This is a genomic window from Sphingobacterium puteale (assembly GCF_050986225.1).
Lineage (GTDB): Bacteria > Bacteroidota > Bacteroidia > Sphingobacteriales > Sphingobacteriaceae > Sphingobacterium > Sphingobacterium puteale.
Map to the genome: position 1 here is coordinate 1384114 of NZ_CP158959.1, position 57671 is coordinate 1441784.

At 42.3% G+C, this 57671-nt stretch carries 48 protein-coding genes and 2 tRNA genes (2 of these 50 only partly in view); 33 read left to right on the forward strand and 17 right to left on the reverse strand.

Going from position 1 to position 57671, the window contains the following annotated elements:
• The 9 genes from ABTV71_RS05765 to ABTV71_RS05805 all read left to right on the forward strand — a co-directional run.
• Nucleotides 1-813 carry the 3' portion of a UxaA family hydrolase gene (locus ABTV71_RS05765; protein ID WP_121124945.1) on the forward strand. Its footprint begins 846 nt before the window's first position, so 813 of the gene's 1659 nt are visible here — the last part of the coding sequence; its start codon lies off the left edge, out of view; the stop codon is at nucleotides 811-813.
• 109 nt (nucleotides 814-922) lie between these two features.
• Nucleotides 923-2236, forward strand: coding sequence for an alpha-L-fucosidase (locus ABTV71_RS05770; RefSeq protein WP_433902471.1), 1314 nt, complete (start codon nucleotides 923-925; stop codon nucleotides 2234-2236).
• 2 nt (nucleotides 2237-2238) lie between these two features.
• Nucleotides 2239-3003 (forward strand): SDR family NAD(P)-dependent oxidoreductase, encoded by a 765-nt coding sequence (locus tag ABTV71_RS05775; protein ID WP_121124948.1) that lies wholly within the window; start codon nucleotides 2239-2241, stop codon nucleotides 3001-3003.
• A 37-nt stretch (nucleotides 3004-3040) separates the two neighbouring features.
• Nucleotides 3041-3898: a fumarylacetoacetate hydrolase family protein gene (locus tag ABTV71_RS05780; protein WP_104383188.1), complete on the forward strand. Its 858-nt coding sequence runs from the start codon at nucleotides 3041-3043 to the stop codon at nucleotides 3896-3898.
• 25 nt (nucleotides 3899-3923) lie between these two features.
• Nucleotides 3924-4751 (forward strand): amidohydrolase family protein, encoded by an 828-nt coding sequence (locus ABTV71_RS05785; RefSeq protein ID WP_121124949.1) that lies wholly within the window; start codon nucleotides 3924-3926, stop codon nucleotides 4749-4751.
• Between the two features lie 180 nt (nucleotides 4752-4931).
• A complete protein-coding gene (locus ABTV71_RS05790) occupies nucleotides 4932-5723 on the forward strand; it encodes an SDR family oxidoreductase (protein WP_121124950.1) in 792 nt (263 codons plus the stop codon).
• Between the two features lie 510 nt (nucleotides 5724-6233).
• Nucleotides 6234-7382, forward strand: coding sequence for a glycoside hydrolase family 172 protein (locus tag ABTV71_RS05795; RefSeq protein WP_121124951.1), 1149 nt, complete (start codon nucleotides 6234-6236; stop codon nucleotides 7380-7382).
• Nucleotides 7383-7507: 125 nt separating this feature from the next.
• Nucleotides 7508-7861, forward strand: coding sequence for an ISAon1 family transposase N-terminal region protein (locus tag ABTV71_RS05800; RefSeq protein ID WP_433900039.1), 354 nt, complete (start codon nucleotides 7508-7510; stop codon nucleotides 7859-7861).
• Nucleotides 7854-8837 carry an ISAon1 family transposase gene (locus ABTV71_RS05805; protein ID WP_433900038.1) on the forward strand — a complete coding sequence of 328 codons (984 nt, stop codon included), beginning with the start codon at nucleotides 7854-7856 and terminating at the stop codon, nucleotides 8835-8837. Before ABTV71_RS05800 ends, ABTV71_RS05805 begins: the two co-directional genes overlap by 8 nt.
• 96 nt (nucleotides 8838-8933) lie before the next feature.
• Here ABTV71_RS05805 and ABTV71_RS05810 read toward each other — a convergent pair.
• A tRNA-Phe gene (locus tag ABTV71_RS05810) sits at nucleotides 8934-9006 on the reverse strand.
• 42 nt (nucleotides 9007-9048) lie between these two features.
• Nucleotides 9049-9121, reverse strand: a tRNA-Phe gene (locus tag ABTV71_RS05815).
• Between the two features lie 187 nt (nucleotides 9122-9308).
• Between ABTV71_RS05815 and mnmA the strand changes: the two genes are divergently transcribed.
• The 5 genes from mnmA (at nucleotide 9309) to ABTV71_RS05840 (ending at nucleotide 15056) form a co-directional block, all read left to right on the forward strand.
• Nucleotides 9309-10400, forward strand: coding sequence for a tRNA 2-thiouridine(34) synthase MnmA (mnmA, locus tag ABTV71_RS05820; protein WP_046672147.1), 1092 nt, complete (start codon nucleotides 9309-9311; stop codon nucleotides 10398-10400).
• An 867-nt stretch (nucleotides 10401-11267) separates the two neighbouring features.
• Complete coding sequence (locus ABTV71_RS05825; protein WP_433902472.1) at nucleotides 11268-11933, forward strand: hypothetical protein; 666 nt, start codon at nucleotides 11268-11270, stop codon at nucleotides 11931-11933.
• Nucleotides 11934-12077: 144 nt separating this feature from the next.
• Nucleotides 12078-13268 carry an ATP-binding protein gene (locus ABTV71_RS05830; RefSeq protein WP_433902473.1) on the forward strand — a complete coding sequence of 397 codons (1191 nt, stop codon included), beginning with the start codon at nucleotides 12078-12080 and terminating at the stop codon, nucleotides 13266-13268.
• A 100-nt stretch (nucleotides 13269-13368) separates the two neighbouring features.
• Entirely contained in the window at nucleotides 13369-14433 is a 1065-nt protein-coding gene (locus tag ABTV71_RS05835) for a PA0069 family radical SAM protein (protein WP_433902474.1), read from the forward strand.
• A 53-nt stretch (nucleotides 14434-14486) separates the two neighbouring features.
• Nucleotides 14487-15056 (forward strand): GNAT family N-acetyltransferase, encoded by a 570-nt coding sequence (locus ABTV71_RS05840; RefSeq protein WP_433902475.1) that lies wholly within the window; start codon nucleotides 14487-14489, stop codon nucleotides 15054-15056.
• Between the two features lie 115 nt (nucleotides 15057-15171).
• Here ABTV71_RS05840 and ABTV71_RS05845 read toward each other — a convergent pair whose 3' ends face one another.
• From ABTV71_RS05845 to ABTV71_RS05860, 4 genes are all read right to left on the reverse strand, one after another.
• Nucleotides 15172-16593, reverse strand: coding sequence for an amino acid permease (locus tag ABTV71_RS05845; RefSeq protein WP_121124956.1), 1422 nt, complete (start codon nucleotides 16591-16593; stop codon nucleotides 15172-15174).
• A gap of 373 nt (nucleotides 16594-16966) precedes the next feature.
• The gene (locus tag ABTV71_RS05850; RefSeq protein WP_121124957.1) at nucleotides 16967-17131 is read right to left on the reverse strand and encodes a FeoB-associated Cys-rich membrane protein; all 165 of its coding nucleotides are present in this window, start codon (nucleotides 17129-17131) and stop codon (nucleotides 16967-16969) included.
• A gap of 58 nt (nucleotides 17132-17189) precedes the next feature.
• A complete protein-coding gene (feoB, locus tag ABTV71_RS05855; RefSeq protein ID WP_433902476.1) occupies nucleotides 17190-19292 on the reverse strand; it encodes a ferrous iron transport protein B in 2103 nt (700 codons plus the stop codon).
• The gene (locus ABTV71_RS05860; protein ID WP_121124959.1) at nucleotides 19292-19531 is read right to left on the reverse strand and encodes a FeoA family protein; all 240 of its coding nucleotides are present in this window, start codon (nucleotides 19529-19531) and stop codon (nucleotides 19292-19294) included. Before ABTV71_RS05860 ends, feoB begins: the two co-directional genes overlap by 1 nt.
• A 131-nt stretch (nucleotides 19532-19662) precedes the next feature.
• Here ABTV71_RS05860 and ABTV71_RS05865 point away from each other — a divergent pair, with 131 nt between their 5' ends.
• Entirely contained in the window at nucleotides 19663-20112 is a 450-nt protein-coding gene (locus ABTV71_RS05865; protein ID WP_121124960.1) for a MarR family winged helix-turn-helix transcriptional regulator, read from the forward strand.
• On the opposite strand, the gene ABTV71_RS05870 is transcribed toward ABTV71_RS05865, so the two are convergent.
• Both ABTV71_RS05870 and ABTV71_RS05875 read right to left on the reverse strand, forming a co-directional pair.
• Nucleotides 20113-20928 (reverse strand): ZIP family metal transporter, encoded by an 816-nt coding sequence (locus ABTV71_RS05870; RefSeq protein WP_433902477.1) that lies wholly within the window; start codon nucleotides 20926-20928, stop codon nucleotides 20113-20115.
• Nucleotides 20928-21509, reverse strand: a complete 582-nt coding sequence (locus tag ABTV71_RS05875) for a phosphatase PAP2 family protein (protein WP_121124962.1) — start codon at nucleotides 21507-21509, stop codon at nucleotides 20928-20930. Before ABTV71_RS05875 ends, ABTV71_RS05870 begins: the two co-directional genes overlap by 1 nt.
• 201 nt (nucleotides 21510-21710) lie before the next feature.
• On the opposite strand from ABTV71_RS05875, the gene glmM reads away from it, so the two are divergent.
• Nucleotides 21711-23093, forward strand: coding sequence for a phosphoglucosamine mutase (gene glmM / locus ABTV71_RS05880; RefSeq protein WP_433902478.1), 1383 nt, complete (start codon nucleotides 21711-21713; stop codon nucleotides 23091-23093).
• 86 nt (nucleotides 23094-23179) lie between these two features.
• Nucleotides 23180-25255, forward strand: a complete 2076-nt coding sequence (locus ABTV71_RS05885; RefSeq protein WP_433902479.1) for a Na+/H+ antiporter — start codon at nucleotides 23180-23182, stop codon at nucleotides 25253-25255.
• Nucleotides 25256-25341: 86 nt separating this feature from the next.
• On the opposite strand, the gene ABTV71_RS05890 is transcribed toward ABTV71_RS05885, so the two are convergent.
• The 4 genes from ABTV71_RS05890 to ABTV71_RS05905 form a co-directional block, all read right to left on the reverse strand.
• Entirely contained in the window at nucleotides 25342-26364 is a 1023-nt protein-coding gene (locus tag ABTV71_RS05890) for a WD40/YVTN/BNR-like repeat-containing protein (protein ID WP_433902480.1), read from the reverse strand.
• A 142-nt stretch (nucleotides 26365-26506) separates the two neighbouring features.
• Nucleotides 26507-26980, reverse strand: coding sequence for a hypothetical protein (locus tag ABTV71_RS05895; RefSeq protein ID WP_121124966.1), 474 nt, complete (start codon nucleotides 26978-26980; stop codon nucleotides 26507-26509).
• 1 nt (nucleotide 26981) lies between these two features.
• Nucleotides 26982-27401: a hypothetical protein gene (locus ABTV71_RS05900; RefSeq protein WP_433902481.1), complete on the reverse strand. Its 420-nt coding sequence runs from the start codon at nucleotides 27399-27401 to the stop codon at nucleotides 26982-26984.
• Nucleotides 27402-27567: 166 nt separating this feature from the next.
• Nucleotides 27568-28590, reverse strand: a complete 1023-nt coding sequence (locus ABTV71_RS05905; RefSeq protein ID WP_121124968.1) for a LacI family DNA-binding transcriptional regulator — start codon at nucleotides 28588-28590, stop codon at nucleotides 27568-27570.
• Nucleotides 28591-28713: 123 nt separating this feature from the next.
• Between ABTV71_RS05905 and ABTV71_RS05910 the strand changes: the two genes are divergently transcribed.
• From ABTV71_RS05910 to dctA, 9 genes are all read left to right on the forward strand, one after another.
• Complete coding sequence (locus tag ABTV71_RS05910) at nucleotides 28714-30198, forward strand: xylulokinase (RefSeq protein WP_433902482.1); 1485 nt, start codon at nucleotides 28714-28716, stop codon at nucleotides 30196-30198.
• A gap of 1 nt (nucleotide 30199) precedes the next feature.
• Complete coding sequence (gene xylA / locus ABTV71_RS05915) at nucleotides 30200-31528, forward strand: xylose isomerase (protein ID WP_433902483.1); 1329 nt, start codon at nucleotides 30200-30202, stop codon at nucleotides 31526-31528.
• Between the two features lie 52 nt (nucleotides 31529-31580).
• Nucleotides 31581-33257, forward strand: coding sequence for a sodium/sugar symporter (locus ABTV71_RS05920; RefSeq protein ID WP_433902484.1), 1677 nt, complete (start codon nucleotides 31581-31583; stop codon nucleotides 33255-33257).
• A gap of 253 nt (nucleotides 33258-33510) precedes the next feature.
• Nucleotides 33511-35463 (forward strand): gamma-glutamyltransferase family protein, encoded by a 1953-nt coding sequence (locus ABTV71_RS05925; protein ID WP_433902485.1) that lies wholly within the window; start codon nucleotides 33511-33513, stop codon nucleotides 35461-35463.
• A 122-nt stretch (nucleotides 35464-35585) separates the two neighbouring features.
• On the forward strand, nucleotides 35586-36188 hold the full coding sequence (locus ABTV71_RS05930; RefSeq protein ID WP_433902486.1) for a 2'-5' RNA ligase family protein: 603 nt from the start codon (nucleotides 35586-35588) through the stop codon (nucleotides 36186-36188).
• An 83-nt stretch (nucleotides 36189-36271) separates the two neighbouring features.
• On the forward strand, nucleotides 36272-38149 hold the full coding sequence (locus ABTV71_RS05935) for an Nramp family divalent metal transporter (RefSeq protein WP_433902487.1): 1878 nt from the start codon (nucleotides 36272-36274) through the stop codon (nucleotides 38147-38149).
• Between the two features lie 120 nt (nucleotides 38150-38269).
• Nucleotides 38270-40180, forward strand: coding sequence for a class II glutamine amidotransferase (locus tag ABTV71_RS05940; RefSeq protein WP_121124974.1), 1911 nt, complete (start codon nucleotides 38270-38272; stop codon nucleotides 40178-40180).
• Nucleotides 40181-40372: 192 nt separating this feature from the next.
• Complete coding sequence (locus ABTV71_RS05945) at nucleotides 40373-41428, forward strand: alpha/beta hydrolase (protein ID WP_433902488.1); 1056 nt, start codon at nucleotides 40373-40375, stop codon at nucleotides 41426-41428.
• 4 nt (nucleotides 41429-41432) lie between these two features.
• Nucleotides 41433-42686, forward strand: a complete 1254-nt coding sequence (gene dctA, locus ABTV71_RS05950; RefSeq protein ID WP_121124975.1) for a C4-dicarboxylate transporter DctA — start codon at nucleotides 41433-41435, stop codon at nucleotides 42684-42686.
• 130 nt (nucleotides 42687-42816) lie between these two features.
• Here dctA and lon read toward each other — a convergent pair whose 3' ends face one another.
• Entirely contained in the window at nucleotides 42817-45294 is a 2478-nt protein-coding gene (gene lon / locus ABTV71_RS05955; protein ID WP_433902489.1) for an endopeptidase La, read from the reverse strand.
• Nucleotides 45295-45640: 346 nt separating this feature from the next.
• On the opposite strand from lon, the gene ABTV71_RS05960 reads away from it, so the two are divergent.
• A complete protein-coding gene (locus ABTV71_RS05960) occupies nucleotides 45641-46291 on the forward strand; it encodes a tetratricopeptide repeat protein (protein WP_121124977.1) in 651 nt (216 codons plus the stop codon).
• A gap of 214 nt (nucleotides 46292-46505) precedes the next feature.
• Nucleotides 46506-47060: a ferritin gene (locus ABTV71_RS05965; protein ID WP_121124978.1), complete on the forward strand. Its 555-nt coding sequence runs from the start codon at nucleotides 46506-46508 to the stop codon at nucleotides 47058-47060.
• A 131-nt stretch (nucleotides 47061-47191) separates the two neighbouring features.
• Here the strand turns inward: ABTV71_RS05965 and ABTV71_RS05970 are convergent, their stop codons facing one another.
• The 3 genes from ABTV71_RS05970 to gpmI all read right to left on the reverse strand — a co-directional run bounded on the left by ABTV71_RS05970 (nucleotide 47192) and on the right by gpmI (nucleotide 52255).
• Nucleotides 47192-49489, reverse strand: coding sequence for a TonB-dependent receptor (locus ABTV71_RS05970; protein WP_433902490.1), 2298 nt, complete (start codon nucleotides 49487-49489; stop codon nucleotides 47192-47194).
• Nucleotides 49490-50151: 662 nt separating this feature from the next.
• Nucleotides 50152-50742 carry a hypothetical protein gene (locus ABTV71_RS05975; RefSeq protein ID WP_433902491.1) on the reverse strand — a complete coding sequence of 197 codons (591 nt, stop codon included), beginning with the start codon at nucleotides 50740-50742 and terminating at the stop codon, nucleotides 50152-50154.
• Nucleotides 50723-52255: a 2,3-bisphosphoglycerate-independent phosphoglycerate mutase gene (gene gpmI, locus ABTV71_RS05980; protein ID WP_121124982.1), complete on the reverse strand. Its 1533-nt coding sequence runs from the start codon at nucleotides 52253-52255 to the stop codon at nucleotides 50723-50725. The genes ABTV71_RS05975 and gpmI overlap by 20 nt, the downstream gene beginning before the upstream one ends.
• Nucleotides 52256-52429: 174 nt before the next feature.
• Here gpmI and ABTV71_RS05985 point away from each other — a divergent pair, with 174 nt between their 5' ends.
• From ABTV71_RS05985 to ABTV71_RS06000, 4 genes are all read left to right on the forward strand, one after another.
• A complete protein-coding gene (locus ABTV71_RS05985) occupies nucleotides 52430-52888 on the forward strand; it encodes a DUF4783 domain-containing protein (RefSeq protein ID WP_121124983.1) in 459 nt (152 codons plus the stop codon).
• Nucleotides 52889-52964: 76 nt separating this feature from the next.
• Nucleotides 52965-53822 carry a carboxylating nicotinate-nucleotide diphosphorylase gene (nadC, locus tag ABTV71_RS05990; RefSeq protein ID WP_121124984.1) on the forward strand — a complete coding sequence of 286 codons (858 nt, stop codon included), beginning with the start codon at nucleotides 52965-52967 and terminating at the stop codon, nucleotides 53820-53822.
• Between the two features lie 16 nt (nucleotides 53823-53838).
• On the forward strand, nucleotides 53839-54489 hold the full coding sequence (gene plsY, locus ABTV71_RS05995) for a glycerol-3-phosphate 1-O-acyltransferase PlsY (protein ID WP_108637029.1): 651 nt from the start codon (nucleotides 53839-53841) through the stop codon (nucleotides 54487-54489).
• A gap of 43 nt (nucleotides 54490-54532) precedes the next feature.
• Complete coding sequence (locus tag ABTV71_RS06000; protein ID WP_108637028.1) at nucleotides 54533-55345, forward strand: M48 family metallopeptidase; 813 nt, start codon at nucleotides 54533-54535, stop codon at nucleotides 55343-55345.
• A 77-nt stretch (nucleotides 55346-55422) separates the two neighbouring features.
• Here the strand turns inward: ABTV71_RS06000 and ABTV71_RS06005 are convergent, their stop codons facing one another.
• Nucleotides 55423-55899 carry a hypothetical protein gene (locus ABTV71_RS06005; RefSeq protein ID WP_121124985.1) on the reverse strand — a complete coding sequence of 159 codons (477 nt, stop codon included), beginning with the start codon at nucleotides 55897-55899 and terminating at the stop codon, nucleotides 55423-55425.
• A 467-nt stretch (nucleotides 55900-56366) separates the two neighbouring features.
• Between ABTV71_RS06005 and ABTV71_RS06010 the strand changes: the two genes are divergently transcribed.
• A protein-coding gene (locus tag ABTV71_RS06010) for a carboxypeptidase regulatory-like domain-containing protein (protein WP_433902492.1) crosses the window boundary here: on the forward strand, nucleotides 56367-57671 show its start. Its footprint extends 1929 nt past the window's final position; only the first 1305 of its 3234 coding nucleotides appear in the window; the start codon lies at nucleotides 56367-56369; the stop codon falls past the right edge of the window.

Here is a 57671-nt window from a genome sequence, read left to right on the forward strand (position 1 = left end):
GAACTGATGCAAAAGGCGATCAAAGCGACCTTTGCGGGCATGATGCAGGCGGATAAAAATGAGCGCAAACCAGCCACGTTGGATAAATTATGTATTGGTTTGGAATGTGGTGGCTCAGACGGCTTCTCAGGGATCTCTGCCAATCCGGCATTGGGTTTTGTTTCCGATATTCTGGTAACTTTGGGCGGTTCGGTCATTTTAGCTGAATTTCCGGAACTATGTGGCGTGGAGCAGGAACTTAGTGACCGTTGTGTGGATGAAGCTACTGCGGAGAAATTTATGAGCTTAATGCGTACCTATAACGCTAAGGCGGAAGCAGATGGTTCGGGCTTCTATATGAATCCCTCTCCGGGCAATATCCGGGATGGCCTGATTACGGATGCGATCAAATCTGCAGGAGCGGCAAAAAAAGGAGGTACCTCACCGGTAGCAGCCGTAATTGATTATCCCGAACTTGCTAATGGTGCAGGGCTAAACCTACTATGTACACCGGGGAATGATGTCGAGAGTACCACTGCGGAAGTTGCTGCAGGAGCGAATATTGTATTATTTACAACAGGCCTGGGCACACCGACAGGAAACCCCATTACCCCTGTGGTAAAACTATCCACCAATACCAAAACTTTTGAAAAAATGCCTGATATCATAGATCTCAATTGTGGTACCATTATCGAAGGTACGGAGAGCATTGAACAGGCTGCGCATCGCATCCTTGATTATGTGATTGAAGTTGCTTCAGGTGAAATTAAACCTAAAGCAGTCTTGTTGGGACAGGATGATTTTATTCCTTGGCGAAGGGGTGTTTCTTTGTAAATAACCAAATTATCAAGCATAATGAAATATCCATGTCTTAAAAAAGCACAGACAGCATACAAAATGGTCCGGATATTCCATATGACCTTTACATCATAAATAATTCCATATGAAACTAAAACATGTCATCTGCAGCCTAGCCCTGCTCATTGGATCCATTTCCTATGGTTATAGCCAGCAACATTATCAACCAAGCCCTGAAAACCAAAAAAATAGGGAATGGTTTGAACAATCTCGATTCGGAGTCTTTATCCATTGGGGGGTATATAGTGTGTTGGGGGATGGCGAATGGGTCATGAACAATCAGAATATTAGCCTGGATGAGTATGCGTTGCTGCCTAAATTTTTTAACCCCATTTCTTTTGATGCAAAACAATGGGCAAAATTATTTAAGCAATCGGGTGCCAAGTACATTACTTTTACAACCAGGCACCATGACGGCTTTTCGATGTGGAATAGTCAAACATCCGATTACAACATCGTAAAAAAGTCCCCGTTTAAACGTGATATCGTGAAGGAACTGGTGGCGGCCTGCCGTGTAGAAGGGATAAAAGTCATGTTTTATTATTCATTACTGGATTGGCATCGGAATGATTATTTGCCGGCAGGTAAAACAGGTAGTGGTATTGCAGGGCGTGATTCCACAAAAGGCGATTGGAATCATTATGTGCAGTTTATGAAAAGTCAGTTGACCGAGCTGCTTACGCAATATGGGCAAATTGACGGAATCTGGTTTGATGGACATTGGGACAAACCAAAGGAGGATTGGCATCTAAGCGAAATTTATGAATTGATCCACAAGTTGCAGCCGCAATGTTTGGTGGGTAACAATCACCATCTGGCTCCATTTGAAGGGGAGGACTTTCAGATGTTTGAACGAGACCTGCCAGGGGAGAACACCACCGGATTTGGAACAAGCGCACATGATGTCGGCAAATTGCCCAAAGAGGTATGTGGCACGATTGCCGGATCCTGGGGTTTTGAACTGAAAGACAGGACACGTAAATCGTTCAGAGAGGTCTTGACCTACTTGGTCAAGGCGGCCGGACATGGCTCAAACCTGTTGCTGAATGTAGGGCCGATGCCGAATGGCGAGATCCAGGACTATCAACAAGATCGCTTAAAAGATCTCGGAAAATGGTTAGCTGTTTATGGTGAGACCATTTATGGAACCGAAGCCGGGGGAGTCGCACCTACAGATGATTATGCATTGACGCGAAAAGGAAATCAGGTATTCCTGCATATCCTTAAACCCGGGAAAAAAGAATTAGTTATTGCCAAGCTACCTTATCAGGTGAAGAAGGTAAAGACATTTATTGGCAATAAGGATATTAAATTCAGTAATATAGATCATAGTTTACGATTGGATTTGCCTGCGTCAAACGATGAGGCAGATCTGGTTTTAACGCTAACAATTAAATAACAATGGGAAAATTAGAACAGAAAGTAGCTGTTATTACAGGCGGTGGTAGTGGAATTGGCCGAGCTATCAGTGTGCAATTTGCTGTGGAAGGAGCAAAAGTCCATATTCTGGACTTAAATGAGGAAGGTGGAAATGCTGTAGTAGAGGAAATTTTGGCTCTGGGAGGACAGGCTGTGTTCAATCGTTGTAATGTGACCGATCAACAAGAAATTGGCACAATAGCTCAAAATATCGGAAAAATTGATATTTTAGTGAATAATGCTGGCATTGCCCACGTTGGTAATTTAGAAAATTGTAAATCCGAAGACTTTGAACGCGTTTTTAATGTGAATGTGAAGGGTGCATATAATGCATTATATGCGGTTGTGCCGATCATGAAGGCACAGGGAGCAGGGGCTATCCTAAATCTGGCTTCAATCGCGGCATGGGTTGGGATTACGGATCGTTTCGCCTATTCCATGAGTAAAGGTGCGATCTATGCAATGTCAATGTCTGTAGCACGGGATTATATGGCTTATGGCATCCGGTGCAACAGTATCTCGCCAGCCCGTGTACACACCCCTTTTGTGGATGGATTTATAGCGAAGAACTATCCCGGTAAAGAAGAGGAAATGTTTGAAAAGTTGTCTGCAAGCCAACCGATAGGCCGTATGGCACAGCCGGAAGAAATTGCTAAATTAGCACTTTTCCTTTGTAGTGATGATGCGGGTTTTATTACCGGCAATGACTATCCTATTGATGGTGGTTTTATTAAATTGAATAATTAAATGTTAGATACCATACAAATCTCAAATCTATAAAAATATGAAATTAATACGTTTTGGAGCCTTCGGCAAAGAGAAAATCGGAGTTCAGATTGACGGCGTAAATTACGATGTAAGTGCATTTGGTGGAGATTACAATGAGCAGTTCTTTGCAGAGGATGGCTTGGCTCGTTTGGAAGAATTCGTCAAAGCAAATGCAGGTAAGCTTATTGAAATACCTCAGGAAGAACGTATCGGAGCACCTTTTGCCCGTCCGTCCAAAATTGTCTGCATCGGATTGAACTATATGGATCATGCAAAGGAAACCAATGCCCCAATTCCTGCTGAACCTATTATTTTTATGAAATCTACTACTTCTTTAATAGGACCATACGACAACGTAATGATTCCTAAAGATTCTGTAAAGACAGATTGGGAAGTGGAGTTCTGTATTGTGATCGGTAAAAAAGCTTCTTATGTGGAGGAACATGAGGCGCTGGATTATGTGGCGGGTTATGTCTTGCACAATGACGTTTCTGAGCGCGAGTACCAGTTGGAACGTGGCGGCACCTGGGATAAAGGAAAAGGTTGTGATACCTTCGCTCCGATGGGGCCGTTTATGGCAACCAAAGAAGAAATTAAGGATATCAATAATGTGCGCATCTGGTTGAAAGTGAACGGAAAAACCTATCAGGATGGAAATACTAAGGATTTAATTTTTTCGATTGCCCACGTTGTATCGTACGTCTCCAAATTTATGACCCTATTGCCGGGTGACGTGATTTCAACGGGAACACCAGCTGGTGTGGGCCTTGGCTTCAATCCGCCAATTTATTTAAAAGCAGGTGATGTGATCGAATTGGGAGCAGATGGCCTCGGCGAGTCGCGTCAGACTGTGGTTGCTTATTCCAAAAATTAATTTAGCTAATATTTTAGGTTTTATTATGCGTATAGATACCCATCAGCATTTTTGGCAATACGATCCCGTTAGAGACAGTTGGATTACCGACGAAATGCAGGCTATCCAACGGGATTTTACGCCCCTGGATATGCAGTTTGTTTTGGAGCGAAATGGATTCGCAGGTAGTGTGGCCGTTCAGGCCGATCAGTCTGACGCGGAGACAAACTACTTGGTGCAGCTATCCAAAAGTTACCCTTTTATCAAGGGTGTTGTCGGTTGGATCGACCTTCAGGCCGAAGATATTGAGCAACAGTTGATCAGCTATAAAGAATTGCCGGTAATCAAAGGTTTCCGTCATGTCGTTGAGGGGGAGTTGGATCCGGATTTTTTGATTCGGCCCGCTGTATTGAAGGGCTTGAAAGCGCTGGCCGCTTTTGGTTACACCTACGATTTATTGATCCGTCCGCGTCATTACGCGGCTACATTACAATGTGTACAGCAGAATCCGAACCTGCAGTTTGTGCTGGATCATATCGCCAAACCGCCCATTAAATCAAAAGAGTTTGATGACTGGGCCGCGTTTATCGATAAGCTTGCTGCCTTCCCAAATGTCGTATGTAAAGTGTCCGGACTGGCAACGGAAGCAGATTGGACCGGATGGAAATTGGATGATTTTACACAATATCTCGACCATATTTTTCAACGTTTTGGAAAAGACAGGATTATGTTCGGGTCGGACTGGCCGGTATGCCTTTTGGCAGCGTCCTATGAGGAAAGTATTGCAATAGTGGAGGATAAACTGGGCAGCTTTACAGCATCGGAAAAAAATGCGTTTTGGGCTGAGAATGCTATACGTGTATATAATTTATAAGAAAGAAATCAGTATGCATGAAAGGGAAAGAATGCATGCTGATTTTTTTAGACAGCCAAATAACGGGAATAAGCAGCTCGACGTTGTCGACAGAGGTTTTAATCAATAACCAGTGAAACGAGTTTATTGATGCGGACAGGTTCGAAGCATCAATGAAACACACAATTCAATAAAATTATTATGGATCTTCATTTAAAAGATAAAGTTGTTATTGTTACGGGGGGCGCGAAAGGGATCGGGCGTGCTGTCGTGCATGCTTTGGCCAAAGAGCAAGCTATTCCTGTCATTGTTGGACGTAAGCAGGCCGACAACGAGAAAGTAAGGGAAGAAGTGAAACAGTTCGGTATTGATGCTTTGTGTATTGAGGCTGAATTGTCCAAACCTGAAGATTGTGAAAAAGCAGTACAAAAGACACTGGAGGTCTATGGTCGTATCGATGGTTTGGTGAATAATGCAGGACAAAATGATGGGGTAGGCTTAGCTTCTGGTAACTACGAAAAATTTGTAGCATCACTGCATAAAAACCTGATCCATTATTACTTAATGGCGCATCATGCCCTTGACGCGCTGAAAGTATCTAAAGGTAGTATCGTCAATATTTCTTCCAAAACAGGAGAAACCGGACAGGGCAATACTTCGGCTTATGCCGCTTCTAATGGTGGACGAAATGCACTGACACGTGAATGGGCGGTAGAACTGTTGCCTTTTTCCATCCGTGTAAACGCTATTGTTGTTGCCGAATGCGCAACGCCACAATACGATACCTGGATCCAGACCTTACCAAATCCGGAGGAAATATTGAAAAAAATTACTGACCGTATTCCACTGGAACATCGCATGACGACTGCAGAAGAAATCGCGGATACAACCGTATTCTTACTATCTGAAAAGTCAAGCCATACAACAGGACAATTGATCCATGTGGATGGCGGTTATGTGCATCTGGATCGTTCCATTATCGCGGAGCAATAACAGGCGAAAATTGAAATGAGGCACTATCTGTGCTAAAAAAATAGGGCCCTGCCCGTCAAGCCGGAAGAACTACGCTTCCGGCTTTTTCTATACCATAAAAAAGAGGCCGATTGCTGATACTAAGAAAATAAGTGAATCGTATGTTTTGTGGTTAACATGTTGATAATTTTGGTGTTAACAAAAAAGATACAATTTTATATTTACTTATTTAATTGATTAAGTCTATACTTGTATAACTGATACATATAAACTTAAGACAAGCTAGAGAGCCTTTTCATTTTTTACTTTTTTGTTTAAACGATTAGCTAAGAAAGTTAAATAGATCCTGCATAACTGATTGTAAGAAATAAATTCCAGATAACGATGAAATGGATGATCCGCCGTCCATATTTAATATTTCAATTTTAGGACCCAATTGGATGTGGTTTTTTATGGAAAACTCTCATCTAATTGATAAATTTCATTTAAGCCGTTGAAAATAGACACTCAAAAAATAATTAATTACTGCATATGAAAAGATTCATGTTTGTATGGTGTATAGTCCTATTCGGTTATACATCTTTTGCTCAAAATTCAAGTGGATTAAGTAATCTATCCAAACTGTCTAATGCTAAAACCAGGTCGATCAGCCCTGAGAACTTTAGCGGGGGGAAAGGTAAAGGGGGAATGGCTGTCCCAAATGAAAAGGAGGGAGCGCGTAACCAGGCAAATGCATCTAGGGCTGCCCGTGAATTGGGGGTAGGTTGGAAAGTTAATCCGTATGTTCATATTGGTGCTGGTGAGACATTTACGCTGGCCGAAATAGATGGCTCGGGAATTATTCAGCACATCTGGATGACACCTACAGGAAACTGGAGCCAATCCATTATCCGGTTTTATTGGGATGGGGAGACTGAGCCTTCAATTGAAGCTCCTGTCGGTGCCTTTTTTGGGATGGGCTGGAATAAATATGCGCCCTTAAATTCTTTGGCCATGACCGTCAATCCGGGGAGTGCATTTAACTCGTATTGGCAAATGCCTTTTCGAAAAAAATGTAAAATAACGATGGAGAACGTGAGCATTCACCCTATGGTGCTCTATTATCAGGTCAATTATGCCGAGACCGAGGTCGCAAATGATGAGGCCTATTTTCATGCGCAGTATCGGAGATCCCATCCCACCGAAGGTTCTTTACACACCATTTTGGATGGTGTCAAAGGCAAGGGACATTATGTGGGAACCTATTTAGCTGTGGGAGTTAACAACACTGGCTGGTGGGGTGAAGGTGAAGTCAAGTTCTTTCTCGATGGCGATAAAGAGTTTGCGACGATTGTGACGACAGGGCTGGAAGATTATTTTTGTGGATCATACAATTTTGAAAATAAAGAAACCCGACGTTATCAGGAATTTACTACCCCTTATGCTGGGCTACATCAGGTCATTCGGCCAGATGGGATATATGATTCTCAGCAGCGATTTGGTATGTATCGATGGCATATTCTTGATCCTGTACGTTTTGATGGCGACTTAAAGGTGACCGTTCAAGATCTGGGCTGGCGCTCTGAAGACCGATATCTACCACAGAAATCTGATATTATTTCGGTAGCCTACTGGTACCAAACAGAACCCCATGGGAAATTTAAGCCGCTTCCAGGAAAGAATGGGATAGAAATCAACTGAGTTGCCCTCCGTCTGTCAGGGTAATGATAAGGAGTCCGACTTGATCCAAAGAATTTTGGATCAATCAGAATTCTTGGGGGAATATCAAAAATTTGCTAATTTAGCATCTTTAATACAGATCTCCCTTGCAAGACGCCGAACGCAAATTACTATCACTATTGATGCCCGAAGGGCTTTTAGAATACTTTCAGATTTTAGAAGTCGATCAGGTTGGCAATCAACTCCACATTTATTTAGATGAGCTTAATATTGCTCCAACAGGCTATGAGAACAGCAAGTTGGAGTCAAAGGGTTTTATGCCATCCACAGAGATTTCAGATTTTCCCATTAGAGGTCAGAAAGTTACACTACATATCCGCCGCCGTCGCTGGACAGTCTTAGATACCGGACAGATTATCACAAGAGATTGGAACCTGGTGCGTGAAGGTGCTCGAATGACGACTGAATTCGGGCTTTTTTTAAAGAGGATATTTGGATAACTATCCTGTAAGTGCCCAATTGGTAGGATTATTCTTCCAGATGGACGGCAAGCAACTTCAGGATCAATACAAGAACCATCTCAGTGACTTCCATGATTGGGACCAAAAGCCACATGCAGAGCGATGGACTCTTTTCCCCGGGAACATCTCCGAACGCCTGAGCATCGATGAGACTAGTTTTAGCAACGGTGAATTATATACCATTGTTAGCAGTAAATCGGCAAAAGGGCGTAAAGGGACGATTCTGGCAACTATTAAGGGTACAAAGGCCGAGGATATCATGACTGTTCTTGAGCGAATACCTTTACGTTCAAGGAACAGGGTAAAGGAGGTGACCATGGATATGGCACCGAACATGGCTAAGGCAATCCGTAGATGTTTCAGGAATGCCAGGCGTGTGGTCGATCGGTTCCATGTCCAAAAGTTAGCATATGATGCAGTGCAGGAACTCCGTATCAAGTATCGCTGGGAAGTATTGGATGCCGAAAGTAAGAAGATAATGGAATCACGAAAGGGAGGAATCCCATATGAGCCCGAGTTGTTGCCTAATGGGGACACCCTCAAACAGTTACTGGCTAGATCCAGACACCTCTTGTTCAAGCATCCAAGCCGATGGTCCGAAAACCAGAAACACCGTGCTGAATTGTTGTTCATACGGTTTCCCAAACTAAAGCTGGCTTATGACCTGGGAATTTCCCTAGGTGACATATTCAATAAATGCAAGGACAAAAAGATAGCATTTACCAAACTGGGACTGTGGCATAATCAGGTTGAGAATGCGGGCATCACTTCATTTGAGAGCGTAGCAAGATCCATTGCAGCGCATCATCAACATATCCTACACTACTTCGACAACAGAAGTACCAATGCTTCAGCAGAGTCTTTCAATGCAAAGCTCAAAGCTTTCAGGAGTGTCTTTCGTGGCGTAAGGGATACCACATTCTTCCTATATAGAGTAATGAAATTGTATGCTTAAAAAATTGTACCCCCCAAACTTTCGGTATGATCCAGAATTTTGGGTATAAAGCTGTTTAAACAAAAAAAGCCTGCTCAAATGAACAGGCTTTTTTTGTGGTGCCACCTGGGTTCGAACCAGGGACACAAGGATTTTCAGTCCTTTGCTCTACCAGCTGAGCTATGGCACCAGTTGACCTTTTATTTAAATCTGTGATCATCAGATTGAAGCGTGGTGCCACCTGGGTTCGAACCAGGGACACAAGGATTTTCAGTCCTTTGCTCTACCAGCTGAGCTATGGCACCGCTTTCTGCTATGGGTTTGTTCCCCTATTGCGATGCAAATATAGTGTGATAATTTGAATTCTAAAATTTTTATGTGGATTATTTTTCCTCTTTTTTCGAAAGTGTTGATTTTGATCGAGATAAAATTACAAGAAACTAACATAGAGAAAAAGGAATAAGCTGTATCTTTGCATTTCAATAAATAGCGATGAGTAAAAGAGGAAGAGTTTTAGTTGCAATGAGTGGAGGGGTCGATAGCTCCGTTGCTTCTGTCATGCTCCACGAACAAGGATATGAGGTCATAGGTATCACGATGAAGACTTGGGATTATGCATCCGCAGGTGGTTCGTCTAAAGAGACTGGATGTTGTAGCCTCGACAGTATCAATGACGCTCGTACATTAGCCGTAAACTATGGTTTCCCTCATTATATATTAGATATACGCGATGAGTTTGGAGACTTTGTAATTGACAATTTTGTAGAGGAATACATTGCTGGGCGTACACCCAATCCATGTGTTCTTTGTAATACCCACATCAAATGGGAGGCTTTGATGAAGCGTGCTGATAAATTGGATTGTGAATTTATCGCTACGGGACATTACGCCAATATTCGTATGCACGACAATGGCCGTTATGTCATATCAAAGGGTAAAGATGAAAATAAGGATCAATCCTATGTCCTATGGGGGGTATCGCAGGAAAATCTAGCTCGTACACAGTTTCCATTGGGATCGTTCACGAAAAAGGAAATCCGTCAAATGGCGCTTGACATGGGACAGAAAGAGCTTGCCAATAAATCGGAAAGCTACGAAATCTGTTTTGTGCCAGACAATGACTACCGTGCATTTCTGAGACATAAAGTACCTACATTAGATCAGCAAATCGGTCCGGGTAACTTTATCCTTTCAGACGGAACAGTGGTCGGTAAACATATTGGTTACCCGTATTTTACCATCGGCCAACGTAAAGGTTTGGGCATTGCTTTGGGTAAACCCATGTTTGTGATCGAAATTCTTCCTGAAAGCAATACAGTGGTATTGGGTGAGGAGCATGAGCTTGAAAAATCACATGCTTATGTACGCAATGTAAACTTCGTCAAATATGCAGGACTCGACCAACCGATGGAGGCTATCTCAAAGGTACGTTATAAAGACTCGGGTGCCTTGTCGACAATCTCACAAGAGGGCGATAAAGTACGTATAGATTTTGTGCATAATGTAAAAGGTATCGCACCCGGACAGTCGGCTGTATTCTACGAAGGAAATGATCTCTTAGGAGGTGGTTTCTTAATGAAATAGTAAAAACTGAACCAAAATTCAGCATAAGAATTTTAATCCCTATACTGTAGCTACAGTGTAGGGATTTTTTTGTCATTAATAATTTCTGAGATTGTGGGCGGCTATTATTCCGGCGGGATTTAAGTCAACCGAATTAAGAAGTAGAGCATAACTACTTCTTTTTTCAAGATAGAGGGGCAAAAGCGATACCGAGATGGTATCGTAATCTTTATCAGGTGGATCAAAGGTGAGTATCTATTTTATGTTTCTTTCTATTTGTATAGAAAATATTTGCAATTTATTTTTATATAATAATTTTATTAGTACATTTGTATAGATAATATATAATAATACTCGACAAAGATTTACTAATCGAGAGTGATTGTCCTCAAAATTGGACTTACTGGGCGTGCTATTATACGATTATGGTAACGAGGATGATGCCAAAGTGCATTTGAAGGTTTTGATGAAACCAACAACCAATTAAAGACTAAACAAACAACCATATAAAAAAGACTTTAGAAACGGATACTGTAGTAGTATCTGCAGCCACCGCTTTGTCTAAACGTAAGGTTTTAGTATTGTAATTATCTTAAGATTTTGATTATAAATTTAATATGAATTATTATGAATACAGATTTTAACTTTTTTCCTGATTCTTAGAAAAGCACTTCGTAATTTCTACAAAGCTAACAGTTGGTTTCATTATCAAAGAATGACATTGGAAGATGCTCTGTTTCATGCGCTTCAAACTAAAAATCAATATTACAATATTAAGTGTTTTGAGGATCTTGAATCTAGGATAAACAAACTTATGGAGATTCTATATGCATTGAATAGAGAGTTTGTGAATAGTAGTTTAGTGGAGAAAAAAATAATTGTTTAGCTATGCCATTTGCAAACCCTACACCCTATGATTATTTTCCGCGGAGATTGCATCCGCAGGAGATCGGTAATCCATTTAATGTAATTAATCTTTTCTTTGGTTGGGAGAATTTCCCAGCTTGGAGAGAGCATCTCGATGAGTGGCAAGAGGCTGCGATCAGACCATCTTATAGAATGAATAATGAGCAGACATTAAGAACATTTATTCGCTACGAATTTATAGAGATTTTGATTGAAGGTATCTTTATGATTTGTCGATTGGATAAAAGTTACTGGATGCCAGATTCCGAACTTCGACATTGTTATGAGACGCATGGTAAAACCTTTATGCCTGATAAAGATGAGATAAACAGTGTGATAGGGTATTTTAATAATTCTCATAACCCAGAACAGTTTCAGTGGGAATCTTATAATCTAATCTACCTTGATAAAGAAGAGCGTTATAATCCACTAAAGGTGTTTTATCAGTTATGGGAAACATATCATCTGCCACATGTACGGGATGCACTTTATTGGTGGTTGGTGGTGAGTATGGACTATACCTGTGCAGATGATAGTAGGGGTGATGATTATCTGAATGAGTTCCATCGGCATTTACAACGAGTAATTGAAGCAGCTCATCTTATCTATATCTGGAACATGGATAAGTGGCCGAGATTGTATCCATAATCGTTCTTTAGCTTGTTGAGTTCTGGTAAGATGTTGATAGCGGTAGTTTTTTTGTTAGATTGCTCAAATAAAAAGCAATAATCGACTGAAATTGCTTTTTATTTGAGCAATTTATGGTTATATTTGCTTTTATTTTGAGCAATTATGGAAGAGCTGTTGTTAGAGTTTCAAGCTAAGATGCTTGGGGTTCCCTTGAAAATACAACGTTATCTACTACAAGAAATTGATTTAAAAAATCGATTGGTGGCTATTAAGGGGGCAAGAGGTTCGGGAAAAACTACTTTACTGTTGCAGTTAGCTAGGCTATATATGCCTTTGCAATCTACACTGTATATTAGTCTGGATCATATTTATTTTTTTGACAACAAACTTTATTCGTTAGCCAAAGAATTTGTTCAATTTGGTGGTACTCATTTATTGCTGGATGAGGTGCATAAATATCCCAATTGGTCTAGGGAGATCAAGTTGATCTATGATAACTTTCCAGATCTGAATGTTATTTTTACTTCATCATCCATGCTCGAGATATATAAGTCAGAATCAGATTTGAGCAGGAGAGCAATAACATATTATTTGAAAGAGCTTTCTTTTCGAGAATTTCTGATGTTTGAAACGGGTAAAATGTTCTCAGCCTATTCGTTGATAGATATTATCGAAAATCATGATAAACTAGCTGCAGATATCTTAAAAGAGATAAAGCCACTACCGCATTTCGAAAATTACCTTAAGTATGGAGCTTATCCATATTATAAAGAAAATGAAAAAGCTTACTATCAGAAACTGCAAAATACCATCAACCTGATCATAGAGATAGATATCAATGCGGTAGAAGATTTAAACTATGAGACGCTTATTAAATTAAAAAAACTCCTTATTAGTATAGCAACTAGCGCCCCGTTTACTCCAAATATTACGAAGCTGAGCGAAATTGTGGGAGTTTCTCGTAATATTTTAGTGCATGGTATCAAAATATTGGGGCGTGCTGGACTTGTTAATGAGCTGTATAAAGATAATTCAGGAATAGGGGTATTAACTAAACCCGAAAAACTATATCTTAATAATAGTAATCTTATGTATGCGCTAGCTAAAGAAAATACGAATGTGGGCAATGTGCGGGAAACATTTTTCTTAAATCAGTTTATGGGGCTCCATGAGATCAATCTGTCCCCTGTAGCTGATTTTTTAGTTGATAAACGTTATACTTTCGAAGTCGGAGGGAAAAACAAAACGAAAAAGCAGATCACAGGTATTTCTGATGCCTATCTTGCCAAAGATGGAATAGAAATTGGTTTTAGTAATGTGATACCTGTTTGGCTTTTTGGTTTTATGTATTGATTCTTCTAACGCATTTACCATTTTATGAACTTCTTTCAAATGGGAAAATAAGATGACATATTTTTGTTAAAATTACTAATAATTTTAGTAATTTTAACTTATGAATCCGTCAGAATATTTTAAGGGCAGGGGGGCGCAGATCAATCCCAATAACAAATTTTTTTCCAACCAGTATGTGCAGGAACATATTGAAGGCTTGGATGAGGAATTTCTTGGGACCGAAAAAACACAGTTTATTCCGACGCATCCGAAGTCCATTATCTCCAAATCCAATAGTCCGGACCTGCGCTTTGAAAGGTCTATAAATCCCTATCAGGGCTGCGAGCATGGTTGTATTTACTGCTATGCCCGCAATTCGCATGAATACTGGGGCTTTAGTGCAGGACTGGATTTTGAGCGCAAAATTCTAGTCAAGCATAATGCGGCGCAGCTACTGGAGCATGAATTCCGCAAGTCTAGTTATCAGCCTGATTTGATTATGTTATCCGGCAATACCGATTGCTACCAACCTATCGAACGAAAATTGGGGATCACACGCTCGCTTTTGGAATTGATGCTTAAATACAGGAATCCCGTTTCCATTATCAGCAAGAATGTATTGATGCGAAGGGATTTTGACATCTTGCGTGAGCTTGCAGCGCTAAATCTGGTATCGGTTGCCGTGACCATTAATTCCCTGCGGGAGGAGGTACGTCAAAAGATGGAGCCCAGGACCGCTACAGCTTCGGCCCGTTTAAAACTCATTGAGGGATTGACGGGGATAGGTGTGCCTGTGATGCTGATGATAGCGCCTATTGTTCCTGGAATCAATAGCGACGAGATTTCAGATTTGATTCGTTCGGGAGCAGACGCGGGAGCAATGACGGCCTCTTATACGATTGTTAGACTCAATGGACAGATCGGTGGCATCTTTAAAGATTGGTTGTATCAGAATTATCCCGAACGTGCTGAAAAGGTATTGCACTGGATCGAAGCTTGTCATGGCGGAAAGATTAATGACACTGATTTTGGACGACGCATAAAAGGGGATGGTAATATGGCCGAGAGCCTGCAGCATTTATTTAAGCTTTCTGTGAGGAAATATATGAATAACGGGGTGCTTCCGCCCCTAAGAAGGGATCTTTTCCGCTTGCCCGATGCGGGAATGCAGCTGGGCCTGTTTTAGTTATTATTGTCAAATGAGCACTGAAAATTACGCTATTTGTGTAATTTTAAAAAATGGAAATTATATCAGAACGACTCCGGTTAAGAACAGTGAAAAATGAAGATTTGGAAAATATTCATTATTTATTAATGTGCCCCGAAACGGCCTTATTTAATCCGAGCGGGCATCCTAATGGGATCGTAGATACCGCCGAAATGGTAAAAACCTGGTCGGAACAGGAAAAAGAATCTGCGGATAGAAAGAACTATACTTTTTATATAGAAACTATTGCTGGGGCGGAATTTGTCGGTCTGATTGATATCAGTATTGTCAAGGTAAAATATAGAAATTCGGAAGTATGGTTTAAGTTAGTTCCGGAAATGTGGAATAAGGGATATGCAACAGAGGCCTTAAAACGAATAATTGAATTTGGATTCAGACAACTTAATCTCCATCGGATAGAAGCTGGCTGTGCGGTAGAAAATATCGCGTCTTATAAGATAATGGAAAAGGCAGGTATGATTAGGGAAGCCCATCGGAGAAAGATTTTGCCTTTAAAAGATGGTTGGTGTGATAATTATGAATATGCAATTTTAGATCAGGACTACTTGGATCGAGGCATATTAAAGAACGATAAAGATTGATTATTTAACTCATTCTTTGCAAAAGGGCCTGATTCGTTTAAGAATCAGGCGCTTTATTTTGTACGGATATCGTTGGCGCCAGAATTATGAGTTTGATAAAATTGATTTACAATTCCTATTTTTTTCTTTTTATCAATACGTAACTGATGTATAACAATAATAACCAGACCGGGATCAGTTCAACCGGCAGTTTCATGCCTGTTACCCACATGATACCCAACACAGCGATCAGAAAGATCAAACAGATATAATTACTCAATGGATAGAGAAACGAAGGGAATTTCGTTTTTACATGGGCATCGAGCTTGTTTTTCCTAAAATACAAATGTGTGATAGAGATCATCAACCAGTTGATGATCAAGGAAGATACAACCAGTGACATCAGGATCTCCAAAGCATTCTTTGGCGCGACATAATTAATGAAAACACAGATTGCGGCAAACACAGCCGAAACTAGAATCGCATTGATAGGCGCATGGTTTTTGTTGAGTTTGGATAAAAACTTAGGTGCATTACCCTGCTCAGCGAGGCCAAATAGCATTCTACTATTACTGTAAACGCTGCTATTGTATACGGATAAAGCCGCAGTGAGTACAATTAGGTTGAGTGCATTTGCTATAATTTTTGTGAAATAGAATGTTTTTCCGAATAAGGTGAACTCAAAACCATTGAGTTTGTCAAAGACCAGAACAAATGGACTGGTATCGGCTGTGATATTTGTCCAGGGTGTAAGTGAAAATAAGATAATCAAAGCCCCGACGTAAAAGATCAGGATCCGATAGATGACCTGATTGGTCGCTTTGGGAATGTTTTTTTCGGGATGTTCGGCTTCGGCAGCGGTAATACCTACTAATTCAAGTCCGCCAAAAGAAAACATGATCAATGCCATGGCGGATAGCAATCCTTCATAACTTCCATCTCCGACCTGGTTAAACCAGCCTTTCGGAAAGAAGCCGCCGTGGGAGGTCAGGTTGCTCAGGCTTGCCTGCTCGCCGCCGGTACCGCTGACAAGGAGATAGACACCGAAGACAATCATGGCTATAATAGCCACAACCTTGATAATTGAAAACCAAAATTCGGTCTCGCCATAAATTTTTACGGAAGCAAGATTCAAAGCGTTAATAGCAAAAAAGAAAAATAAGCTCGATCCCCATAGTGGGATTTCTGGCCACCAGAACTGGACATATACACCGATTGCCGTCAATTCAGCCATGCTCACCAAAATGTAAAGTACCCAATAATTCCAGCCCGATGCATAACCGGCGAAAGGTCCCCAATATTTATTGGCGAAGTAACTAAAGCTTCCGGAAACTGGTTCTTCGACCACCATTTCTCCCAACTGGCGCATAATGAAAAACGCAATTATTCCGGCAAAGGCATAACCAAGGATTACTGCTGGCCCCGCTAATGTAGCGGCTTTTCCGATTCCCAGAAACAATCCTGTTCCAATGGCGCCGCCGAGGGCGATCAGCTGAATATGTCTATTTTGTAGCCCCCTTTTTAATTGTTTCGAATCCTTATTATCCTGTTTCTCCATCTGTATGGTTAATACGGTTACTTATTTAGTGTTGGCCGGTCTGGTCTTCAACGGTTACATCGCTGCTGTCCAACGCGGAATCATGATGCAAAGCAACTTAGCTGCAAAGTACCACAAATTATTCATGTTGTTGCCATGGTATTTTGACCTAAGCGCATAAAGTTAATAAAACCCTTAGGTATTTTATGCACCTTAGGCATCCCTTTTTGTTAAACCGGTAAGTAATCTTGATTTATGTTGTTGAAGGACATTACTTTAATGCAAAACGCTACCATAAGAATGGTAGCGTTTCTTTTATTCGTAGCTAGTGTGATTTTTGGCCACTCTACCTTAGAACGAAATTTTGTTTGTAAATGATACAGTAAAAGATAAATTAATTTGCTTTTTGAGGTTTTTCCACTGTTCCGCAGCTGCATCCGCAACCTTTGGAGCAACTTGATTTACCTTTCAGTGATTTGCGGACATTTCTAACGACATACCATACAGCCGTTAATACTAAAATTCCAACGATGAGATACTGTACTGTTAAATTATCCATGATCTTTAATTTTTAAGGTTGTGAATGTCCGGTGACGGCACTCACACAACACGTTAATTTATTTTAAGAGCTGGTAAGCAATCAGGGCACTGAAATAAGCCAGACCTGTCATAAAACCAACTTGAATTAATGTCCATTTCCAAGATCCGGTTTCCCGTTTCACGGCTGCTATTGTACTCATACATTGCATGGCAAAAGCATAGAATAAAAGCAGCGATATTCCGGAAGCAAAATTATAGGCCGGTAAGCCCGTATTACGGTTAATTTCGTTCCGCATTTTGCTTAATACTGTTGTCTTCGTAGCTTCATCTTCAATATCCACTTCATCGCCAAGGCTATATACGGTTGCCATTGTTCCCACAAAAACTTCCCTCGCTGCAAATGAGGAGATCAAACCGATTCCCATCTTCCAGTCATAGCCCAAGGGCTCCACAACAGGTTCAATTGCCATGCCAAGATAGCCAAGGAAGGAGTGTTCCAGACGATAGGAAGAGATCTCATGGTCGAGGTCTTCCCCTGAAAGATTGGGGTTATTTTGCTTTACATATTCTTCGGCTTTTGCGAATTTGTCGTTTGGACCAAAGCTGCCCAGAGCCCAAAGGATAACAGAGATCGCCAAGATAATCTTACCGGCGCCAAAGACAAAACTTGCCGTTTTCTCCCAAACGTTAAGGACGACATTTTTCCAGTCTGGAGATTTATAAGTCGGAAGCTCAAATATTAAAAAAGACTTGTGTTTGGACTTAATGACTTTCGTCAAGAGTATCGCTGAAAACAATGCGGCAAATATTCCCAGGAGATACATGACAAATAAAACCATACCCTGCAATTGAAATCCGGCATATTTAGTGTCCGGGATTACCAATCCGATCAATACGATGTAGATGGGGAGACGGGCTGAACAAGTCATAAACGGCGTGACCAGTATCGTGACCAGTCGTTCCTTGGCATTTTCGATATTACGCGCCGACATGACTGCCGGTACCGCACAGGCAACGCCTGAAATCAACGGGATGACGGATTTTCCATTTAGCCCAAAAGGCCTGAGCCAACGGTCCATCAGGAAAACCACACGGCTCATATAGCCCGTTTCTTCCATAATGGAAATGAAAATATACAGAATAACAATCTGTGGAATAAAGATGACGATACCACCAATGCCCTTGATAACACCATTGCTTAACAGATCCGTGAGTGGACCCGCGGGAAGTGCGGTCTGCGTATAAGCCGCAAGATCACCAAAAAGTCCATCAATAAAGTCCATGGCTGGCCCTGACCAGGTGTAGATCGCCTGAAAAATCAGGAAAAGGATGCCAAAGAAAATCAGATAACCGAAGATCGGATGAAGTAATATTCTATCGATGGCATTTGTCTTATTTTTGTTGGACGCATCGTCCTTGGTATAAATTTCGGATAAGCTATCATCTAGGGATTTGCTCCGTAGGATGGCTTCTTCTTTTTGTAGTTTCTCGGCTTTTAACTGATGTCTATCGCGAATTTGCTGAATAGCCTGGTTTTTTTCTTTGGAGAGAAACGAAACTTCACCTTTAGCCAAATATTGCCAGGTATGGTATTCCGTATCCAACGGAAACAGCCTTTTGGTTTCTTCCAGTGCTTCATTTGCTATTGTCGGCAGCTGGAATTTGCTGATATACATCGGTGGTACCCCATCAAAGTTTTTGATCAGCTGATCTATGCCCTGTCCGGTGCGTGCATTCGTTTCGTATACTTTTGTATTGAGTAGCTGTTCAAGTTTTGCGATATCTATGCTTATTCCTTTTTCTTTGGCCTCATCGATCATATTGATCACAAAGATGGCCGGCAGCCCGAGTTCGCGTGCTTGCTGATAAAGGATGATGGATCTTTTCAGGTTTGTCGGTTCGGCAACGACGACGACAAGATTTGGTCTAAAGCTGCTTTCTTTATTGACCAGGGTGTTGAAGACGACTTCTTCATCCATTGAACTTGGGAACAAGGTATAAGTTCCCGGAAGGTCAATGATACGATAGATCTTGTTGTTGGCTTTCACCTGGCCCTCACGTTTTTCTACGGTGATACCGGGATAGTTTCCTACTTTCTGATTTAATTTTGTAATCCGGTTAAAAAGGGAAGTTTTACCCACGTTTGGATTACCCAAAAGTGCAATAATCGGGTTATTCATTATTTCTGATCAATAAGGATGACTTTAGCTTCTGATTTGCGAATGGCAATCAAAGCGTTGTTCGCAATAATATTTAAACATATAGGACCATCGAGCGGTGCGATATGTTTCACTTCTACTTCAGTACCGGGCACAAAGCCTAATTCGAAAAATTTAGCTGGAATATCGTGCGAATCAAAATCAATAATCACCGCTTTTTCCCCTTTTTTTAGCTGATCTAAGCTATTTTTATGACGCATCTACCTGTTTTTTTGTATCCTCCAAATATACAGATTTTCTACCATTTAGAATGATTCTAATGTCATAGTTATGTATTTAGCGTAAAAAACAGCTATCTTTACGATTAAAAAGGGATTAATTATCAACCAAAATGAAAATCGAGGAGGAAATTAAAGTAAGCAAATTCAGCAATGAATGGCATCGTTGTACCGTAAACATCCTTTACACGTACAATTGGCTCAATAATGAACTTGAACAAAGGGCAGCCAAAGAGGGGATCACTTTGAAACAATTTAATGTCTTACGTATCCTACGAGGTCAATACCCAAAACCGGCCACCAACAACCTGATCAAATCAAGGATGCTGAGCACCACGCCGGATATTTCCCGGATGATAGATCGCATGGTCACCAAAGGACTCGTCTCTCGCTGTCAATCCGGCGGAGATAAACGTGCTGTTGATCTGTTCATCACCGATAAGGGCCTGAAGATTCTTGAAAATCTCGAGGAGCCTATGCTGATGACGGATATTTTACCCAATAGGATCACTGAAAAAGAAGCCATCCAGCTCAGTGCTTTATTAGATAAATTAAGGGGCTAATTAATGTGCATGCTCATGATGATCATGGTCATGCATTTCTTCTTGGTGGCTTTCTCCAGGGCCATGTGCATGATCGTGTTCGCCAACGAAAGCAAAGCTTGCCAGGGCAATGGCCACGCCGGCAATCACCGCAATCATCTTCTTCTTGTTGAATTTGTGATGGTCTATAGATCCGGATTCAAACAATATGGTCGTGGATATATGTAGAAATATACCGATTACAACGGCCATAATCTTATCAAAATACTGCTGGATATTACCGACTTCGCCAGCACTGATGGCCTTGCTCAACAGAAATCCAAATGGCGTCATCGCTGCAAATAGGGCAAGCGTAATGATAATGGTATTTTTTTTCAGGTGCGTACTGATGAGAATACTGCCTAAGGCAAACGCTGCGGGAATGTGATGGATCGAAATCCCTAACGCGAGTTCGGTCTGATGTGTGGCAGCCAGAGGCATCCCCTCCAAGAAAGCATGAAGGCACAAGCTAAACATAATACCGATCGGAAAACGATGGCTATGATGTCCATGCTCCGTATGGATATGTCCGTGTTCAATCCCCTGAGAAAATTGCTCAAGGAATAACTGGAACAAAAAGCCACCGAGTACATAGATGCCCAATACCTCGGGTGAAGTATTCGTTGACTGATAAACATGCGGAATTAAATGCAGTACCGTAATGGAAAATAGGTAAGCCCCACTAAAAGAAAGGATCAATTTTAGAAAATTTGTTCCTTTTTTCTGGACGAAAAAAACAGCGATTCCACTTGCAAATGCAGGTATGAATAAAATTAAAATCAATAAAATTGAATTCATTATACTTGTTCAGTTTTAAAAAAGCTAGGTACGAACCGCTTAAACAGGTAACCCGTAGCCAATCCAACAAGGATTCCCAGTGCGGAGCCACAGAGTATGTCAAAGGGGTAATGGACGCCAACATAGATTTGCGAGACCGAAATCAGAAATGCCCATGCAACACACAGCCATAGCACATATTTCCATCTTCTACGAAATAGCACGATCCAGAAGAAAGCCAAAGAAAAGTGATTGGCCGCATGAGAGGAAGTAAAGCTAAACCCGGAGCCACAGCGTACCCGGATATTGATATTCTCTTTAAACTCCACATCGTTGCAAGGCCTGATTCTCTTAACATTCTTTTTGATCAAGTGAGATGAGATACCGTCGGATATACCAAAGGTAACCAAGGTCATCGCTACAATCAGTATACCCGTTTTTCCATACGTTTTGATGAAAAAAATGATCAGAAAAAGATATAAAGGAGCCCAAGTGTATGGATTACGCAATATAGGCAACAGCCAATCGAACACGGGGTTACTCAAGCCCTGGTTGATGGCAAGAAAAATCTCTTGATCGATGTGTACTAATTGTTGAATCATAAATGTTGTAGATTACAATGAAATTCCCAAACTTTTAAAAACTCGCTTTTCAAAAGTAAAAATAATTTCATTGCAAACGATTGTTTCTTTTAAAAACAACTTTGTTGCAACAAAGATACGCTAAATATTCAATAATTATAATTTTAATTCGAGATTTTATTGGCATAATGCTAAATTTACACGTTAATCAATTCAAAGGAAATGACTTTAATTAAATCAATCTCAGGAATACGTGGTACGATAGGCGGTCGTGCGGGAGAAGGACTTACGCCAATAGATATTGTTAAATTTACAGCTGCATACGGAACGATCATTGTAAAGCAAAGTGGCATAAAGAAAATTGTAGTCGGAAGAGATGCCCGTGTTTCAGGCGAAATGGTCAGTAATCTGGTTATCGGTACCCTGCAGAGTATCGGTGTCGATGTGATTGATTTGGGATTATCGACGACTCCTACGGTCGAGATTGCAGTTCCTATGGAAAACGCAGCTGGTGGGATTATTCTGACAGCCTCGCATAATCCGGGACAATGGAATGCGCTTAAACTGTTAAATGCAAAAGGCGAATTTATATCTGATGCTGAGGGGCAGGAAGTATTGGCACTTGGAGAATCCCTGGATTTTGATTTTTCTGCCGTCGAGGAACTCGGATCGGTACACAAAGACTATTCATACTTACAAAAACATGTTGACGCTGTATTGGCATTGGAATATGTTGATAAAGAGGCTATCAAAGCAGCCAACTTTAAAGTTGCTCTGGATGCGGTGAACAGCACGGGTGGAACATTTATTCCGGCCTTGTTGGATGCGTTGGGGGTACAGACAATTTATAAAATTCACTGTGAGCCTAATGGTAATTTCCCGCATAATCCGGAGCCCTTAAAAGAACATTTGACAGATTTATCTGCTGCTGTCATCGAAAATAAAGCTGATCTGGGCATTGCTGTAGATCCAGATGTGGATCGTTTGGTATTTATGATGGAAGATGGCGAATTATTCGGTGAAGAATATACACTTGTTGCCGTGGCGGATTACCTTCTGCAGCATAAAAAAGGAAACACGGTATCCAATCTATCTTCTACACGTGCTTTGCGTGATGTGACTAAGGCTCATGGCGGTGAATATTACGCTGCCGCTGTCGGTGAAGTCAATGTGGTCACCAAGATGAAAGAGGTGGATGCCGTAATCGGTGGTGAAGGTAATGGTGGGGTAATTTACCCAGCTTCACATTATGGTCGTGATGCCTTAGTGGGGGTGGCTATTTTCTTGACACATTTGGCTAAATTGGGTAAGAAAGCCTCCGAGTACCGCGCATCATTGCCACAATATTTTATGTCCAAAAATAAGATTACGTTAACACCGGAACTGGATATTGACAATCTATTGGCGAAAATGGAAGAAAAGTATAAAAATGAAGAGCACAGCACTATTGATGGTCTGAAAATAGATTTTGAAAATGAATGGGTGCATTTACGTAAATCCAATACCGAGCCAATCATTCGGATCTACTCTGAAGGTCCGAGCCCGGAAGCTGCCGAGCAGATTGCTCAAAAGATCATTCGTGAGATCGAAGAAATAATTAAATAAAAACAAAAAGCTGCATCCGCAGCTTTTTGTTTTATGACCTAAATGGAAATATCTTTCCACAAACTAAAAACATGTTATCATAGTTTATGATTAAAAAGACCTTTATTACGATTTATTGTTTTTTAAGCCTGTTTTTACTTGCCGTTTCCTCAAAGGCTCAGGATCCTGTAAATGCGATCAATGCTATCCTGGATACCTGGCATAAATCTTCGGGCGAAGCGAAGTTTGGCCCTTTTATCAATTCACTTGCGGAAGATGCGGTAATATTGGGTGCCGACAGGGAGGAACGTTGGGATAAAAACCATAGCGATAGATTCTCTGAACAGTATTTTAACCCCAAATATGCCTGGAATTATACCTACCAAAACCGATCTGTCCATTTTAATACCGATAGTACGACAGCATGGTTTGACGAAACCTTTAAGATAAATACAAAATACTTTCGTGGTACCGGTGTCGTGAGCAAAATAGACAACGATTGGAAGATCAGGCAGTATAATATCGCGATGCTGGCGCCCTATGAAGATGTCAAATCTGCCGTAGGAGGGAAGCAGGGACATACTATACACAACAATCTGCTGCTGGTGATGGTGTTATTTTTCTTTATGGCGATGCTGTTTGTCCTCAGTCAGCGCCTAAAGATATCCTATCCCATCCTGTTGGTTATTGGCGGCTTAGGTATTTCCCTTATTCCCGGAGCTCCGGTCATTAGTATAGATCCGGATATTGTCTTTTTGGTATTTTTGCCGCCCTTGCTATTTGAGGCTGCCTGGTATACGAATTGGGGAAACTTTTTGAAATGGCGCCGATCTATTTTTATCATGGGCTTTGGCCTTGTCTTTTTTACATCCTTGGCAATCGCTTATTTTTCGGTCAGCATTATCCCGGGCTTCACCTTAGCCTTGGGTTTTCTGTTGGGTGGAATTATATCACCACCAGATGCCGTTGCTGCGAGTTCGGTGTTAAAGGGTATCAGTATACCCAAACGGGGGATTGCCATTCTGGAAGGGGAGAGCCTGGTCAACGACGCTGCCTCTCTGACGGTGTTTCGGTTTGCGTCCATCGCTATTCTAACAGGTCAATTTGCCATGGGTACGGCAACAACACAATTTCTTGTTCTGTCGGTCATGGGGGTTGTCGTTGGTTTGGTGATCGGCCATATCTTGTATTTCTTTTTGCGTTACGTGGCCAAATCCTCGAGCATATCAACCCCGATCACCTTGATTGCTCCATACCTGATGTATATCGTTGCGGAGCATTTTGAATGGTCGGGCGTCTTGGCAGTGGTCAGTGGCGGATTATTCCTTTCCTTCCGTGCAGGTGATTATCTGAACTATCATACCCGTATCCAGACCAAGGAGGTTTGGGCGACAATAGGTTTTCTATTGAATGGCTTTGTTTTTATCCTGATCGGACTTGAACTTCCCGTGATCATCAACGGATTGGGTGAGTACTCGATGGAAGAGGCCATAGATTATGCCTTGGCGATCTGTGTTATTGTCATCATCCTGCGTCTGGTAGCGGTTTATCTCTCTGCCTATGTGCCGCGTCTATTGTTCAAGCGGGTGCGCGTCAGAGAAAAAGGTCCGGGGTGGAAACTGCCTTTGGTAGTCGGTTGGGCCGGTATGAGGGGTGTTGTTTCACTTGCCTCGGCCTTGGCCATTCCCATGACATTATATGACGGAACAGCTTTTCCGCACCGCAATCTAATTTTGTTTATCACTTTTGTCGTTATTCTGGTGACCTTGGTGTTTCAGGGCCTTACACTGCCCCTGTTGATTAAGTTAATAAAAATTGATGAGGTCGACGAACAGGTATCCGTGGAAGAACAGATTGATGAGATCCGCGTTAAGCTCGGTAAGGACTCGATTGCTTATCTGGATAAGCATTATGCCAAAGAGATGATGGAATACGAAACAATCGCAAGGGTAAAAGAACAGCTTATCAGAAGCATAAATGCATCTGAACGTGCCAAAGAAGAAGATACCCGTGCGCAGCTCTCAGCTGTACGGGGATTATATAACAAAATTATGCTGGAAATTCTGGCTTTGCGTCGCGATGGATTAGCGAAGATGAAAGAGAGCAAAGAATACGACAGCGATGTGATTAAAGAACTGGAGTATTCGCTGGATCTGGAAGAGTCGCGGCTGTCACGCCGATAAGACGATTACCCGGAAAAAAAGACTCCAATTCTTTTTGTGGCATCCGGCACCAAAAGCTGGGAAGCCCAGAAAATAGCAAGGTTGGCCTATTGGACCAGCCTTGCTATTTTTCCTTTATCCCCGGCCAAAAAAACAGCTTTTCCTTTTTTTGCTTTTTGTACCGCATTGTAGCTTTCCCGGGAGATGGTATGCCATGTCTTTCCCTGATCATCCGATAGGTCTGTACCTGATGTTCCGGTGCAAATAAGCTGTTTGTTTGAAAGATAAATCACCGCTGACTTAAAGCCTGATATGGGCTGACTGGACGGATGCCAGGTTTTTCCACCATCATGGCTTAGAAAACAGGCCTTTTCCGTATGCTTGTCATTCCGGTAATCTCCACCGACAACGATGCCTTTTTTTTGCGAACGAAATGCTATGGAAAATGGGCCACTGCTATTTTGCCCCTGGGCAATCGGACAGCTGTAGCGTTGCCAGGTTTCCCCCCGGTCGCTACTGCTGTAAATATTTGAAACAGTACCACCGGTTGCGATCCAAAAATCCCCCGTTGGAAGACTAAAGATAGCCGTACCACTGGCGGCAAAGCCTGCTTCACCTGCTGTGATGGTATACCTTAAGTTGCTGGATATATCCTGCCATGTCTGTCCGAAATCTGTTGTTTTCAATAAGGGCATCTTCCCGTTGATGGCGTCACCAAATGCAATGCCGACACCCTTGGGGGTAAAAGCAAATCCGTCGTAGAATATTTCAGGACGAGTATCTTTCAAAACCTCTTTCCAGCTTCTGCCGGCATCAGTGGTGCGAAGGATCAAGGCTGGAGAACCGGCGGAGATAATCAGTGCCTCATTTTCATCAAAAGCCTCAATATCCCTAAAGTCGATTTTTTCGTAGCCAATGGGGTTAATCCATTGCCAGTTTTTTCCTGCATCCGTACTTAACCCGACTGTTCCATTGTTTCCGCTGACCCAGAGCGTCTGATCATCAACTACGCTTAGTCCACGGTAGCTACTGTTGCGTTCTTGGTTCAACAACTGAATCGTGTTTTTTTGTGCGGATAGCGTTTCGGTCAGAAAGACCTGAATGAGGAAGAAATAGAAGAATGGTTTCATGTGGTTATACTAGTTGTTGCGGTAAATTCAGCGCTATAATTACATTAAATTCAGTTATCTAATTGCATGCGGTTTATTTGCGTTAAATTCGATGGTATTATTGCATAATTCCGCTCGCGTTGTTACCGTAAATCTACCTATATTATTTCGATAAATCTGTACCTCTTCTTTTTCTCCTACGCCCTTTTTTTAAGATTGTTTTGCGCAACTGTAGAAAACCGACCGTCATTTTTCTAGGTGATTTAAAATAAGGGATACTCAATACCACGAGCAGCGATATACAGGCCGATGTCCCCAATGCGCCGCCATATCCATTAAAAAACTTGCTGGTATTGAGCAGGATGGTGGTGAAGATTATGCCTGCCAAAGAGAGACCGAAATAGGTGGACAACTGCGTTTTGGACACCATTCCGATAAAAGATGCACCGATAAATACGGCTGGAATATACTGTGTAAGATAGCTGGACAATAGCTGTGGAAAAAAATAGAGAAAACCGGACACGATCAAAGTCAATAAGGCAGAGGAACGGACAGCCCCCTGTTTGTATCGGGTATTGACAAAATATGTTGCTGTGCTTCCGATAATTCCGACAAGATAGAGGATGAATGTTTCCATGTTATTTGAAAAGATAAAGCAGTAAATAGGTCATCGAAACACCAAGAAAAGCCAATGTCCCCAATTTTCCACCGATCCCATTCAGCAGGCTTTTTGAAATGATCAGAAAGATGGCGGTAAAAACGCTCGCGGTCAGGATAAAAGAAAAACCGTGGGCAACCTGCGCGCTGGACATGCCGACGAAGGCACCACAATAGACGGCGGCAGGGAGGTGGGGAAGATAACCGGACTCTTTATTGATATTGGGGATAAATGATGCCAATGTTCCTGTCAGTGCAGCACCCATCACTGGGCCAAGACCAAAAATCTGATTAAAATAATAGGAGACAATAGCGCCTACGGGCACCCATACCGCTATTTTGATCGACTCATATTCATGTATATGATGATGTATAGGCGACTTAAAGTAGCTATATAACATGAATAAAGAGAGTAATCCGATGAAAGACAGTACAATATATGAACTGGTGTTTTCAACAAAGATGGCCACTAGAAAGAGTGCCTGGATAACAAATAATAAGCAAATACTTAGAATTCTAAACTTCTGCCGGGCTTGCATTTATTTCAAATTTCGGCAAAGTTATTAATTATTTGTCTATTCTGCAGGTAGATTTTCTTTTTATCAGGATCGGATCAAGGACAACCTGCTGGATGTCTTCATAAGGATCCTTTTGTTTGACCATTTGTAAAAAGAGTTTGGCACATTCTTCCCCCATTTTGTTGGCCTGTTGATCGATACTGGACAGGGTCGGTGTGATAAACGAAGAGAAGGTCTGATTTGCGAAACCGATCACACCCGTTTCGGGGATATCTATATGTGCAGTTTTAAGCGCCTGAATAATCCCGACAGCAGTAAAGTCATCCCCGCCAATGATGGCATCCGGTTTAATGGAAGATTTCAAAATCTGCTCTGTGCCTTTTATCCCGGCTTCGATAGATAGTTCGCCATGCACAATAAGTTCATCGAGTTGAGGAAGGTCCGCTTCCTTCAAAGCTGCTTCAAAACCGTTGAAACGATCCTTGAAAATAGCGATTTCTTTGTTTGTGGTGATAAAACCGATTTTTTTATAGCCCTGTTCGATCAGATGTTTAGTCGCAAGATAACCCGCCTCAAAGTCGTTTAGCTTGACGACAGGCGCGGCAATGTCCTGATGTGTACGGTCAAAGATGATCAGGCATTTGCCTTGTTTGATGACTTCCTGAAAATGTGCAATATCCTGTGTCTCCAGGGAGAGGGAAGCAATGATTCCGTCTACCTGTGCTTCCAGCAAGGTTTTTACACCGTTTACTTCATCCGTATAGGATTCGTTTGACTGATAGAGCAATAGGCTATAGTTGTGTTTCTTTAATTCTTTTTCGATACTGTGAACAGCCTCTGCAAAAAAGTGGATTTGCATTGTCGGCACGATAACACCAATGGTATTGGACTTGCCCGAAGAGAGCGAAGACGCAATTTTATTGACACTGTAATTCAGTTCTTTGGCCTTTGCCAAGACCAGCTGCCGTGTAGCCTCACTGATGGTGGGTACGTTATTCAAGGCACGGGAAACCGTTGAAACCGTGATTCCAAGCGCCCGGGCAATATCATAAATCGTTGTTTTTTTATTCACGCCCCAAAGTAAATAATTTTATTGAATATTTTGGAAAATTCAGAAACATATCCTACTTTTATGCAACCGGTTGCAATGTTGTTTCCGCTTATTGTTTTAAATAACCAGTTTTAAAAAAATCAGATGTATTTTTTAGGTATAGATATCGGTACATCTTCGGTCAAGGTTTCCATTGTCGAAGCGTCCACACAACAAAAGATCTGTTCAGCGCAGTATCCCGCTGTTGAAGCACCCATTTATTCACCGCAGCCCAATTGGGCGGAGCAGGATCCGCTCGATTGGTGGAGCTATTTTAAACAGGCCTTATCCAAGGCGAATGCCACGGGCTTATACGATCCGAAGCAAATCACGGCCGTCGGCATCGCCTATCAGATGCATGGACTTGTTATTGTCGATAAAGATCAACAGGTATTGCGCAATGCGATTATCTGGTGTGACAGCCGGGCTGTTGCATTGGGAAATGAAGCTTTTGAGGAGATCGGAAAGGAATTCAATTTAAAACACCATCTCAACTCTCCCGGTAATTTCACGGCTTCCAAGCTTGCTTGGGTTAAGGCAAACGAGCCCGAAACCTATCAGCGAATTGACAAGATCATGCTTCCCGGTGATTTTATTGCCATGAAACTTTCAGGGACTGTCAGTACTTCCATTTCTGCTTTATCGGAAGGGGTATTCTGGGATTTTCAACAGAATGAACTGTCCGCTACCTTGATGGATTATTATGGTTTTGATTCCGGTCTGATTCCGGTGATACGCCCTGTTTTTGCTGAACACGGTCAGATTAAACGCACTGTGGCCGAAGAACTGGGACTGTCACCCGAAGTAACGATTAACTACAAGGCTGGAGATCAGCCAAATAATGCATTGTCATTGAATGTATTACAGCCGGGAGAAGTGGCAGCCACGGCGGGAACTTCCGGGGTGATCTATGGGGTGAGTGATCAGCTGATCGCTGACCGCGAGTCCCGTGTCAATACCTTTGCCCATGTCAACTATCAGAAAGATGCGATCCGGACAGGCATATTGCTCTGTATCAATGGTACGGGGATTATGAACAGCTGGGGCAGGAAACTTTTGGGAAGAGATTTATCCTACGATCGGATCAATGCCATGGCTGCGAACTCGCCGATCGGAAGTAAGGGCTTGCAGGTTATTCCCTTTGGCAATGGTGCCGAGCGTATGTTAAATAATCAGCTGGTAGGTGCCTCGATCTCATCCATTGACCTGAATAGACATGAAACATCTGATATCCTACGGGCTATCCAGGAAGGAATTGCCTTTGCTTTTCGCTATGGCTTGGATATTATGCGTGAAAATGGCCTTTATCCGCAGATGATCCGTGCGGGACACGCTAATTTATTTATGAGCCCGGTATTCCGCGACTCATTCGTGGGGGCGACCAATGTTCCTGTGGAAGTTTATGATCATGACGGTAGTGTTGGCGCGGCCTTGGGGGCGGGAATCGGCAGCGGCTATTACAGCGATCTCACCGAAGCTTTCAGAAGTTTAAAACCTGTTTATACGGTGGAGCCCAAGGTTGTTGATCAGTATGAAGAAAATTATCAACAATGGAAGAAAATTTTAGAAACAAAAATCAATATTAAATAAGATGAATATTATCAAAGGACAAAAAGAGTTTTTTAAAGGGATCGGACAGATCGAATTTGAAGGAAAAGAAAGTAAAAATCCATTTGCTTTTCGTTATTACAATCCGAAGCAAGTCGTTGCGGGTAAAACCATGGAAGCGTATTTTAAGTTCGCCTGTTCCTATTGGCATTCGTTCAATGGTGATGGCTCGGATCCATTCGGCGGTGCTACGCACAATTTCCCTTGGGATGAGAGCACAGATGCGATCACACGTGCAAAGGACAAGATGGATGCCGCTTTTGAATTTATCAGTAAAATGAATATTCCATACTACTGTTTTCATGATGTGGACTTGGTTGATTATACCGACAACGTACTGGAAAATGAAAAAAGATTGGCAACGATCGTGGATTACGCCAAAGAGAAACAGCAAGCGAGTGGCATCAAGCTGCTTTGGGGTACTGCCAATCTTTTTAGCCATAAGCGCTACATGAATGGGGCAGCGACCAATCCGGATTTTCAGGTATTGACACATGGTGCTGCCCAGGTAAAAGCTGCATTGGATGCAACAATTGCCCTTGGTGGTGAAAACTATGTGTTCTGGGGTGGAAGGGAAGGTTATATGAGCCTACTCAATACCAATATGAAACGTGAACAGGAGCATCTTGCCAAGTTTTTACACTTAGCGAAGGATTATGCCCGTAAAAATGGTTTTAAAGGCACATTCTTTATCGAGCCCAAACCATGTGAGCCGACCAAACACCAATACGATTACGATGCAGCAACCGTATTGGGCTTTTTGAGACAATATGACCTATTGGACGATTTCAAACTTAATCTTGAAGTAAACCATGCTACCTTAGCGGGGCACACTTTCCAGCACGAATTGCAGGTTGCTATTGATGCTGGGAAATTAGGTTCCATTGACGCCAACCGGGGTGATTATCAAAATGGCTGGGATACCGATCAATTTCCAAATGATATCAATGAACTAACCGAATCTATGTTAATCATTTTGGAAGGCGGCGGCTTCCAGGGCGGTGGAGTTAATTTTGATGCCAAAATTCGCAGGAACTCAACCGATCCGCAAGATCTATTCTATGCGCATATCGGAGGAATGGATCTTTTTGCTAGGGCTTTGCTTACCGCCGAACGTATCTTGGAAGATTCTGAATACCGTAAAATACGGACCGACCGCTATGCCTCTTTCGATAGCGGCAATGGGGCTTCTTTTGAGCAAGGAACCTTGAGTTTGGAACGTTTAAGAGATCTGGCAGTAGAATTCGGTGAGCCACAAACGATCAGCGGCAGACAGGAGTATTTAGAAAATTTGATCAATAGATATATATAGTTATTCAAAATATTTCTATATTAGGCGATCAAATTAAACCAATTACCAACACATGAATAATTATTTAAGCACAAAAGATTACATCGTTTTCCTGATATACTTTGTCATTGTTGCAGGCTATGGATTATGGGTGTATTATCGCAAAAAGTCTGAGTCTGTAGGCTCAAAGGATTATTTCCTTGCCGAAGGGTCCCTGACTTGGTGGGCGATCGGAGCCTCGCTGATTGCGTCCAATATTTCTGCGGAGCAATTTATTGGTATGAGTGGTTCGGGCTTTAAGATGGGCCTGGCGATTGCGACTTACGAATGGATGGCAGCGATTACCTTGATTGTGGTTGCGGTATTTTTTATACCTGTCTACCTCAAAAACAAGATTTTTACCATGCCACAATTTCTGCACAAGCGATATAATGGTACCGTTGCCATGATTATGGCCGTTTTTTGGTTACTGTTATACGTTGTGGTCAACCTGACTTCTATTCTTTATTTGGGAGCCATTGCCGTCAGCAGTATTTCGGGTATCAGTCTGGAAGCATGTATGTATGCCATTGCTATTTTTGCCGTTATTATCACCTTGGGTGGTATGAAGGTGATTGGCTATACGGATATTATTCAAGTGTTCTTTTTGGTGTTGGGTGGTTTGGCAACAACCTATTTGGCATTGAATCTCGTGTCAGAACATTATGGTGGTTCAGGCATATTGCAGGGCTATCACCTGATGACCGAGAAAGCCTCTGATCACTTCCATATGATCCTGGATCGCAAGAATGAAAACTACCTCGATTTACCGGGATTAACCGTTTTGATCGGTGGTATGTGGATTGTAAATCTAAACTATTGGGGATGTAATCAATATATTACACAGCGTGCATTGGGTGCTGATCTAAAGACTGCACGCAACGGAATCTTGTTTGCAGCCTTCTTAAAATTGTTAATGCCGATTATTGTGGTATTGCCCGGTATTGCAGCCTACGTGATGTGGAAAGATGGTTTATTCCAAAATGAAATGATGCAACATGGTGAGGTGAACCCAGATCATGCTTACCCTGTTTTATTGAATCTGTTGCCGTCAGGACTGAAAGGACTTTCATTTGCAGCCTTGACTGCTGCGGTAGTTGCTTCGTTGGCGGGTAAGGCAAATAGCATCGCGACAATCTTTTCGCTGGATATTTATAAGAAAGTATTCAATACAGAGGCTACTGACAAGAAATTGGTCAATATTGGTAAATTGACTGTTGTTGTCGCCATGATTCTGGCCGTGATCATCGCGCCACATTTGGGCATCGACAAAAAAGGTGGATTCCAGTACATTCAGGAGTACACCGGATTTGTGTCGCCGGGTATTTTTGCCATGTTTATCTTAGGATTCTTTTGGAAAAAGACGACTTCCAATGCTGCGTTATTTGCGACGATCGGTGGATTTATCCTGTCTATTATTTTCAAAAAATTACCGGACTGGGCAGATCTTTCGTTCTTGGCCTCTACCGGTTTTTCTATTCCAAATCCGACAACCGGTGTTTACGAAATTCCGTTTTTGGATCGGATGGGCTTTGTCTTTGTCATTTGTATTGTCGGTATGATCATTATCAGTCTGTTGGACAACAAGCGTGGTGTAGTGCCTGCAGGACTTGAAGTAGATACCACAATGTTTAAACCGCATAAAGCATTTTTGATCGGAACATTGATTGTTGCCCTATTGGTAACAGCCTTGTACTCCATTTATTGGTAAGCCGATAACCAAAAAGGCAGTATAGAGAGCCCATATCAACTTCGGTTGGTATGGGCTTTTGGTTTTCAGAACGATTTTTCCGGTCTTTTATAACCGGATTTGCAGCAATGGTCTGATGGTTTTTTAAATAATTCCTATATTGTCTTCAATAACGATATACATGCGCTGCTATGCGCAAATCCGGTCTGGTATCCTTATTTCAACAACGGGAGAGACCAGAGTGGCGGACTTTGGACAAAAAATAATAACAGGGATGAAAAGAAGATATATGCTATTTACTGCTCTTGCAGGGATAATGACTGCATTGCTGCCGGTACAGGCCCGGGCACAACGGACGGAGAAACCGCCTTTGCACGGCAAGCATTGGATGGCCATCACCGGAAAACCTTTGGCGGCGACAGCCGGTGCACAGTTGTTCCAGCAAGGCGGTAATGCGGTCGATGCGGCCTGTGCAATGCTTGCTGCAACCTGTACCATGTGGGATGTCCTGAGCTGGGGTGGGGAAACCCAGGCTTTGATCTATCATCCAAAATTGAAAAAGGTAATTGCCATCAATGCTTTGGGCGTGGCACCGACAGGAGCAACGGTCGATTTTTTTCGGTCGCAGGGTTATGAATTCCCGCCGGAATACGGTCCGCTTGCTGCGGTTACGCCCGGTACACCTGGGGGCTTATGTTATATGTTGGCAGAGTACGGCACCAAAAGCCTGGCTGAAATCCTGGCGCCGGCCATCGAGATGGCGGCGGGCTATCCCATCGATGCCCAGACAGCCAATAGCATTGAACGTGGTAAAGCACGTATCAAAGAATGGCCTTATAGCAAAAAAGTTTTCCTCGTGCATGAAGGCAGGGAAAGGGAAGCTCCCGAAGCAGGGGAAATCTTTGTACAGCAAGACCTGCACCGGACATTAACCAAACTTGTTGAAGCTGAAAAGAAAGCCCTTGCAGCCGGCAAGGATCGAAAAACAGCGATTATGGCGGCTTATGACCGCTTTTATAAGGGCGATATCGCTGATGAATTTGTCCGCGGCAGCAAAGAACAGGGAGGCTTGATCACCAAAGCGGATCTGGCTAATTGGAAGCCCATTGAGGAAGAGCCTTTACATGTCAACTATAAAGGTATTGACGTTTATAAATTGCAGGAATGGACACAGGGACCGGCCATGCTACAGAGCTTGCAGCTACTGAAAAATTTTGATTTAAAAGCCATGGGATATAATTCAGCCCCCTATATCCATACGCTTTATCAAGTGATGAATCTGGCCTTTGCCGACCGGGATTTCTATTATGGTGATCCCTATTTCAAACCTATAGCCCCTATCCGGGGGCTCTTAAGTGATTCCTACGCCAAGGCACGGGCTGCCACCATTGACCCGGCACATAACAATCCACAGGTACTTCCGGGGGATCCCTACCCTTATGAAGGGAAGCAGAACCCTTTTACCGGCCTGCTCGGGGAGCGCAGCAAGAAATTCACGCCGAATACCGAATCACATAAGGATTTTGTGCCCAAGCACGATGTGAGTTCCACCTCATCTTTGCTATCCCTGTCGGATACTGCCCTTTGGGCCTCCGGAATCCGGGATAGTGTGTATATGGACCGTTTATTGCGCGGAACCACAAGTGTGGAGGCTGCGGATGCCGAAGGTTGGGTTGTTTCCATTACACCAAGTGGGGGCTGGTTACCGGCCTGTATTGCCGGAAATACAGGGGTAGGCATGAGCCAGCGTTTGCAAAGCTTTGTCCTCGACTCCCTCATTAATCCTTTCAATGTGGTGACACCGGGCAAACGCCCGCGGGTCACGCTCACACCTTCTTTAGCCTTAAAAGGGGGAAAGCCTTACCTTTCTTTCGCGGTGCAGGGCGGGGATACACAGGATCAAAACCTGCTTCAATTCTTTTTGAATACAGTAGAGTTCGGCATGACCCCACAACAGGCCAGTGAAGCGCCAAATATCAACAGCAATCAGTTGTGGCTGTCTTTGGGCGGTACCAAATTGGATGACCGAAAACCACGGGCGGGAAGTTTGCTACTGGATAAACGCACGTCGCCCGAAGTCGTCGAAAAGCTTCAGAAAATGGGGTACAGTATACAGTTTGGTGAGCGCAACAGCGGTCCGATCAACGCCATTTATTTTGATCAGCAGCATGGTACACTCTGGGGCGGTAGCAGCAATAATGGGGAGGATTACGGAATCGGCTGGTAGCATCTGCACATGCTGCAGCTAACGCTGTCAGCCAGGCAATGTCTGAGCAGAAGAGCCACACCGTTTTGTTATCTCCATCGGATTTGGTATCTTACCTACTGATCAAAAGCTGATTTTTTGTTATGGAGGGTAGCGTTAATAAATATTCGTTTGTTTTTCAGCCTGATGAAGCTGGTATAGTTTTGGTAGATGGGATAAAGCAGCGCTTGCGGGCTGCATTGGCGGAGGAATTTCCGGATAAGGACAAGGGCTGGTACCATAGCTGCAATTCCAAAGCCCATGTAACTATTTGTGCTTTTACAGGAAATGACGATATGCTGGCACAGGCTATCGCTGTATTGCACCAGTCCCTGCGTTATGAGCGCAGCCAATATGTGTATTTTGATCACTTTGCTTCCTTTGCTGGTGGTGCTTTCTATATCGGTCCGACGGTACATGCCCGTAGTTACCTGAAGGATAGAGCGCGAAAGGTTGTGCACACATTGAGTCCCTTTGACCTGATCGAGATCAGTGATGAACCCCATATCTCCATCGGACGCAGGCTGGAGCCCGAACGACTTGAATTTGCAAAGAAAATGCTACGTTCGGTCGATCTGAGTTTTATGTGTAACGGTGTGTATATCCGCCGCTTTAATCCCGATATGGGGCAGTATGAACCGGTTGATTTTGTTAAATTCGGCAACCAGTCGAAAGAAAACTCTGGCCAACTTACATTTAAATTCTAATTATATGGCTGTTTAATTGCCTAATACTGTAAAGCTTTTTATCTTTAGCCCTAGCAATAAAAGATATTGTCCTCATGTAAACTATGCATCACGACGACTCCCATCATAAATCATTATCCGATATCCACGAAAGTGTGGATGTCAATCAAGGAAAATCCAAATTTAAAAAGATACTCAGTTTCTTTGGTCCTGCCTATCTGATCAGTGTAGGCTATATGGATCCGGGCAACTGGGCGACGGATCTCGCCGGGGGGAGCCAGTTTGGCTATGCCTTGATCTGGGTGTTGCTGATGAGCAATATTATGGCCTTATTGCTGCAGAATCTCTGTGCCCGTTTGGGAATTGTGCGGGGTAAGGACTTAGCACAGTGTAATCGAGAGACCTATCCCAAGCGCATGAATTTTGTGCTGTATATCCTGGCGGAGATTGCTATAGCCGCCTGCGATCTGGCCGAAGTGCTGGGGATGGCCATTGGGCTTAACTTGCTGTTTGGTATTGATCTGCTCTGGGGAGTGCTGATCAGTTTTGCCGATACTTTCCTGTTGCTCTACTTACAGAAGCTGGGGATGCGCAAGATGGAACTCTTTATCATCGGTTTGATTTCCCTGATCGGAATGTGCTTTCTGGTGGAGATGTTTTTGGCCAAACCTGATTTTGCGGAGGTAGCCACAGGTTTTATTCCGAGCATTCCCAATAGTGCCGCACTTTATATTGCCATCGGCATCATCGGTGCCACGGTCATGCCGCATAACCTCTACCTCCATTCAGCTTTGGTGCAGACCCGAAAGATTGACCGCAATGAAGTCTCCATACGGAAATCCTTAAAATATAATTTCTGGGACAGTGCCATTGCGTTAAATCTGGCATTTTTGGTCAATGCCGCCATTCTGATTCTGGCAGCATCGGTCTTCCATAAGAACGGCATGCATGATGTCGCCGAACTGGAAGATGCCTACCACCTACTGGGGAATTTACTTGGCACTGAATGGGCATCGAAACTATTTGCAGTGGCATTGATTCTGGCGGGACAGAGTTCCACGGTAACCGGTACCTTGGCTGGTCAGATTGTAATGGAAGGCTATTTAAGACTGCGCATCAGTCCAACACTTCGTCGCATTATTACACGGCTTTTGGCGATTATACCTGCGGTCCTGGTGATCCTGATTTCTGGCGAAGGCCGGGTAGGGCAGCTGTTGATCTTTAGTCAGGTCATCCTGAGCATGCAACTGGCCTTTGCAGTGATCCCGCTGATTCACTTCGTCAGTGACAAGGCCAAGATGGGTATCTTTGCGATTAAACCGCTGACGAAAGCATTTGCCTGGCTAATTGCCACTGTGATCGCGGTGTTGAATTTTAAACTGGTTTATGACGAGGTCAGGGGCTGGATTGCCGAAGCAAACAATCCTTTGGTCACGGTGTTACTTATTCTGGGGGCCGTTGGTTTGCTCTTTTTGTTGATCATGACCGTATTGATTCCCATTTTACGTAAATCAAAACCGATCGAATTGGAAGTACATCCACCATTTGAGACCCTACATTTTGATGACAAAGGTTCGTTCAAGCGGGTGGTGATCGCGCTGGATTTTTCAAGTTCGGATCAGAAAGTGATCCAGTATGCCCTGCGACTGTCACATGCGGATACCAGCTTTGTCGTTGTCCATATTGTCGAAAGTGCCTCTGTTAAATATACAGGAGAGTCTACCGATGATTTTGAGTCGCGACAAGATTTGGAACGGCTGAAACTATATGCAGACTTTTTGTTGTCCAAAGGACATCAGACGGAATATGAACTTGGCTACAACAATCGGATCAAAAGTATTGCCGAAGTTTGCGAAAAATACCATGCTGATCTCTTGGTGGTGGGAAGCCACGGTCATACCGGAGTCAAAGACTTTGTTTTTGGAGAGACCGTCAACAAGCTACGCCATGCTGTGAAAGTTCCGGTTTTTATTGCGCAATAGGGCTTAGAAACCTATCCCAAAGAGACAGTGTCGATTCACTGTAATTTTATTGCGGAAAAAGTGCGGGTAGGGGGTAGTAAGTTCTAAATAATTCTTATTTTTGCGACATCAAATCAAGATATGAGCGACGCTATTAAACACGAGTGCGGAATCGCACTAATTCGCCTGTTAAAACCCTTATCTTATTATCAGGAAAAATATGGTACGCCATTCTATGGCATCAACAAATTGTACCTATTAATGGAAAAACAGCATAACCGTGGACAAGACGGTGCTGGAATTGCAACCATTAAATTTGATGTTAAACCTGGAAATCGTTACATTTCGCGTTACAGAGCTATGGGCTCAACTGCCGTGGCAGATATATTCGAATATGTACAGAAAAAATTTGCTTCTGTTCAGAAGGCATTTCCGGATGAGTCAAAGGATACCCAATGGTTAAAAGATAATGTCAGTTTTACTGGAGAAGTACTTTTAGGACATTTGCGTTATGGAACGCATGGAAAGAACAGTATCGAAAGCTGTCACCCATTTTTAAGACAAAACAACTGGATGTCACGCAATCTTGTTGTTGCAGGTAATTTCAACATGACCAATGTGGACGAACTTTTGCAACAGCTGTACGAGTTGGGACAACATCCAAAAGAAAAGGCGGATACCGTAACCGTTTTGGAAAAAATTGGACATTTCTTAGATGATGAAAATCAGGAGCTTTTTGATCAATTCAAAAAAGAGGGGTATTCCAATGTGGAAATCAGTTCATTGATTGCTAAAAACATCGATGTTTCCAAAATCTTAAAGCGTTCAGCGAAGACTTGGGACGGTGGGTATACCATTGCCGGTATCTTTGGTCACGGGGATGCTTTCGTGATGCGTGATCCTGCGGGTATCCGTCCGGCATTTTACTATCAGGATGAAGAAATTTTGGTGGTTGCTTCGGAAAGACCTGTCATTCAAACTGCTTTCAATGTACCTATCGGTGCTGTGAAGGAAATTAAACCGGGGCATGCGCTGATCGCTAAAAAAGACGGTACAGTATCACAGGAAATGTTTAGACAACCTGTTGAACAACGCTCTTGTTCTTTTGAGCGTATTTACTTCTCACGCGGATCGGATGCTGATATCTATAAAGAGCGTAAAGAATTAGGTAGATTATTGGTACCTCAGGTATTGGAGTCTGTCAAAAACAATATTAAGAACACCGTATTCTCATTTATCCCTAATACTGCCGAAGTGTCTTACTATGGTTTGATGGATGGTATCAATACCTACGTTAGGGATTTCCAAAAAGAAACCTTGTTAAAACGTTCGGAGAAAATTTCTGACGAGGAGTTGGATGATATATTAAGTATCAAACCTCGTTTTGAAAAACTGAATGTGAAGGATGCCAAATTGCGTACTTTCATTACACAGGATGCCGATCGTACGGATATGGTACAACATGTGTATGATACGACTTACGGTATCGTTAAAGATCATGAGGATACCATCGTTGCGATTGACGATTCCATTGTACGTGGTACTACGTTGAAACAAAGTATCCTGACGATCCTGGATCGTTTGAATCCAAAGAAAATTGTGATTGTTTCGTCGGCTCCTCAAATCCGTTATCCGGACTGTTACGGTATAGACATGTCACGTATGGGTGAATTCGTTGCGTTTGAAGCCGCAATCAACCTGTTGAAACAACGTGGTATGGCACATATTATTGATGACGTATATCAAAAATGCCTGTTGTCGATGACCCAGGATGTCAATGAAATTGAGAACTATGTCAAGGCTATTTATGCGCCATTTACAGATCAGGAGATTTCTGAAGAAATTGGTCGTATCGTCAGACCGCACCATTTGAAAGCCGAACTTGAGGTGGTGTATCAGACATTGGATAACCTGCACAAAGCATGTCCGGCACATACCGGTGACTGGTACTTCTCCGGTGATTATCCTACTCCGGGTGGTAATAAGGTCGTGAACAAAGCCTTTATGAACTGGATTGAAGGTAAAAATGTACGTGCGTACTTTAGTAATTAAAGGCTAAAAAATATCAGAGGAAGGGATGCATTTATGCATCCCTTTTTTTATATATTCGTAGGACGGATTGATTAAAATGGTGCCGCACACTTCGTAAAGTGTTCACTGTATTTCGCCAATATATACATTTATGACTCGATCAATCTTTTCCATAATGAAATTATGGTTTTTAACAGCTTAAAAAATAGCTTCATGAGAGGACAACTTTTCTATCTTTTTCTTCTTTTTTTAATGGTTTCCTGCGGAATAACTCATAATGTACCCAAGGACCCATATCCCAATTCATTCGATAAACCGAATATCGTCAATTCATTTGTAGACCAAAACGGCAATTTCTATCCGGATAATTGGCGTAAGACGTATGGTGAACCACCTAAAAGCGGTGATATCAATGCCTACTCGCTGATGAAGATCGCAACCGAAAAAGGCCTGGAAAGTCAGCTGAAAGGTTTTGAAAAGACCCGCATGTTGGCGGTGAGGAGTAAAGTGAAAGCAAAAGACCGTGTGTTTATCTTTGTGCATGGTTTCAATGCGCCCTCTGATGAAGTTAATGAGAGCTATGAATATATGCGCAAGCTGCTAAAGCTTAATCCCAATAAAGATGAGGTCGTAAAATTTTATTGGGATGGTTTACATACCACGAATCCCTTTGGTGGCGCTAAAGTTTGGTTTTCTGCTACTTCATTCAGTCAGATGGCGGGTGAATTTGGACTGCGGAATTTGTTAAATAGCATCCATAACAAAAAGATCATTTTAATTTCCCATAGTCGGGGAGCATCAGTCGTGCTGAGTGCTTTAAGCAGTGCAACATTTAGCGAGAGTTTTGCCAAGGGTACACTAGAGAATCACAACGTAGATGTTGATGCGGCGAAAAAGCTTGCAGAAAATGGCAATGACATTACCTGCATTATGCTCGCACCGGCGATAGGCCTCGATGACTTTAAGGTCAGGGATGTGACATCGGGAACGGATTCATTCTGTAGTTTGAGCAAACAGGTTAAGAAAATCCATATCACCATCAATAATACCGATGTGATGCTGAAGAAATTTGTTGGTTTTTTGTCCAATAAGCTGAAAGCGACAGATTTAGGGTATAAAGCTGATGTCTGCAATGAGTTGGTAAAACATTATCCGATCATGAAGTATACGGATTTTACCGGTATGAAAAGTCATGACTTTAATAAATATATCCGCAACCCCAAATTTAAAACAATGTTGAAGGCCGAGGGAATTGCCGTTAATCGTTAGCACCATGAAGCATATTTTTAAGAGTCTCTATTTTCAGGTTATCGTCGGTATATTGGTCGGTATTTTCTGCGGCGCCTTTTTTCCGGATTTTGCCGTAAAGCTGAAGCCGTTAGGGGATGCCTTTATCAAACTGATCAAGATGGTGATTGCCCCCCTGATCTTCAGTTCGATCGTCATCGGAATTGCCGGAATGCAGGATGTAAAAAAAGTAGGCAAGATCGGACTGAGCTCCATTATTTATTTCGAAGTCATGACGACGGTCGCATTGATCATCGGCTTGATCTTTGTCAACGTGATTCAGCCCGGTACAGGTATGAATGCCGATCCGTCGACCCTGGATATATCCTCCGTGTCACACTATATTTCGGAATCTAAGAAATCACATAGTTTCATGGATTTTATCATGGATATTATCCCGGAGAATGTTGTTGCTTCAGTGGCTTCAGATAATATGCTGCAGGTATTGGTTTTTGCGGTACTTTTTGGAGTGGGCATGACCAAGATCGGTAAAAAGGCCTCGGAGCCGGTGATCAATGTGCTGCAATCGTTTCTAAAGGTACTTTTTGCCATTATTAAGATGGTGATGTACCTGGCGCCTATAGGGGCGATGGGAGCAATGGGGTTTACCATTGGCGCATTTGGTATTCAGGCCCTGACCAAGCTGGGGATGTTAATGGTAAGTTTTTACCTGACTTGCATTATCTTTATCGTGATTGTGATCGGGGCCGTATTGCACTTCTATGTCAAAGTTAATATTTTCAAATTTCTGAAGTATATCAAAGGTGAAATTTTGATTGTATTGGGTACCTCCTCTTCGGAATCTGCATTACCGGGTATTATGCAGAAAATGGAGGATGCGGGCTGTGCGAAGTCTGTGGTCGGATTGGTGATTCCGACGGGCTATTCCTTTAATCTCGATGGGACGAGTATTTATCTGACCATGGCTGCGGTATTTATTTCACAGGCGCTGAATATGCACCTGAGTCTGGAGCAGGAAATTACCTTGCTGCTGGTGCTGTTGCTGACCTCAAAAGGAGCAGCAGGTGTGACGGGAAGCGGCTTTGTGACTTTGGCGGCAACGCTCCCTGTTGTCGGACACGTGCCTGTCGAGTCCGTAGCATTGGTCTTTGGCGTAGACCGGTTTATGAGTGAGGCTAGAGCCATCACCAATCTGATCGGCAATTCAGCGGCAACGCTGGTGATCTCAAAATATGAAAATAGCCTAGATGAGGAACTGCTGCATGAGAAACTAGGCTGATAGCGTATGCTGTAGCAAATAGTTGACCTGCAACCGTAAAGGATATGGGCAGCATAAAAGAAAAACAGGGTGTCCGATAAAGATCAGACACCCTGTATTTTATTTATTATTCTAAATTTCTGAGCGGTGGTTATCCCTCTTTTTTTGTGTTTTCAATTCCCTGAGATAGATCTAAGGCAGCGTCTACTTTCTCTTCCAGAAGGGCGAGCTTGATTACCTGTGCCATTTCGGTCACGTAGTGGAACTGCATATCTTTGATATAATCTTCCTTGATTTCAAGGATATCTTTTTCGTTGGATCTGCACAGTATGATATCTTTGATATTCGCCCGTTTTGCGGCAAGGATTTTTTCTTTTATACCACCTACCGGTAACACTTTTCCGCGCAACGTAATTTCCCCGGTCATCGCCAGTTTCTCTTTCACTTTACGTTGTGTAAATAAAGATGTCAGCGCAGTGAGCATCGTTACGCCAGCGGATGGACCATCCTTAGGAATGGCACCTGCCGGAACGTGGATATGGATATCCCAATGGTCGAATACATGGTAGTCAATGCCAAAGTCCGAAGCATGTGCTTTTAAATAGGCTAAAGCAATAGAAGCGGATTCTTTCATGACATCGCCCAGATTACCTGTCAGGCTCAAGCGTCCTTTTCCGGGACTTAAAGAAGATTCGATAAATAAAATATCACCACCTACGGAAGTCCAGGCAAGCCCGGTTACGACACCGGCGACATTATTGTTTTCGTAGATATCTTTATCAAAGATCGGTGCCCCCAGGATATCCACGACATCCTGATCATTGATGCTTGGGTTGTAATCTTTTTCCATGACGATGCGTGTGGCAATACCACGGACGATCGAACCAATTTTCTTTTCCAGTCCGCGCACACCGGATTCGCGGGTATAGTCTTCGATGATTTTCTCGATGATCTTACCTTTTAGGGCAACATCCTTGGCAGCCATACCGTGCATTTCACGCTGTTTTGGAAGCAGGTGTTTTTTCGCTATTTCAATCTTCTCTTCGATGGTGTATCCATTGACTTCGATGATCTCCATACGGTCCAATAAAGCGGGTTGGATGGCACTTAGCGAATTGGCGGTTGCAATAAACATCACTTTTGAGAGGTCAAACTCCATTTCCACATAATGGTCGTAGAAATGTGTGTTTTGTTCTGGATCCAATACCTCCAACAAGGCCGAAGAAGGGTCGCCTTTAAAATCGGCGCTCATTTTATCAATCTCATCCAGGATAAAGACCGGATTTGCGGCGCCCGCTTTTTTCAGTGATTGGATGATGCGGCCTGGCATGGCGCCGATATAGGTTTTGCGGTGCCCCCTGATTTCGGCTTCGTCACGCACCCCCCCCAGGGCCATGCGGGTATATTTGCGTCCCAATGCTTTGGCGATAGATCTTCCCAAGGAGGTTTTACCCACTCCCGGAGGACCTACCAAACAAAGGATAGGGGCTTTCATGTCATTTTTTAGTTTCAGTACCGCGAGGTATTCAATGATACGTTTTTTGACTTTTTCCAAACCATAGTGGTCCTTATCCAGGACTTTTTGCGCTTTATTTAAGTCAAAGTTATCTTTGGTCGTTTCATTCCATGGAAGATCAAGCAGGAGCTCCAGATAATTCAACTGAACGGAGTAATCTGCCGCCGCTGGATTGATACGTGATAGTTTTTCAAGTTCCTTGTTGAAATGTTTTTCAATATCAAGCGCCCATTTTTTTGTTTTACCACGTTTTTTGAGTTCTTCAAGTTCTAGGTCAGGGGTATTTCCGCCAAGCTCTTCCTGGATGGTTTTCAGCTGTTGGTTGAGGAAATAATCCCGTTGTTGCTTGTCCAGGTCGACGCGTACCTTGTTCTGGATCTGATGTTTCAGTTCCAGCATCTGGATTTCTGTGGTCAACAGTTCTAAAAGGAGTTTCGCGCGGTTTTCAACCTTTGGAATTTGTAGCAACTCTTGTTTTTTGATCATTTCGACATTGATATTAGACGAAATGAAGTTGATCAGAAAAGAAGGGCTTTCAATATTTTTTATTGCAATACCAGCTTCGCTAGGCAAGTTTGGTGAAAGCTGAATAATCTGCAATGCCATTTCTTTCAAGGTCGAGATTGTCGCTTTGAAATGTTTGGTCATCTTAGGTTTCGCCTCGTTGAATTTCTCGACACGAGCTTTCAGATAAGGTTCGGTCTCGATGATTTCCACCAGGTTGAAACGTTGCTTTCCCTGAATGATCACCGTGGTGTTTCCGTCGGGCATCTGAAGTACTTTAATAATGTGGGCAACGGTACCCACTTTATTCAGTTCTTCAAATCCGGGATCCTCTACTGTCATATCCTTCTGGGAGACCACACCGATTGTTTTGTTGCCTTTATAGGCTTCTTTAACCAATTTGATGGATTTATCTCTTCCTACAGTGATCGGAATGACAACACCGGGAAATAATACGGTATTGCGTAAAGGCAAAATAGATAGTGCTTCTGGAATTTCAGCGTTAGCCATATCGTCTTCATCCTGCTGTGTCAATAAAGGGAAGAACTCGGTGTCTTCCGCAACGATTGGAATAGCCTGACTGAAATCAAAAGTTTCGAATTTGCTCATAGTGTTTATTTTGTGTATTTGTCAGTCGCTGACATGTTGTCGGTAGACGTTCAAATTTTAAGCTTCAAATATTGTTTCCTCTATAGTGCAAGGGAAGTGCCAATTGCTAAAAGGTAGCAAAATTACAAATCTATTTTCTAGAATAGGAAAAAAAGGCAGGTTAAATAAAATTTATCTGCCATTTATTGGATAAATAGGCATAATAATTGTAATATTGGAATGTGAAAGAATAAACAATGGCAGATTCTTGCGAGAGGTGAAGCAATGGAGCTATTTTTTCATAGGGTAATAAACGATCAATATTGGTCAATAATAAGGTATATTGAAAAAACGTAACTATTTAGATATGAACTTAAAATCACTTAAATTAGGTTTGTTCACAGGAGTTTTTGCTTTGGTCGCACTTAGCGCCAATGCACAACAAAAACAAGCTGAGCATAGCAATGCCAATGTGAGAATGGGGCAAAAAGCTCTTTTGGACGGTGACTTCAAAAATGCAGAGTCATACTTGACAAAAGCTTTACCTGAGGAAGGCAAAGATCCGGATGTCTTGTATATGTTGGGTTACTCCCAATTTCAAAATGGTGATTATAAAAAGTCTGCTGAAACATTCGGAAAAGTTGTTGCTTTAAATCCTAAAAATGCAAATGCACTTTACTTCAAAGCGAAAGCAAACAACACACTTGCCATTCAGACAAACAAAGTGTCTGCGGCAAACAAAGAACAGTTGTTGCGCGTAGCGATTGAGGATTATTCAAAAGCAATTGCCATCACACCCACAGACTCCAAATTTTACCAAAATAGAGCGATCGCGAACCGCGATCTAGGGATTTTGATCGGTACGGCAGGTACACCTAATTACAACAAAGCAATGGCTACAGATGCTTATAATAATGCTATCAAGGATTATGAAAAAGTATTGAGCTTTGATTCTTCTAAAAAAGACATTCAAACAGAAGTCAAAAAAGCTAAAGTGTATAGAGATAACCTGAAATAATCTGCACGGTAGATAATAAAAAAGGGAAACTCGGTCGGGTTTCCCTTTTTTTGTGTCCGGCCGTCCTTCACCTTTTCTATTCTTTCTGCTGAACCAATGCCTTTCCATGGTAGCTGCACTTCGACAGATCGGTTCTTTACGCTGTCTTTGACAAATTTGCAAACGAAATGTTGCGAAATACTGTTCTATACTTGAATCAACAAGAATTTAATATATGGAAACGAATCGATTGTCAGCGGAAATGCAGGACATTTTAATCAGTCAGATGACGAAAGAAGCCGAAGCTGCACAAATTTATCTGGCTCTGGGCGTTTGGGCCGATGATCAGGGCTACGGTGGAATTGCCAATTTTCTATATCGGCATGCGCAGGAGGAACGGAACCATATGACAAAAATTATGGGTTACATCCTCGAGCGTGGTGGCCGTCCCCAAATTCAGGCGATAGCGGCTCCGCCATCAGATCCGAGCACCCTAACTGAATGTTTCCAACGTGTATTTAAACATGAGGTGGACAACACCGAAGCAATTTATCGTATTGTCAATCTGGCTATGGAACAGAAGGACTGGGCTACATGGAACTTCGCGCAATGGTTTGTCAAAGAGCAGATCGAAGAAGAGAAACTCGCACTTGAATTGATTGATAAATTAAAGATCGCCGGTGGAGACCGGGCTTCGGACGAATCACTGTTTGCATTGGATTCCTCATTGGAAGGCATGCCCGACGATGTGCCTTTGGCACGGGAGGCGACAGCCGATGATCCCAAATGATGGAATCACTCCCAGATCGTGTCAGCAAGCGATTCCCGCCCCAATCAATGGTTAGCATAAGGCATAAAGTAGGGACGAAATACGATGCCCCCAAATAGTTAGACAATTTTTGGGGGCATTTTTATGTGTGCTTATTTTTTAATAGTAAGGGGGAGGTAGACACCGAACGTAATATTCCTTCCCATATTGTAGACCCCGTAAGTAGGATCCTCCTGCGATAACCTTCCTGGACGTAACCTGCTCAACGCATCGTAGTAGCGCTTATTGGTCAGGTTGGATGCCGTCGCATAGACTTTTACCTGCTGTTTTCCTAGGTGTAAGGTAGTACCTATTCCGGCGTTGATCAAAGAATACGAATCCGCAGCTGTTTCAAAAGTTTCGTCAATGCGATTCTGTTTAAAATAATTGTCTAAACCTACCGATACATAGAAAGCATGTAGGCCATTGATCTTAGGTTCGAGACGAAGCGTGTTATGTAAAACACCTGCAGGGATCAATGCCAATGGTCGGTCAAAAGTCTTGTTTTGCGCATGTGTATAGGTAAACGTGTTGTCCAGGTGAACCCAGTTGAGCGGATGGAAGTTTAAACTCCCTTCGAAACCAAAGAGATTGGCATTGACCTGTCCGTAGCGGTAGACATCGTAGGTCTGCTCATTATTATCCTCGTCAACGACAGTTTTGGTGTCGCCCTTTTTTGCTGAAGCATAGATGAAATTATGGATATAATTTTCATAGATACCGATGCTACCCGTGACAATGCTATGTCCAAATTCCAGGGTTGCATCTGCCTGGAAACTGCGTTCTGCCTTCAGGTTTTCATTTCCGATTTCATAGCGATATGTACCTTCGTGTACACCGTTAGAACCAAGTTCAGCTGGGTTAGGTGCCCTGAAAGCTGATCCTGCATTGGCTTTGAAGTTAAAATCTTCACTGAAACTATGCGTATATCCTAAGGCACCACTAATGTTGCTGAACTTATTTTTAAAACCTGGAAATTGTTCCTCATCATCGACAAAGAGCTGTTTACCTTTGGTACGGACGAAATCGTAACGTAATCCCATATTAAAGGTGTTCTCGCCCCAGCTTTTCTTGGCATAACCAAATGCCCCCAGTTCGATCTGGTCATAAGCAGGGATCAAAAATTCAACGCCTTTATTGATGCTATGTTCCTGACTGGCGCTGAGACCAACAACATGCTGCCACCCGTTTCTTTCCGCCAGGTAGTATTTGGCATCCAAAGAATAGGTATTCAGATCAAAAAATAAGGATGGTGTTGCTTCCTCCAGTTCGCGACGTTGATTTTTTTGGTAGCCCAGGTCCAGTTTTAGATTTCCTGAGCCGATCACAAAATTATTATTGAGCGCGAGCTTATAATGGCGGATATCCTGTTTTGGAAAATCCAATGTCCGGCTTTTGGATTCATTATATAAGGGATCCCCAGGTTCGGCATCGTAAAAACCAATGTTATTTTTGAGGTAGGAAAAATTAAGGTGTGAATATCCCCATTGTTTATTTAAGCCCAGCATTCCACTAAAGCTGGTATTATTAAAACCACTATTGATATAGCGCCCAGCTGGTGTATTGTAGGCATGAGCATTTTGATAGGAGCCGCGTCCGCGCCATACAAATCCATTTTCATTGCCCGTGAGCATGAGCGAGTTGTTGGTCAGTCCGTTGTTGGTTGAGTAACTGGATAGCAGTTCACCTTTTATCTGACCGGCAGTGGGCACACTGGGTTCAAGGATATTGATGACACCACCGATGGCATCCGATCCGTACATCAGCGAAGCTGCACCCCGCAATACCTCTACCCGGTCTGGCTGATTTTGGTCGATCTCGATACCATGCTCATCCCCCCATTGTTGGCCCATTTGCTTGACACCATCATTGACGGTGACAACACGGTTATAACCGAGACCGCGGATGACGGGTTTGGAAATTCCCTGTCCCGTTGTAATCTGGCTTAGTCCGGGTACCTGACGTGCAAGTGCGTCGATCAGGTTTGTTGCACCACCCTGCAATTCGTCTTTGGAGATAACGGAGACAGAGGTGCTGTTTCGGCGGCTTTGTGAAGTGACAAGCGTACCTGTGACCACGACTTCATTTGTTTCGATAATACTTTCATTCAATGCAAAATCGACAGTCACATCTTCTGATGTCAGCTCTATCGTTTTGATCAGCGATTGGTAGCCAATAAAACGTACTTCGACGAGATAACGTCCACTCGAAGGAAGCGATTTGAAAGCATAATGTCCCTGTTGGTCAGAAGAGGTGCTCGAGCGCAGCTGGAGCAGCGAGATCGTCGCTCCGGCGATCGGTTGATTTGTCTTTGAATCTGTCACTCGACCAGATATGGTTGCAGCAGTAGCAGAAAATAGCAGGAAATAACAGACAAGCATGAGTATGCCGTCTTTAATTTTGAGTTTCATCTGTAAATATTTTTGTGCCATCGTGGATGGGCGTATCCGGCTGATATACGGATCACCTTATTGTTGAATATGAGGAAAATCTATTATGAAAACGGCAGCACTCATCGTTAAAACTTGATAAGGTCAGTTTATCATAGATAGCATAAGCTGCTTTCCATAAAAACAGCCATTGTTGCATATTGGATGAATATCAACACATGGGAGGGCCGCGATTGCCCGATAGCAATGCCCTGACCATCTGGTCGCCGGGTACAAAAAGACCAAATACTATTTCCCGTTCGGGAAGCAAAAATTCGCTTTGGATGAAACTAAAGAGTAATTGCGGATGTGAATTTTGGTCGCAGATGGAGCATTTGGGATGGTCTGCATGATGTTTTTTCGAATTGCAGTCCACGATACTTAATACCGGTGGTTTATGGGAATGGGTATAGACAATGAACTGACCGATTAAAAAGGTCATTAAAAGCGTAAACGCTGCTAATTTGTTCAATGGAATACCGCGCACCTTGTTTTTTCTAAACTGTCGTCTTTGTAGACATATAATGGGCAAATATAAGTAAAAAAACAAATAAAGCAATGATGTTGCATTTATTTATTTTCATTGGAAGGGAAACAAAAAAAAATGTTTTTATGGATTCACATAAAAACATTTTTTTAGCACTTTATTTTTTGGATTGTACAAACTTTCCAATAATCTCATATTGATTTGCATCGAGACCTTGTACATCCTGTAATTTTATGATGCTATATAAAGAATCGCTATAATAATCCAGCTTTTCATTGCTATCATACAGGGAGTTTGCAATCTTTTTATCGATATGGATATGCTTGACCTTTTCGTTGTTGCGATCAAATTCGATCCTGAGTTTTTGTATCTGCAGTTCTTCCTTTTTAGCGGTAAATTCCGTAACACAATCTACTGTTTTGAGATCATAGAGTGTGGGATCAAAATTTTTGCTGATATCTGCGGACTGGAATGCCGAAAGTTCATTTTTCCAGTTTACGATTTTTATTTCACGTTGTTCTTTTTCGCCGTCTTTATTGACAGATTTTAATACCGAAGGGTTGAGCTGCTGCAGGCGTTGCGCTTCGGCGCTGAAAAAAGAGTCTACTGAAAAAATATCCGTTGTCTTTTTCCTTTCTTTTTGTCCTGAAGTGGAGCTGCAGCTCCCAAAAAGCAGCGCACTTCCCACCAGTAGTGGAAGTGCGCTGCTTAAGTTTTTATATAAATTCTTATTCTGATACCAATACATTTCCTGTCATTTCAACGGGAATATCTACGCCCAAAAGTTTAAGAACGGTTGGAGCGATATCTCCCAATTTACCATCTGCGATTTTTTTGTAATGATCATCTATCAAGATGCATGGAACCAAATTCGTTGTATGTGCTGTATTTGGTGAGCCATCTTCATTGACCATAAATTCTGAATTGCCGTGGTCAGCCAGGATGATAAATGAATAGCCATTTTTCAATCCAGTTTCCACCACTGTTTTTGTGCATTGATCTACCGTTTCTACTGCTTTTACAACAGCCTCAAATACACCGGTATGGCCTACCATGTCCGGATTGGCAAAATTCAGGCAGATAAAGTCCGGCTGAAGAGTTTCCATATCATTGACGATGGCTTCGGTGATTCCGCTGGCAGACATTTCAGGTTGGAGGTCGTAAGTGGCTACTTTCGGTGAAGGCACCAAAAGACGGTTTTCACCTTCGAACTGTTGTTCACGGCCGCCGGAGAAGAAGAATGTCACGTGTGGATATTTTTCTGTTTCAGCGATACGGGTCTGTGTTTTATTGTTGGCTTCCAAAACTTCACCAAGTGTATTGGTCAGGTTGTCTTTTTGGAAGACAACGCGTACGTTTTGGAAAGTTTCATCATAGGCCGTCATGGTGACATAGTACAGGTTTAACGGAGCTAGATCATACTCAGGGAAAGCTTTTTGCGTCAGTGCAATGGTAATTTCACGCCCCCGGTCGGTTCTGAAATTGTAACAGAAGACGACATCACCTTCCTGGATTGTTGCTACTGCCGTACCATCAGCATTCACCAATGAGATCGGCTTAACGAACTCGTCAGTAACGCCGGCATCGTAAGATTTTTGAATGGAGGCAATCAAGTCATTGGATTTTTCGCCTTCGGCTTTCACCAATAGGTCGTAAGCCAGTTTAACGCGTTCCCATCTGTTATCACGGTCCATCGCATAATATCTACCGATGGCGGAAGCGAAGGTGCCTGAGGTTGTTTTTAGATATTCCTGTAGATCTTTGACATAGCTGATCCCGGAATTGGGGTCTGTATCGCGACCGTCGAGAAATGCGTGGATAAATACCTGGTCACTGTTTAGTCCGGCATGTTTTGCGGCGTCACAAAGACCTTTCAGGTGTTTGGTATGCGCATGCACACCACCATCGGAAAGCAAACCGATAAAGTGTACTTTTTTATTGTTTTCAAGTGCATATTTAAATGCATCCTGGATAACGATATCTGTATTGAATACGCCGTCATTTACGGCCTTGTGGATACGTCCTAGTTCCTGGTAGACAATTCTTCCGGCGCCAAGATTCATGTGACCGACCTCCGAGTTTCCCATCTGTCCGTCGGGAAGGCCTACGGCTTCACCGGAAGCTTCCAGACTTGAATTTGGGTATGTGTCCAATAAATGATCTAAAAATGGGGTATTTGCAGCTTCAACTGCATTTGATTTATCATGTTTTCCGTATCCTAGTCCGTCTAGGATCATGAGTGCAACTTTTTTCTTATTCATCGTATAACAAAGATAACCTTAATTTTAGAATCTATCAATGCATCTTTAAAATCTTCCCTTGTTTATATCTAATAATTTTATACGTTTGTGGCATAGTTTATGTTTGGTGTAAACTATGCTACCTAATAATTGATACATCTATTGTGGAAACTGTTCTATTTTATTCTGAGCTATATGAAACTTTTTAGCTATTGCGTATTTATATTTGTCTATAGTCTTTTTATACACACTGACGCCTCAGGGCATAATTCAAAAGATTTTAATGACTTAGCGCAGCCTGCTTTACAGGTCGGGGAATTGTCTTTGGGAAGTATTTCCGAAGAACTTAAAACCTATTTAAGGGAGGGAAATGCAAAGAATATAGCTAAATATTTTGGATCCAATCTGACCTTGTCTATTTTGGGTGAAAACGGTGTGTATACCAAGTACCAATCCGAGATTATGTTAGGTACATTTTTTAATCAACATAAACCCAAGACCGTTAAACTGACCCAGGCCAGCAATGCGAATAATGGTTATCAATACTTCACCTTTTCACTGGCGACCGAACAGGCAAACTACCGCGTATTTATTAAGATCGGAGCTGGATCCAATAATCAGTCCATCGAGGAACTTCGCGTCGATAAAAGTTAAGCCAGACACTATTTTTTTATCATTCTATTTTCCGATTAAAAAATTATTCCACATCTTAGCCCAATAAATTGTATTTATGGAGAAGGAAATCAAGGACTATTTGGCGCAATTTGTAAAACAATCAGTCGCTGAAGATGTTGGGGATGGTGATCATACCTCATTATCCACGATTGCGGCAGGAGCGCAGGGTGAAGCGAAACTGATTGTGAAAGACGATGGCGTTTTGGCGGGTGTTGAAGTTGCCCTGGCGATCATCAGCTATATCGACGAGACCTTAGCCTGTGAAGTGTTTATTCAAGATGGGAGCGAGGTAAAAGTTGGTGATATAGCCTTTTTTGTGCGCGGGAATATCCGAAGTATTTTGCTGGCAGAACGTTTGGTGTTGAATGTAATGCAACGTATGAGTGGCATTGCGACGACAACCCGAAAATATGTAGATCTGTTAAAAGGTACAGGTACTCAAGTATTGGATACCCGCAAGACGACACCTTTACTCCGTGTATTGGAAAAGGAAGCTGTAAAAATCGGTGGGGGAACCAATCACCGTTTTGGTTTATTCGACATGATCCTGATCAAGGACAATCATGTGGATTATAGTGGCGGAATTGTACCTGCATTGACACGTGCAAACGAGTATCGAAAGAAATTAAATAAACCAATAGAAATAGAAATTGAGGTCCGAAATTTTGCGGAACTTGACGAAGTTCTTAACTTTGGCGAAGTGGACCGAATCATGTTGGATAATTTTTCACCTGCGGATGTGGCCGAAGCTGTTAAAATTATCGGTCATCGCTTTAAGACAGAAGCCTCTGGAGGAATAACATTTGAAACCATTCGGTCATATGCAGAGGCTGGAGTAGACTATATCTCGGTGGGCGCTTTGACACACAGTGTCAAGAGTTTGGATCTTAGTTTGAAGGCCAAATTATTATAAGAACTGATTTAATTTAATGATATCGATTTATTTAGTAATTGCAGTATTACTAGCTTATTTGTTTGGTTCTATACCTACAGCGGTTTGGTTGGGTCAAGCATTTTATGGCGTAGATGTTCGTGAGTATGGGAGTGGTAATGCTGGAGCGACTAACACCTTTCGCGTTTTAGGGCCGCGTGCCGGTTCCATCGTGATGTTTGTGGATATATTTAAGGGATGGACGGCGACAAATCTTGCTTACCTGATTGAGCTGGGGCAGAATACCAGTGATGTTCAGTTCGTTAATTTTCAGTTGGCACTGGGGGTGATTGCTGTGATCGGGCACCTATTTCCGGTGTTTGCAGGCTTTCGGGGAGGAAAAGGGGTCGCGACATTGTGCGGGATGATCCTTGCAATACATACACCTGCAGCTTTGGTCTGTGTGTCAGTATTTATCATTATCCTATTGACCACCCATTATGTGTCTTTAAGTTCGATATCTGCTGGATTTGCCTTTCCGTTTAGTTTGGCATTTATTTTTAAGACTACGATTCCTTCGGTATTACTGTATGGTATCGCGATCTGTATACTCTTATTGATTACCCATCAAAAGAATATTGAGCGTCTGCTAAAGGGACATGAATCCAAGATTTATCTGTTCAAGAAAAAATCGAAGGAAAAAGAATAGGCACAATAATTGTATCCTGTAAAACGGATTTTAATAGAATATTATGAAAGGCATATTTAAGTATTCGGCTATGGTTTTGGCCTGTGTTGCGCTAGCATCGGGGATGTCAGGTTGTGCAACTTCAGCGGTTACTGGAAAGAAATATTTGAAATTGGTCAGTGCTGACCAAGTGAATCAGCAGGCAGCATTAGCTTATAAAGATTTTTTATCGAAAAATAGTGCAAAGGTGATTACCGGTACAGCGGATGCAGCAATGGTGAAACGTGTGGGTAACCGATTGGCAACAGCGGTAAACCAATATCTGCAAAGCAAGGGTATAGCCAATAAATATAATTTCAACTGGGAATTTAACTTGGTGAAGAGCGACGATGTGAATGCTTGGTGTATGCCGGGCGGTAAAGTCGCTGTATATACAGGAATATTACAGGTAACGCGCACCGAAGCAGGTATGGCGACAGTAATGGGGCATGAAATTGCCCATGCTATTGAAGAGCATTCCGTGGCGCAGGCATCCAACCAGATGGCTTTACAAATGGGTGGGCAGATCCTGGGGTCAGCAGCGGGGATGACGGGTAGCAGCTCACTAGGTATTTTTAACAACCTATATGGTTTGGGGGGAAGCTTGGCACAGTTGAAATTCTCCCGAAGCGATGAGTCTTCTGCCGATCAGGCTGGGTTAATTATTATGGCGTTGGCCGGTTACGATCCGAATGAAGCCATTGGATTTTGGAAGCGTATGGCATCGGGCAGTCAAAAAGGTCAACCCGAGTTTTTGAGTACCCACCCGAGTGATGCCCGTCGTATTGCGGATATTGAGAAACAGATTCCAAATGCAATGCGGTATTACAAAAAGTAAAAACGTAATTTGATTATAATAGAAAGGGAGCATCTGTTATGCTCCCTTTTTTTGTTTTCAGTTTATGCTATTTTAGTTTATACACCTGCAATTGCATCAGAGATACCTAATACAACTCCAAGTATAAGACCCAGAAAATTAAATCCGATCGTGATAATAACGATGATCCCGATGAATTTATAATGCTTTTTTAGGGCATCGAGACAGAGTTCAAGCTGAATGCTGTCGCGGTTTTCTATTGCTTTTCTTGCTTTAGATCCGAAATTATACAAATAATAAATTGGGAGGCAGGAGAAAGCCAGCAGCAGTAAGTAAAGTACACCGAAGGTCGATATTGTACCGGCCGAGACATATTCACCCTGACCCAAAGATAAGGCACTGGCCCCAAAGATCAAGCTAATCATGGTGATGGCCGATATTCCGATAAAAATAAAACAGACAATAGCCAAAAAATTGGCCCATTTAGCTGCTGAAGCTAAGAAAGAAAGCCCTGCTGGAGACAGTTTAATGTCTGCGGGTTCGTGAAAAGAAGAATTTTGAATACCGACTTCCATGAAAAGAAAATTATAAAGGTGTGCGAATTTCTAAAAAGTTATCCGTTTTTAAAAACAGATTTTTAGAGAAAACCAATTCGCAGGGACAATAGTTTACAGTTTTAATACAAATCCTAGGTTAGTAGCGCCATTGCTACAAAAAACGAGTTGATCAATAAAATGCTCGGTTGACAGAAAGTTAGTGAATTTTTTTTAAAAAGCTTCTTTATGATTGGAAGAATGTTGTTACAAATATGCTAGTTTGATGCAGTGTTGAAAACTATTTTGTTTGGATTTGATTCTTCGTTAATGGCTGTTTAAAAGATGTTATAACGTTTTTTTTGTGCAAAAATTGTGTGAAAGGCCTGCGATTTGTGGTCGAATGATAGAAACTAGATGTGTTGTAGTATGTTAAGTTTATATTAAGTCCTTTGTTATTTGAAATCTCTTAGTAATTTTGCTTAACATTTTTTAACAAATCACATTATATGAAAAGATCTTTACTCTTTTTCGCTCTTGTAATGGCCAGTTATGGTGCTGTACAAGCTCAGGTCACGACAAGTAGCGTTACAGGTATTGTAAAAGAGGCAAACGGCAGTTTAACTTCTGGAGCTACTATTAAGGCAACACACGTGCCATCGGGAACGGTTTATTCGGGATCGGCAAATGCTGCTGGAAGGTTTAACTTAGCGAATATGCGGGTTGGGGGACCTTACACGATTGAAGTAACGTATGTTGGACAAGACCCAATTATTTATAATGATGTTTATTTGCAGCTAGGACAACCTTTTGTGTTAAATCCTGTATTTGCGGATAAGAGCACGACTTTAGAGGAAGTCACTGTTACTGCACGCAGAGGTGCTACAAAGACTGGGGTGTCTACTATTGTCAGTAGAAAGAAAATTGAGGAGATGCCCGCTATTTCCAGAAGTATTACGGATTTGACAAAATTAAATCCACAGGCAAACTCTCAAGGTGACGGTTTTTCATTTGCTGGTAGAAACAGCTTATTCAACTCGTTGACCTTGGATGGTGCACAGATGAACAATGCATTCGGTTTATCATCTCTTCCTGGAGGCCAAACAAGTGCTCAACCTTTTTCATTGGATGCGATTGAGGCTATTCAGATTAATCTTTCGCCATATGATGTGAAACAAGGTGGATTTACAGGTGCGGGTGTCAATGCAATTACCAAATCGGGTACCAATACGGTGACTGGGTCGGCCTACTGGTATTTTAAAAATCAAGATTTACAAGGTTACAAAGTTGATGGTGAAAAATTAGCTAAAAACGAAACTTATAAAAATAACCAATTGGGTTTTAGTGTTGGAGGTCCAATTATTAAGAATAAACTATTCTTCTTCTTGAATGGTGAAACAACCAAAAGAACTACACCAGGCTCAAACTTTTTAGCCAATAGAGGAACTGGAGCTGCAAATGAGTCACTTGTAAAGGCTTCGGATTTGGATTTGGTTCAGAAAACTTTAATGGAGCAATTTGGTTATGATCCGGGAGTTTATGAAGGATTTGATAACGAACAAAAAGCCAATAATATTACCGCAAAAATTGACTGGAATATTAATGAAAAACATAAATTTACCCTTCGTTATAATCACTTAGATTCTTATAGGGATATTAATCCCAGTACATCAAACAGTAATAGTGGACGTGGGCCTAGCACAACTTCGTTGATTTTCTCTAATCTTCGTTATCGTCAAAATAACAACATCAATTCCATTACCGCTGAGTTAAACTCTACATTCAATAGCAAGTATGCAAATCAGATCCAAGTG

Coding starts and splice junctions, on each gene's coding strand:
- mnmA (WP_046672147.1), top strand. CDS start 9,309: ATGAGTAAAAGAGGAAGAGTTTTAGTTGCAATGAGTGGAGGGGTCGAT.
- ABTV71_RS05775 (WP_121124948.1), top strand. CDS start 2,239: ATGGGAAAATTAGAACAGAAAGTAGCTGTTATTACAGGCGGTGGTAGT.
- ABTV71_RS05965 (WP_121124978.1), top strand. CDS start 46,506: ATGGAAACGAATCGATTGTCAGCGGAAATGCAGGACATTTTAATCAGT.
- plsY (WP_108637029.1), top strand. CDS start 53,839: ATGATATCGATTTATTTAGTAATTGCAGTATTACTAGCTTATTTGTTT.
- gpmI (WP_121124982.1), bottom strand. CDS start 52,255: ATGAATAAGAAAAAAGTTGCACTCATGATCCTAGACGGACTAGGATAC.
- ABTV71_RS05865 (WP_121124960.1), top strand. CDS start 19,663: ATGAAAATCGAGGAGGAAATTAAAGTAAGCAAATTCAGCAATGAATGG.
- ABTV71_RS05925 (WP_433902485.1), top strand. CDS start 33,511: ATGAAAAGAAGATATATGCTATTTACTGCTCTTGCAGGGATAATGACT.
- ABTV71_RS05845 (WP_121124956.1), bottom strand. CDS start 16,593: ATGGAGAAACAGGATAATAAGGATTCGAAACAATTAAAAAGGGGGCTA.
- ABTV71_RS05940 (WP_121124974.1), top strand. CDS start 38,270: ATGAGCGACGCTATTAAACACGAGTGCGGAATCGCACTAATTCGCCTG.
- ABTV71_RS05885 (WP_433902479.1), top strand. CDS start 23,180: ATGATTAAAAAGACCTTTATTACGATTTATTGTTTTTTAAGCCTGTTT.
- ABTV71_RS05910 (WP_433902482.1), top strand. CDS start 28,714: ATGTATTTTTTAGGTATAGATATCGGTACATCTTCGGTCAAGGTTTCC.
- nadC (WP_121124984.1), top strand. CDS start 52,965: ATGGAGAAGGAAATCAAGGACTATTTGGCGCAATTTGTAAAACAATCA.
- ABTV71_RS05920 (WP_433902484.1), top strand. CDS start 31,581: ATGAATAATTATTTAAGCACAAAAGATTACATCGTTTTCCTGATATAC.
- ABTV71_RS05970 (WP_433902490.1), bottom strand. CDS start 49,489: ATGAAACTCAAAATTAAAGACGGCATACTCATGCTTGTCTGTTATTTC.
- ABTV71_RS05935 (WP_433902487.1), top strand. CDS start 36,272: ATGCATCACGACGACTCCCATCATAAATCATTATCCGATATCCACGAA.
- ABTV71_RS05825 (WP_433902472.1), top strand. CDS start 11,268: ATGCCATTTGCAAACCCTACACCCTATGATTATTTTCCGCGGAGATTG.
- ABTV71_RS05790 (WP_121124950.1), top strand. CDS start 4,932: ATGGATCTTCATTTAAAAGATAAAGTTGTTATTGTTACGGGGGGCGCG.
- ABTV71_RS05895 (WP_121124966.1), bottom strand. CDS start 26,980: ATGGAAACATTCATCCTCTATCTTGTCGGAATTATCGGAAGCACAGCA.
- ABTV71_RS05985 (WP_121124983.1), top strand. CDS start 52,430: ATGAAACTTTTTAGCTATTGCGTATTTATATTTGTCTATAGTCTTTTT.
- ABTV71_RS05960 (WP_121124977.1), top strand. CDS start 45,641: ATGAACTTAAAATCACTTAAATTAGGTTTGTTCACAGGAGTTTTTGCT.
- ABTV71_RS05770 (WP_433902471.1), top strand. CDS start 923: ATGAAACTAAAACATGTCATCTGCAGCCTAGCCCTGCTCATTGGATCC.
- ABTV71_RS06000 (WP_108637028.1), top strand. CDS start 54,533: ATGAAAGGCATATTTAAGTATTCGGCTATGGTTTTGGCCTGTGTTGCG.
- ABTV71_RS05850 (WP_121124957.1), bottom strand. CDS start 17,131: ATGGATAATTTAACAGTACAGTATCTCATCGTTGGAATTTTAGTATTA.
- ABTV71_RS05830 (WP_433902473.1), top strand. CDS start 12,078: ATGGAAGAGCTGTTGTTAGAGTTTCAAGCTAAGATGCTTGGGGTTCCC.
- ABTV71_RS05795 (WP_121124951.1), top strand. CDS start 6,234: ATGAAAAGATTCATGTTTGTATGGTGTATAGTCCTATTCGGTTATACA.
- ABTV71_RS05840 (WP_433902475.1), top strand. CDS start 14,487: ATGGAAATTATATCAGAACGACTCCGGTTAAGAACAGTGAAAAATGAA.
- ABTV71_RS05875 (WP_121124962.1), bottom strand. CDS start 21,509: ATGATTCAACAATTAGTACACATCGATCAAGAGATTTTTCTTGCCATC.
- ABTV71_RS05975 (WP_433902491.1), bottom strand. CDS start 50,742: ATGTATTGGTATCAGAATAAGAATTTATATAAAAACTTAAGCAGCGCA.
- feoB (WP_433902476.1), bottom strand. CDS start 19,292: ATGAATAACCCGATTATTGCACTTTTGGGTAATCCAAACGTGGGTAAA.
- ABTV71_RS05860 (WP_121124959.1), bottom strand. CDS start 19,531: ATGCGTCATAAAAATAGCTTAGATCAGCTAAAAAAAGGGGAAAAAGCG.
- ABTV71_RS05785 (WP_121124949.1), top strand. CDS start 3,924: ATGCGTATAGATACCCATCAGCATTTTTGGCAATACGATCCCGTTAGA.
- xylA (WP_433902483.1), top strand. CDS start 30,200: ATGAATATTATCAAAGGACAAAAAGAGTTTTTTAAAGGGATCGGACAG.
- ABTV71_RS05900 (WP_433902481.1), bottom strand. CDS start 27,401: ATGTTATATAGCTACTTTAAGTCGCCTATACATCATCATATACATGAA.
- ABTV71_RS05870 (WP_433902477.1), bottom strand. CDS start 20,928: ATGAATTCAATTTTATTGATTTTAATTTTATTCATACCTGCATTTGCA.
- ABTV71_RS05890 (WP_433902480.1), bottom strand. CDS start 26,364: ATGAAACCATTCTTCTATTTCTTCCTCATTCAGGTCTTTCTGACCGAA.
- ABTV71_RS05945 (WP_433902488.1), top strand. CDS start 40,373: ATGAGAGGACAACTTTTCTATCTTTTTCTTCTTTTTTTAATGGTTTCC.
- glmM (WP_433902478.1), top strand. CDS start 21,711: ATGACTTTAATTAAATCAATCTCAGGAATACGTGGTACGATAGGCGGT.
- ABTV71_RS05835 (WP_433902474.1), top strand. CDS start 13,369: ATGAATCCGTCAGAATATTTTAAGGGCAGGGGGGCGCAGATCAATCCC.
- ABTV71_RS06005 (WP_121124985.1), bottom strand. CDS start 55,899: ATGGAAGTCGGTATTCAAAATTCTTCTTTTCACGAACCCGCAGACATT.
- ABTV71_RS05780 (WP_104383188.1), top strand. CDS start 3,041: ATGAAATTAATACGTTTTGGAGCCTTCGGCAAAGAGAAAATCGGAGTT.
- lon (WP_433902489.1), bottom strand. CDS start 45,294: ATGAGCAAATTCGAAACTTTTGATTTCAGTCAGGCTATTCCAATCGTT.
- dctA (WP_121124975.1), top strand. CDS start 41,433: ATGAAGCATATTTTTAAGAGTCTCTATTTTCAGGTTATCGTCGGTATA.
- ABTV71_RS05930 (WP_433902486.1), top strand. CDS start 35,586: ATGGAGGGTAGCGTTAATAAATATTCGTTTGTTTTTCAGCCTGATGAA.